General features: G+C 73.7%; 48 protein-coding genes (2 of these 48 cut by a window edge). 36 read left to right on the forward strand and 12 right to left on the reverse strand.

The genetic code is table 11. The features are described 5' to 3' along the window. The 5 genes in view from QSK21_RS05195 to QSK21_RS05215 are tightly spaced (at most 37 nt apart) and all read right to left on the reverse strand, a layout consistent with a single transcriptional unit that may run on beyond the window. Window positions 1–507: the 5' portion of a DUF6986 family protein gene (locus QSK21_RS05195; RefSeq protein WP_285694067.1), read on the reverse strand. It extends 720 nt beyond the left edge of the window; 507 of the gene's 1,227 nt are visible here — the first part of the coding sequence; it begins with the start codon at window positions 505–507; the stop codon falls past the left edge of the window. Further along, window positions 504–1,430: an aldose 1-epimerase family protein gene (locus tag QSK21_RS05200; protein ID WP_285694068.1), complete on the reverse strand. Its 927-nt coding sequence runs from the start codon at window positions 1,428–1,430 to the stop codon at window positions 504–506. The genes QSK21_RS05195 and QSK21_RS05200 overlap by 4 nt, the downstream gene beginning before the upstream one ends. 30 nt (window positions 1,431–1,460) lie before the next feature. After that, window positions 1,461–2,870, reverse strand: coding sequence for a YlbE family protein (locus QSK21_RS05205; RefSeq protein WP_285694069.1), 1,410 nt, complete (start codon window positions 2,868–2,870; stop codon window positions 1,461–1,463). Beyond that, window positions 2,863–4,323 (reverse strand): AllF/FdrA family protein, encoded by a 1,461-nt coding sequence (locus QSK21_RS05210; protein WP_285694070.1) that lies wholly within the window; start codon window positions 4,321–4,323, stop codon window positions 2,863–2,865. The genes QSK21_RS05205 and QSK21_RS05210 overlap by 8 nt, the downstream gene beginning before the upstream one ends. 37 nt (window positions 4,324–4,360) lie before the next feature. Further along, window positions 4,361–5,299 (reverse strand): oxamate carbamoyltransferase subunit AllH family protein, encoded by a 939-nt coding sequence (locus QSK21_RS05215; protein WP_285694071.1) that lies wholly within the window; start codon window positions 5,297–5,299, stop codon window positions 4,361–4,363. 463 nt (window positions 5,300–5,762) lie between these two features. Here QSK21_RS05215 and QSK21_RS05220 point away from each other — a divergent pair, with 463 nt between their 5' ends. The 5 genes from QSK21_RS05220 to cutA all read left to right on the forward strand — a co-directional run bounded on the left by QSK21_RS05220 (window position 5,763) and on the right by cutA (window position 12,893). Continuing rightward, window positions 5,763–7,484 (forward strand): PucR family transcriptional regulator, encoded by a 1,722-nt coding sequence (locus tag QSK21_RS05220; RefSeq protein ID WP_285694072.1) that lies wholly within the window; start codon window positions 5,763–5,765, stop codon window positions 7,482–7,484. A gap of 168 nt (window positions 7,485–7,652) precedes the next feature. After that, a complete protein-coding gene (locus QSK21_RS05225) occupies window positions 7,653–9,131 on the forward strand; it encodes a uracil-xanthine permease family protein (RefSeq protein WP_502871506.1) in 1,479 nt (492 codons plus the stop codon). Beyond that, the gene (locus QSK21_RS05230; protein ID WP_285694073.1) at window positions 9,128–9,997 is read left to right on the forward strand and encodes an FAD binding domain-containing protein; all 870 of its coding nucleotides are present in this window, start codon (window positions 9,128–9,130) and stop codon (window positions 9,995–9,997) included. Before QSK21_RS05225 ends, QSK21_RS05230 begins: the two co-directional genes overlap by 4 nt. Continuing rightward, window positions 9,994–10,482, forward strand: a complete 489-nt coding sequence (locus QSK21_RS05235) for a (2Fe-2S)-binding protein (protein ID WP_285694075.1) — start codon at window positions 9,994–9,996, stop codon at window positions 10,480–10,482. Before QSK21_RS05230 ends, QSK21_RS05235 begins: the two co-directional genes overlap by 4 nt. Continuing rightward, window positions 10,482–12,893: an aerobic carbon-monoxide dehydrogenase large subunit gene (gene cutA / locus QSK21_RS05240; protein WP_285694076.1), complete on the forward strand. Its 2,412-nt coding sequence runs from the start codon at window positions 10,482–10,484 to the stop codon at window positions 12,891–12,893. The genes QSK21_RS05235 and cutA overlap by 1 nt, the downstream gene beginning before the upstream one ends. A 33-nt stretch (window positions 12,894–12,926) precedes the next feature. On the opposite strand, the gene QSK21_RS05245 is transcribed toward cutA, so the two are convergent. Then, window positions 12,927–13,781 carry a polysaccharide deacetylase family protein gene (locus QSK21_RS05245; RefSeq protein ID WP_285694077.1) on the reverse strand — a complete coding sequence of 285 codons (855 nt, stop codon included), beginning with the start codon at window positions 13,779–13,781 and terminating at the stop codon, window positions 12,927–12,929. 326 nt (window positions 13,782–14,107) lie between these two features. On the opposite strand from QSK21_RS05245, the gene QSK21_RS05250 reads away from it, so the two are divergent. Both QSK21_RS05250 and QSK21_RS05255 read left to right on the forward strand, forming a co-directional pair. Beyond that, window positions 14,108–14,806, forward strand: coding sequence for an SRPBCC family protein (locus QSK21_RS05250; protein WP_285694079.1), 699 nt, complete (start codon window positions 14,108–14,110; stop codon window positions 14,804–14,806). Next, complete coding sequence (locus QSK21_RS05255) at window positions 14,803–15,732, forward strand: carbon-nitrogen hydrolase family protein (protein WP_285694080.1); 930 nt, start codon at window positions 14,803–14,805, stop codon at window positions 15,730–15,732. The genes QSK21_RS05250 and QSK21_RS05255 overlap by 4 nt, the downstream gene beginning before the upstream one ends. Here the strand turns inward: QSK21_RS05255 and QSK21_RS05260 are convergent. Next, window positions 15,725–16,099, reverse strand: coding sequence for an FKBP-type peptidyl-prolyl cis-trans isomerase (locus QSK21_RS05260; RefSeq protein WP_285694081.1), 375 nt, complete (start codon window positions 16,097–16,099; stop codon window positions 15,725–15,727). The two genes, QSK21_RS05255 and QSK21_RS05260, sit on opposite strands and share 8 nt — an antisense overlap. Before the next feature lie 141 nt (window positions 16,100–16,240). Between QSK21_RS05260 and QSK21_RS05265 the strand changes: the two genes are divergently transcribed. The 7 genes from QSK21_RS05265 to QSK21_RS05295 all read left to right on the forward strand — a co-directional run bounded on the left by QSK21_RS05265 (window position 16,241) and on the right by QSK21_RS05295 (window position 25,933). Further along, complete coding sequence (locus QSK21_RS05265; protein ID WP_285694082.1) at window positions 16,241–18,298, forward strand: hydantoinase/oxoprolinase family protein; 2,058 nt, start codon at window positions 16,241–16,243, stop codon at window positions 18,296–18,298. Then, window positions 18,295–20,112, forward strand: coding sequence for a hydantoinase B/oxoprolinase family protein (locus QSK21_RS05270; protein ID WP_285694083.1), 1,818 nt, complete (start codon window positions 18,295–18,297; stop codon window positions 20,110–20,112). The genes QSK21_RS05265 and QSK21_RS05270 overlap by 4 nt, the downstream gene beginning before the upstream one ends. A 48-nt stretch (window positions 20,113–20,160) precedes the next feature. Continuing rightward, a complete protein-coding gene (locus QSK21_RS05275) occupies window positions 20,161–20,580 on the forward strand; it encodes a nuclear transport factor 2 family protein (protein WP_285694084.1) in 420 nt (139 codons plus the stop codon). Window positions 20,581–20,685: 105 nt separating this feature from the next. Continuing rightward, window positions 20,686–22,077: an acyl-CoA synthetase gene (locus QSK21_RS05280; protein WP_285694085.1), complete on the forward strand. Its 1,392-nt coding sequence runs from the start codon at window positions 20,686–20,688 to the stop codon at window positions 22,075–22,077. Window positions 22,078–22,091: 14 nt separating this feature from the next. Further along, entirely contained in the window at window positions 22,092–23,417 is a 1,326-nt protein-coding gene (locus tag QSK21_RS05285; RefSeq protein WP_285694086.1) for a WD40 repeat domain-containing protein, read from the forward strand. Between the two features lie 16 nt (window positions 23,418–23,433). Next, window positions 23,434–24,735 (forward strand): cytosine deaminase, encoded by a 1,302-nt coding sequence (codA, locus tag QSK21_RS05290; protein WP_285694087.1) that lies wholly within the window; start codon window positions 23,434–23,436, stop codon window positions 24,733–24,735. Window positions 24,736–24,766: 31 nt separating this feature from the next. Continuing rightward, complete coding sequence (locus tag QSK21_RS05295; RefSeq protein WP_285694088.1) at window positions 24,767–25,933, forward strand: pyridoxal phosphate-dependent aminotransferase; 1,167 nt, start codon at window positions 24,767–24,769, stop codon at window positions 25,931–25,933. A gap of 9 nt (window positions 25,934–25,942) precedes the next feature. On the opposite strand, the gene QSK21_RS05300 is transcribed toward QSK21_RS05295, so the two are convergent. Further along, window positions 25,943–26,743 (reverse strand): hypothetical protein, encoded by an 801-nt coding sequence (locus QSK21_RS05300; protein ID WP_285694089.1) that lies wholly within the window; start codon window positions 26,741–26,743, stop codon window positions 25,943–25,945. Window positions 26,744–26,898: 155 nt separating this feature from the next. Here QSK21_RS05300 and QSK21_RS05305 point away from each other — a divergent pair, with 155 nt between their 5' ends. The 8 genes from QSK21_RS05305 (at window position 26,899) to aroQ (ending at window position 36,233) form a co-directional block, all read left to right on the forward strand. Then, window positions 26,899–27,885: a carbamate kinase gene (locus QSK21_RS05305; RefSeq protein ID WP_285694090.1), complete on the forward strand. Its 987-nt coding sequence runs from the start codon at window positions 26,899–26,901 to the stop codon at window positions 27,883–27,885. 5 nt (window positions 27,886–27,890) lie between these two features. Next, window positions 27,891–28,994: a barbiturase gene (bar, locus tag QSK21_RS05310; protein ID WP_285694091.1), complete on the forward strand. Its 1,104-nt coding sequence runs from the start codon at window positions 27,891–27,893 to the stop codon at window positions 28,992–28,994. A 107-nt stretch (window positions 28,995–29,101) separates the two neighbouring features. After that, window positions 29,102–29,899: an SseB family protein gene (locus QSK21_RS05315; RefSeq protein WP_285694092.1), complete on the forward strand. Its 798-nt coding sequence runs from the start codon at window positions 29,102–29,104 to the stop codon at window positions 29,897–29,899. Window positions 29,900–29,980: 81 nt separating this feature from the next. Further along, on the forward strand, window positions 29,981–32,968 hold the full coding sequence (locus tag QSK21_RS05320; protein WP_285694286.1) for a glycine--tRNA ligase: 2,988 nt from the start codon (window positions 29,981–29,983) through the stop codon (window positions 32,966–32,968). 49 nt (window positions 32,969–33,017) lie between these two features. After that, a complete protein-coding gene (gene aroC, locus QSK21_RS05325) occupies window positions 33,018–34,196 on the forward strand; it encodes a chorismate synthase (protein ID WP_285694093.1) in 1,179 nt (392 codons plus the stop codon). 11 nt (window positions 34,197–34,207) lie between these two features. Beyond that, window positions 34,208–34,714: a shikimate kinase gene (locus QSK21_RS05330; protein WP_285694094.1), complete on the forward strand. Its 507-nt coding sequence runs from the start codon at window positions 34,208–34,210 to the stop codon at window positions 34,712–34,714. After that, window positions 34,711–35,787 (forward strand): 3-dehydroquinate synthase, encoded by a 1,077-nt coding sequence (aroB, locus tag QSK21_RS05335; RefSeq protein ID WP_285694095.1) that lies wholly within the window; start codon window positions 34,711–34,713, stop codon window positions 35,785–35,787. Before QSK21_RS05330 ends, aroB begins: the two co-directional genes overlap by 4 nt. Then, entirely contained in the window at window positions 35,784–36,233 is a 450-nt protein-coding gene (gene aroQ, locus QSK21_RS05340; protein ID WP_285694097.1) for a type II 3-dehydroquinate dehydratase, read from the forward strand. Before aroB ends, aroQ begins: the two co-directional genes overlap by 4 nt. A gap of 6 nt (window positions 36,234–36,239) precedes the next feature. Here aroQ and QSK21_RS05345 read toward each other — a convergent pair whose 3' ends face one another. Continuing rightward, the gene (locus QSK21_RS05345) at window positions 36,240–36,815 is read right to left on the reverse strand and encodes a TetR/AcrR family transcriptional regulator (RefSeq protein WP_285694099.1); all 576 of its coding nucleotides are present in this window, start codon (window positions 36,813–36,815) and stop codon (window positions 36,240–36,242) included. 205 nt (window positions 36,816–37,020) lie between these two features. Here QSK21_RS05345 and QSK21_RS05350 point away from each other — a divergent pair, with 205 nt between their 5' ends. The 8 genes from QSK21_RS05350 to QSK21_RS05385 all read left to right on the forward strand — a co-directional run bounded on the left by QSK21_RS05350 (window position 37,021) and on the right by QSK21_RS05385 (window position 43,837). Beyond that, window positions 37,021–37,686 carry an enoyl-CoA hydratase/isomerase family protein gene (locus QSK21_RS05350; RefSeq protein ID WP_285694100.1) on the forward strand — a complete coding sequence of 222 codons (666 nt, stop codon included), beginning with the start codon at window positions 37,021–37,023 and terminating at the stop codon, window positions 37,684–37,686. A gap of 81 nt (window positions 37,687–37,767) precedes the next feature. Continuing rightward, complete coding sequence (locus QSK21_RS05355) at window positions 37,768–38,814, forward strand: LLM class F420-dependent oxidoreductase (protein WP_285694101.1); 1,047 nt, start codon at window positions 37,768–37,770, stop codon at window positions 38,812–38,814. 67 nt (window positions 38,815–38,881) lie between these two features. Then, window positions 38,882–39,958, forward strand: a complete 1,077-nt coding sequence (locus QSK21_RS05360; protein ID WP_285694102.1) for a M24 family metallopeptidase — start codon at window positions 38,882–38,884, stop codon at window positions 39,956–39,958. Between the two features lie 81 nt (window positions 39,959–40,039). Beyond that, a complete protein-coding gene (gene efp / locus QSK21_RS05365; protein ID WP_285694103.1) occupies window positions 40,040–40,597 on the forward strand; it encodes an elongation factor P in 558 nt (185 codons plus the stop codon). A 54-nt stretch (window positions 40,598–40,651) separates the two neighbouring features. After that, a complete protein-coding gene (gene nusB / locus QSK21_RS05370; RefSeq protein WP_285694105.1) occupies window positions 40,652–41,074 on the forward strand; it encodes a transcription antitermination factor NusB in 423 nt (140 codons plus the stop codon). Between the two features lie 45 nt (window positions 41,075–41,119). Then, window positions 41,120–41,914 carry a methyltransferase domain-containing protein gene (locus tag QSK21_RS05375; protein ID WP_285694106.1) on the forward strand — a complete coding sequence of 265 codons (795 nt, stop codon included), beginning with the start codon at window positions 41,120–41,122 and terminating at the stop codon, window positions 41,912–41,914. Window positions 41,915–41,980: 66 nt separating this feature from the next. Beyond that, window positions 41,981–43,267, forward strand: a complete 1,287-nt coding sequence (locus QSK21_RS05380) for a DNA polymerase IV (protein ID WP_285694108.1) — start codon at window positions 41,981–41,983, stop codon at window positions 43,265–43,267. Window positions 43,268–43,417: 150 nt separating this feature from the next. Beyond that, window positions 43,418–43,837, forward strand: coding sequence for an SCO2097 family morphological protein (locus QSK21_RS05385; RefSeq protein WP_285694109.1), 420 nt, complete (start codon window positions 43,418–43,420; stop codon window positions 43,835–43,837). Between the two features lie 228 nt (window positions 43,838–44,065). Here the strand turns inward: QSK21_RS05385 and QSK21_RS05390 are convergent, their stop codons facing one another. The 3 genes from QSK21_RS05390 to QSK21_RS05400 all read right to left on the reverse strand — a co-directional run bounded on the left by QSK21_RS05390 (window position 44,066) and on the right by QSK21_RS05400 (window position 49,285). Beyond that, on the reverse strand, window positions 44,066–46,672 hold the full coding sequence (locus QSK21_RS05390) for a transglutaminase TgpA family protein (protein ID WP_285694110.1): 2,607 nt from the start codon (window positions 46,670–46,672) through the stop codon (window positions 44,066–44,068). After that, a complete protein-coding gene (locus tag QSK21_RS05395) occupies window positions 46,669–48,009 on the reverse strand; it encodes a DUF58 domain-containing protein (RefSeq protein ID WP_285694111.1) in 1,341 nt (446 codons plus the stop codon). Before QSK21_RS05395 ends, QSK21_RS05390 begins: the two co-directional genes overlap by 4 nt. Window positions 48,010–48,217: 208 nt before the next feature. Further along, window positions 48,218–49,285 carry an AAA family ATPase gene (locus QSK21_RS05400; protein ID WP_502871519.1) on the reverse strand — a complete coding sequence of 356 codons (1,068 nt, stop codon included), beginning with the start codon at window positions 49,283–49,285 and terminating at the stop codon, window positions 48,218–48,220. A 564-nt stretch (window positions 49,286–49,849) separates the two neighbouring features. Between QSK21_RS05400 and mraZ the strand changes: the two genes are divergently transcribed. The 6 genes from mraZ to QSK21_RS05430 form a co-directional block, all read left to right on the forward strand. Beyond that, window positions 49,850–50,281 carry a division/cell wall cluster transcriptional repressor MraZ gene (gene mraZ / locus QSK21_RS05405; RefSeq protein WP_285694113.1) on the forward strand — a complete coding sequence of 144 codons (432 nt, stop codon included), beginning with the start codon at window positions 49,850–49,852 and terminating at the stop codon, window positions 50,279–50,281. Window positions 50,282–50,613: 332 nt separating this feature from the next. Further along, on the forward strand, window positions 50,614–51,597 hold the full coding sequence (gene rsmH, locus QSK21_RS05410) for a 16S rRNA (cytosine(1402)-N(4))-methyltransferase RsmH (protein WP_285694114.1): 984 nt from the start codon (window positions 50,614–50,616) through the stop codon (window positions 51,595–51,597). A gap of 163 nt (window positions 51,598–51,760) precedes the next feature. Beyond that, on the forward strand, window positions 51,761–52,324 hold the full coding sequence (gene ftsL / locus QSK21_RS05415) for a cell division protein FtsL (RefSeq protein WP_285694115.1): 564 nt from the start codon (window positions 51,761–51,763) through the stop codon (window positions 52,322–52,324). A 580-nt stretch (window positions 52,325–52,904) separates the two neighbouring features. Continuing rightward, window positions 52,905–54,647 carry a peptidoglycan D,D-transpeptidase FtsI family protein gene (locus QSK21_RS05420; RefSeq protein ID WP_285694116.1) on the forward strand — a complete coding sequence of 581 codons (1,743 nt, stop codon included), beginning with the start codon at window positions 52,905–52,907 and terminating at the stop codon, window positions 54,645–54,647. 105 nt (window positions 54,648–54,752) lie between these two features. Next, the gene (locus QSK21_RS05425) at window positions 54,753–56,363 is read left to right on the forward strand and encodes a UDP-N-acetylmuramoyl-L-alanyl-D-glutamate--2,6-diaminopimelate ligase (RefSeq protein ID WP_285694287.1); all 1,611 of its coding nucleotides are present in this window, start codon (window positions 54,753–54,755) and stop codon (window positions 56,361–56,363) included. Next, on the forward strand, window positions 56,360–57,671 hold the 5' portion of the coding sequence (locus QSK21_RS05430; RefSeq protein WP_285694117.1) for a UDP-N-acetylmuramoyl-tripeptide--D-alanyl-D-alanine ligase. 134 nt of this gene lie beyond the right edge of the window; 1,312 of the gene's 1,446 nt are visible here — the first part of the coding sequence; its start codon is at window positions 56,360–56,362; its stop codon lies beyond the right edge, outside the window. The genes QSK21_RS05425 and QSK21_RS05430 overlap by 4 nt, the downstream gene beginning before the upstream one ends.

Genomic DNA, 57,671 nt, shown 5'->3' on the forward strand with positions numbered 1-57,671 from the left:
GCGCAGCGCGGTGAGGAACCCGTCGAGGGTGCGCATGGAACGCTCGTGCGCGCCGTCGGCGAACGACTTCACCCGCAGCCCCCAGTAGTGGGGCAGCCCCTTCACCTGGTACGCGGCAGCGACGGCCTCCACCACCTGCGCGATGTGGGCGTCCTCCTCCTCGTCGGAGCGGACCCCGTAGCCGTCCTCGAAGTCGATCCGCACGTCCTCGACCGGCTCGGCCACCAGCTTGGCCGCCACCCGCTCCCGCACCGGACCGGCCAGCTCGGGATCGAGGCCGAACGCGGTGCCGAACGAGCCGGCGCCCGGCGTGTGGGTGTTGAGCAGCCGCAGCGCCTCGGCGCCGAAGTCGGCGGGCGTGGTGCGGGAGAAGCGGTCGGCGGGCACGTACACGGTGTGCACCGGCTGCCGTCCGGTGGCGGGCCCCGGGAACCGCGTGGCGTGAGCGTCGCGGACCGCTGCGATCCGCGCGGACAGGTCGTCGAGCGAGGGGACGCTGAAGTTCACTCCGCCATGATCCCCCAAGATCCCGTGTGGTGGGCACCCGGCCGGAGGTGGATCACGTCGATCCCGGTGGCGAACGCGTTGGGCGGGCACGTCATCGGCTCGGCGCCCAGCCCGCGGCGGCGCCGGTCGCCGGGGGCGGCGTCGGCGGTGACCACTTCCAGCCACGGATGGGCCGCGTCCGCCCACAGCGCCGTGGTGCGCCCGCCGCCGGTCAGCCGCACCCACGCGCGCCCGGCGGCGTCCCTGCGCAGCCCGGTGAAGGCGTTGTCGATGACCTGGCCGCCGAGCCTGCGGCCGTTGCGCAGATCGTACGGCGTGCCGGTGACGTCCACCGCGGGACCGGACGGGATCAGCCGCTCGTCCACCGGCAGCCACCGGTCGGCGGTGACCGTCACGGCGCAGTCGTCGATCGGCTCGCCGACGGTGAGGTAGGGGTGCGCGCCGTGCCCGTACGGGGCGGTGCGCGTGCCCACGTTGCGGGCCGACAGCCGCACCGTCAGGCCCCGCTCCGCGTCCAGCGCGTAGTCGGCCTCCAGGTCGAGCCGGAACGGGTAGCCCGCCCGCCCCATCAGCCTGTGCGCCAGCCGCACCCGATGAGGCTCCCGCTCCACCAGCGTCCAGGGGGACGAGCGCACGAGGCCGTGGATGGCGCACTCGTTCTTCGGCTCGGACAGGTCGAGCTGGTGGATGCGCCCGTCGTAGGCGTACCGGCCCCGGTCGATCCGGTTCGGCCAGGGGATCAGCAACTGCCCGAACGACACCTGGATCGGCTCGTCGGCGTCGAAGGACAGCACCAGCGGCAGCCCGTCGCGCTCCAGCTCCCGCAGGCCGGCGCCGGCCTCGGTGACGACGGCCCGGTACGGCCCGGCGGCGATGACGTGCTGGACGCCGCTGATCGGCTCACCGTCGATCGACTCGGTCATGGCCCGAAGGTACCCAAGCCGGCCGCGGGGTCAGGGCAGTTCGGCCAAGGCGTGCAGCGCGTCCTGGAACACGGTGGCGGGCGGCGACACCAGGCCCGCGCCGACCTGCCCGACACCGGCCTCGCGGCCCGCGATCCCGGTGTCGATGACCGGCAGGATCCCGGTCCGGACCACCTTGGTCACGTCGATCCCGCAGGGCGTGCCGCGGAACGACAGCAGCGGGATCTGCAGCCCCGGATGCTCGGCCAGCGTGATCTCGTACATCCGCTGGGTGGCGGCCAGCGCGTCGGGCACCTCGCCGCCGACGAAGCGGACGATGGCGGGCGCCGCGGCCAGCGCGAACCCGCCCACCCCGGCGGTCTCGGTGATCGCCGAGTCGCCGATGTCGGGGTTGGCGTCGTCCGGCCCGTACGCGCCGAGGTAGAGCCCGTCGGGCACCCCGGCGGGCCCGGTGAACCAGCGGTCGCCCGTCCCGGACACCTGGATGCCGAAGTCGGTGCCGTTGCGGGCCATCGCCACCACCAGGCTCGACCCCGGCACCCCGCGGGCGGCGTCGGCGGCGGCCTTGGCCGCGGCCATCGCCGGGTTCAGGAAGAAGTGGTCGTTGCCGCCGGCGAAGCGCAGCGCCTCGGCCACCTGGTCGCGCGGCGCGTCCGCCTCGGCCATGCCGGGCGCCAGCTCGCGCAGGAACAGCGAGGTCGCGGCCCGGTTGCGGTTGTGCAGCTCGTCGCCCATCTGCAGCGCCTGCGCCATGATCGACAACAGGTCGAGCGGGCCGTGCCGCCGCACCGCCTTCCGCAGGACGGGTCCCAGCACGTCCGACATCCACCGCAGCCGCTCGATCACCTCCGGGCCGTACGCGCCGTACCGGAGCACCTTGCCGAGCCCCTCGTTGAGCGAGCAGTACGCGGTGCCGCCGTGCTCGGCGTCCTCGACCACCAGCATCCACATGGACGGGCTCACCACGCCCGCCATCGGGCCGACCGCCCCGTGGTGGTGGCACGGGTCAAGCGTCGCCGCGCCCTTCTCCAGCAGTTCCTGGGCCTTCTCGGGCGTGTCGGCGAGCCCTTCCAGCAGCATCGCCCCGATCAGCGCGCCGCGCATGGGGCCGGACGCGCGCTCCCACTCCAGCGGAGGGCCCGCGTGCAGGAACGTGCCGCTCTCCAGGCCCAGCACCTCGCCCGCGGGACGCACGTCCACCAGGTGGGGGCGCGCGCTGAGCATCCGGCCGACCGCGCGCTCGTTCGCCTCGATGAAGCCGGGCCGTCCCATCACCGCGACCAGGGCGTCCTCGGTGCCCTCGGGCGGCGGGCGCCAGTCCACGGCCTCGACCGGCACCGCCTGGGCCTCCAGCGCCTCGGCCAGCACCCCCACGCCGGCCGTCACCACCCTCGGCTCGCGGGCCAGCAGCCCGCCCAGCCGCGACCGGGAGTCATCCATCGGCGCCCGTCCCTTCGCCGGCGCGGAGCCCGGCCGCGTACCGCGCGGCCTCGGCGTTGGACGCGAAGACCGACGCGCCGGCCGCCCGCAGCGCCTCCGCCTGCGCGTCCCTGCCCTGCGGGTCGGCGGGCGTGCCGCACAGCGACACCACCACGGCCAGGTCGTCGCGCCGATCCAGCGCCGCGACGATCGCCGGGGCCAGCGACGCCGCGGGGTCGGGGTCGGCCCCGTACCCCAGGACGACGTCGAGCAGCAGCACCCCGCACGCGGGGTCGGCGGACTGCTTCGCGATCGCCTCCAGCCGCAGCGTCGGGTCGATCATCGGGTGGGCGCGGCCCCGGGTGTAGGCGTCGTCGCCGTAGTCGATCAGCTCGTGGCCCCGTGCCGTCCTGCCGCCCGTCCTGCCGCCCGGTGCGGTGCTCGCGATCGCCTCGGCCTCGTCCCGCAGCGTCCCGCCGGAGAACAGGCCGCGCAGCGCGCCCGTCACCGGGCGCGCCGGGGGAGCGGCCGGCCAGCGCGGCCACTCCGGCACCGGCCTGCCCAGGCGCCTCAGCGCCCGCTCGGTGGCCCTGGTCAGATCGTCCTCGGGACCCGGGAACGCGAACACCACCGGGGTGTCGAGCCTGCGCGCCGCCTCCGCGACCAGATCGGCCACCTGCGGCGCGGGCGGCTTGGAGACCAGGACGATCAGCTCCGTGCCGGGGTCGGCGTCCAGCGCCGCCAGCGCGGCCAGCGACGACCGGCCGCTGACCTCCAGCGACAGGTCGCGGCCCCCGACCCCCAGCGCGTGCCCGACGCCGACGCCCGCCGCGTCCAGCAGGCACATCACCTGCTGCGCGCCGGTGCCCGACGCCGCCACCAGGCCGACCGGCCCGGGACGGACGGCGTTGGCGAAGCCCAGGCCCGCGCCGCCGACGACCGCGGTGCCGCAGTCCGGGCCCATCACGATCAGCCCGCGCCTGGCCGCGGCGTCCTTGAGCGCGATCTCCTGCTCCAGCGGCACGTTGTCGCTGAAGACCATCACGTTGAGCCCGGCCGCGAGGGCGTCCATGGCCTCGGGGAACACGTACGGGCCCGGCACCGACACCAGCGCGATCCCCGCGTCGGCGCGCCGCGCCGCCGCGCCGGTCGTGCGCGCCGGCGGAAGCGTTCCCGGCACCGCCCCGGAACGGTTCCCCGCGGGCCCGGCGCCCGCCGAGGCCAGCAGGTCGTCCAGGGTGCGGCGGGCGGCGTCCAGCGCCTCGCCGTCCGCGCTGACCGCCACCACCAGATCGGCGGGGCCCGCGTCCCCGGGCGCCTCGAAACCCATCCTGGCCAGCATCTCCAGGTTCAGCCGGGTGCCCATCGCGGCCATCGCGCCGTCCACGCCGGCCAGCTCCCCGACCTGCCGGCTGACCCGCATCAGCGTGACCGAGTCGTGGTACGCCCCCCTCCGCACCTCGACCCATTTCATGGGACCACCCGCCGGGCCGGCGGCACGAGGATCCGGGTCACGCCGACACCCTGCCGCCCTGGCCGGCCATGACGGCGTGCGCCAGCGCGGCGCGGCAGCCGGCGAGCACGCCCGAGGCCAGGTCGGCGCCCGACGTGTGCCCGGCCGCCAGCAGTCGCCGTACGGCCGGCGCCGCGGGTTCCAGCCCCGCCACCGCCCGCAGCACGGCCGCGACCTCCGCGCCCGCGGCGCCGGACGCCGCGCAGTGCAGCAGGGTCGCGGCGAGAGCCGTGGTGCGGGTGCCGGCGTCCGCGGTGACGGCCGCGCCCAGCCAGTCGGCCAGCCACACCGCCCGGCCTCCCGGGCGCACCGCGCCGCCCAGCAGCCGCAGGGACAGCAGCAGCCCGCAGAGGATGTCGTCGCCGCTGGGCGTCAGCCCCGGTCCGAGACCCACGATCCGCTCGGCCGCCTCGATGGTGCCCGCCAGGTCACCGGCCTCGCACCGGTCGGCCAGCAGCACCGGGTCGGGATGGCCGTACAGCCCGCCGCGCGCGGCGCGGCCCGCGTCCGCCAGCGCCGCCTCCAGGGACCGCACGCCGTGCGCCAGCGTCGCGACCGGCACCGGCCCCAGCGCGGGGGACGGGTCCCACCAACGCCTTACCTTGGTCTCCAGCCCGTCGATCTCGACACGGCCCTCGCCCGCCCACGCCTCGGCGCCCTCGCGCACGGCGCGGAACGGGCGCTCGCGGCAGGTGGCGACCATGACGACCGCGTTGGGCAGCCGGACGGCGTCGGAGGTGACCACGGCCACCACCCGCGGCTCGGCCCCGGCGCGCGACTCCAAATAGACCGCCGAGGGGAACACCGCGATCACGCGGGCGGGGCGGCGCGGCGCGTCCAGCACCGGGCGCAGCGCCAGGCTCGCGGCGCCCGCGGCCGGCGGCCTGCGGCCCGGCTGCGGGGCGAGCGGGATCGGGTCTCGCACGAGAGCGGTCACGGGGTCCTCCCGAGGCCGGTGTCGTCGTCCTTGCCGGCCGGCCTCTCTAGCCGCGACCGTAAGGCCCTGCACACGGCGTCTCGTATGGAGAAAACTGCCAAGCCTGGTTGTCATCCTTCGTCTTTGTTGTCAGTGTTGATCGAGCAGCGGTAGCGATCACGCCCGTCGGGGCGATGTAAGCACCAAGGAGCGAGGTGACCGTTCCCGTGAGTCAGCAGCGACTGCCCGCCGCGGGATGGCGGCCTTTCGAGCGTCCTCGCCTTCCCCCCTTCCCACGGTTCGCCCCTCGTCCCCGCTCACCGCGCAGAGGCGTGTCCGGCCACGCGTCCGACCACGCGTGCGGTCACCTCATGGGCCGGGGCGGCACCCCGGCCCAGCGGACCGGACCCCACCAGGGCCCCGCCCGCGCACGCCGGCGGCCGGAGAACCCGCCGCCGGAGCCGACCCAGTTGGGAGTCATCTGATGCCAGTCCCCGTGGACCCGGGCCCACCGGCCCTGCGACTCGCCAGTACGGGAACCCTCACCTACGGGCTTCCGGTCGGGGAGGTCCTGGGCGTCTCCACCCTCAAGGGCGCCAGGCTCATCGCCGGCCGCAGCGGCCTCGGCCGGATCGTGCAGCGGCTCAACGTCATGGAGGTCCCCGACATCCTGGCGTGGGTCAAGCCGAACGAACTGCTGCTGACCACCGGCTACCCGCTGCGCAACACCCCGCAGTCCCTGGACAACCTGGTCGCCGACCTCGACGAGCGCGGCCTGGCCGCGCTCGGCGTCAAGCTCGGCCGCTACCTGGACTCGCTGCCCGCCGAGATGATCGAGCAGGCGGACCGCCGCGGCTTCCCGCTGATCCTGCTGCCCGACGACGTGGGCTTCGACGACATCCTCAACCAGGTGCTCACCGACATCCTCAACCGGCAGGCCGCGGTGCTGGCCCGCACCGAGGAGGTGCACCGGGCGCTGCTGCAGATCGTCCTGTGCGGCGGCGGGTTGCAGGAGGTCGTCGACGAGGTCGCCGGTCTACTGGAGGTCGCGGTCGTCGCGCTGGACGGTGAGCAGCGCGTGCTGGCCGGTTCCGGCCCCGAGGAGCAGATCCAGGCCATGCGCGCGCTGGGCCGCGGCCCGTCCCATGACGGCGACCACCTGGTGGTGCCCGTCGTCGCCGGCGGGTTCGACCACGGCAGGATCGTCGCCTACAGCCCGAGCGGGACGCTGCGGGAGGCCGACCAGACGATCCTGGAGCGCGCCGCCACCGTCGCGGCGCTCGTGGTGACCAAGCAGCAGGCGGTCGCGGCGGTCGAGAGCAAGTACCGCGCCGACTTCCTGCGCGACATCCTGTCGGGACGGGCGGGCGACGACGACCGGGTGGTGGCGCACTGCGCCGGGTTCGGCTGGGATCTGGACCGCCCCGTGATGGTGCTGGTCGCCGAGCTGGACGGGCGTCCGCGTGGCTCCGACGGCCCGCGCGAGGCCGACCGCGCCCGCGACGGCGCGCGGGGCGAGCAGGGACGCGACCCGATGCGCGGGGAGGCGGGCCGCGGCGCCGAGGAGCGCTCCGCGCAGGAACGGCTCGCCGCCGCGTGGACCACGGCGGTGCGCCGGTACGACCGGGGCGCGGCGGTGGCCAGCTTCGCGCACGAGGTCGTCGCCGTCGTGGGCGCGGACGGGGACGACGGGGCCGCCCTCTCCGGCGGCCCCGTCCAGTCGATCGTCAAGGAGGCCGCCGCGGTGTTCTCCGAGCACCGCCGCACCTTCTCCACCGGCATCAGCCGTACCGTGCGCTCGCCCGCCGCCCTGCCCGAGGCGTACGAGCAGGCGGTCAAGGCGGTGCGGGTCGGGCGCCAGCTCCACGGCGCGGGCGCCCGCGCCCACTTCGACCAGCTCGGCGTCTACCGCCTGCTCAGCCTGGTCTCCGACGCCGCCGAGCTGCACGCGTTCGTCCGCGAGACGCTGGGCGAGCTGGCCTCCGACGACGAGCCGGAACTGGTGGACCTGCGCCGCACGCTGCAAGTGCTGCTGGAGACCAACCTCAACGTCGCCGAGACGGCCCGCAGACTGCACTTCCACTACAACACCCTGCGGTACCGCATCGGGAAGCTGGAACGGATGCTCGGCCCGTTCACCGAGGACGCCCACCTGCGCCTCAACCTGACCCTCGCGCTGCACGTGCTGCGCATGCGCGGCATCTGACGGCGGGGCGTTACACCGGCGGCCGCATATCGTCTCCCAACCCTGGGGAGGTGCTTTGGCAAAACTCGCCGATGCCTGCTGACCTGGGTCGCCTTAGGTTGCGCGCAAAGCCGTGCCGGGGCCGACCGGAACCCGGCACGGCGCGGGCACTCCTGGGGAGGGGCACGGATGGCCAACGGGCTGAGGTTTGGCTGGAAGGTGCACGGCGACGGGAAGACACCGCCCCCCGGGGAGGTCGTCGCGCCCGACGAACGGCTGTCCTGGCCGCGCACGGCGGGCATAGGCGCCCAGCACGTGGTCGCGATGTTCGGCGCGACGTTCGTGTTCCCGCTCGTCATGGGGCTGGACCCGAACCTCGCGGTGATGATGTCCGGCGTCGCCACCATCCTGTTCCTGCTGATCGTCCAGGGGAAGGTGCCCAGCTACCTGGGGACCAGCGCCTCGTTCGTCGGCGGGGTGTTCGCGATCCGCGCCGGGGTCGACAGCGCGCAGACCGACGCCTGGGTGACCGGCGCGATCCTGGTCGCCGGCGCGGTGCTGGCGCTGTGCGGCGTGCTGATCCACGTGCTGGGCGTCCGGGTCATCCACCAGGTGTTCCCGCCCGTGGTGACGGGCGCCGTGGTGATGCTGATCGGGTTCGGGCTGGCGTTCGTGGTCGCCGACACCTACTGGCCGCAGGACCACTGGGTCGCGCTGGTCACCATGGTGTTCGTCTTCCTGGTCATGGTGGTGTTCCGCGGGTTCATCGGCCGCATCGCCATCCTGCTGGGACTGGTGTTCGGGTTCGTGCTGTCGTGGATCCTCGACCTCACGGTCGGGCAGGTCACCTCGGTGCTGCCCGGCCAGAACCTGCGGGACGCGGCCGGGCAGGCGTGCCAGCCCGAGGGCCCGTACTGCGTGGCCACCGCGTTCGCGCACGACCGGGTGAGCTTCGCCGGTGTGGAGAGCGCCGACTGGTTCGGGTTCCCCGCCACGCACGCCCCCGACTTCAAGCTGTCGGCGATCCTGCTGGTGCTGCCCGCCGTGATCGCGCTGATCGCGGAGAACGCGGGGCATGTCAAGGCGGTCGGTGAGATCACCCGCACCGACCTGGACCCGATGATCGGCCGCACGATCGTCGCCGACGGCGTCGGCACCGTGGTGACCAGCTCCGTCGGAGGCTCGCCCACCACCACCTACGCCGAGAACATCGGCGTCATGGCCGCCACCCGGATCTACTCCACCGCCGCGTACTACATCGCGGCGGTGATCGCGATCCTGTTCGGTCTGTGCCCGAAGTTCGGCGCGCTGGTCGCCGCGACCCCCGGCGGCGTGCTGGGCGGCGTCACGGTGATCCTGTACGGGATGATCGGGCTGCTCGGCGCCAAGATCTGGATCGAGAACCGGGTGGACTTCGCCGACCCGGTCAACATGGTCCCGGCCGGCGCGGGCATCATCCTGGCCGTGGGACCGGTGGTGCACCAGATCAACGAGGACTTCACGCTGGAGGGCATCGCGCTCGGCACCATCGTGGTCCTGGCCGGCTACCACCTGCTCCGGCAGATCTCCAACCGGATCACCGCGGCCGTGCCCCCGGAGTCGGCCGCCCCGCTCGATCCGTCGGGGACCGCGGCCCCCGAGGCCGGGGGAGGCGGCGCCCGGTCGTGAAGCCGCCGCCGTTCGACTACCGCGCGCCGCGCACGACCCAGGAGGCCCTGGACGCGCTCGCCGGCGGCGGCGCCAAGGTCCTCGCGGGCGGGCAGAGCCTCATCCCGCTGCTCACCATGCGCCTGGCCGCGCCGGCCCGGCTGGTCGACATCAACGGCGTGGCCGGTCTGGACACCGTGGAGGTCACCGCCGAGGGCGTGCGGGTCGGCGCCCTCGCCCGGCACGCGCGGGTGGAGCGGGACGAGCGGGCCGCCGCCGTCCAGCCGCTGATCGGGCAGGCGCTGCGGCACGTCGCCCACCCCGTCATCCGCAACCGCGGCACGGTCGTGGGCAGCCTCGCGCACGCCGACCCGGCCGCCGAGCTGCCCGCGGTCCTGGCCGTCCTCGGCGGCACGGTCGAGGTCGCCTCGGCCAGGGGCCGCCGCGCCGTCGCCGCCGCCGACCTGTTCACCGGGCCGCTGGAGTCGTGCCTGGACGAGGACGAGCTGGCGCTGTCGGCGTTCTTCCCCGCCGCGCCCCGGCTCACCGGCACCGCGTTCGCCGAGACCGCCAGGCGGCACGGCGACTACGCATTGGCGGGCGTCGCGGCCGTGGTCGCGCTGGACGACGACCTGCGCGTGACCTCGGCCCGCGCCGGATACCTCGGCGTCGCGGGCGTCCCGCTCGTCCTGGACCTGTCCGAGCCCGCGGAGTCGGCGGCGCGCACCGGCGACTGGTCCGCCGTCGCCGCGTACGCGCGCGAGCGTCTCGACCCCGACGGCGACATCCACGCCGGCGCCGGGTACCGCCGTCATCTGGCGGGCGTGCTCACCGAACGCGCCCTGCGCGCCGCGGCCCGCGACGCCGTCCAACGGGAGGCACGATGACCGAGGAGACCTTCGAGATCGCGCTGACCGTCAACGGGGTGCACCGGACGGCACGGGCTCCCGCGCGCCGGCTGCTGTCGGACCTGCTGCGCCACGACCTGAGGCTGACCGGTACGCATGTCGGCTGCGAGCACGGCGTGTGCGGCTGCTGCACGGTTCTGCTGGACGGCGAGCCGGTGCGGTCGTGCCTGATGTTCGCCGTGACCGCCGCCGGCCACGAGATCACCACCGTCGAGGGCCTGGCCGGACCGGACGGGACGCTCTCGCCCGTCCAGCGCGCCTTCCACGAATGCCACGCCCTGCAATGCGGGTTCTGCACCCCGGGCTTCCTCTGCACGGTCACCGCGCTGCTGCGCGACAATCCCCGCCCGACGGAGGACGAGGTGCTGGAGGGCATCTCAGGCAACCTGTGCCGCTGCACCGGCTACCAGAACATCGTCAAAGCGGTGCATCGCGCCGCCGACCTGATGGACGAGGAGTCCTGATGGGATTCGGGGAAGGCGTGGTGAGGCGCGAGGACCCGCGGCTGCTCACCGGCCAGGGACGGTACGTGGACGACTTCGGGCACGACGCGCTGGCGGTGGCGTTCGTCCGGTCGCCGCACGCGCACGCGCGCATCGTCGACATCGACGTGACCGAGGCGTTGGACGTCGAGGGCCTGGTCGCCGTCTACACCTGGGAGGACCTTCCGGGACGGGTGGGGGAGCCGCTTCCCCTCCTCATCCCGCACCCGTCCCTCACCCACGGCCGCACCGGGTACCCGCTCGCGCGGGACGTGGTCCGGCATGTCGGGGAGCCGGTCGCGATGGTGGTCGCGGCCGACCGCTATCTGGCCGAGGACGCCGTCGACCGGATCGCCGTCGAGTACGAGCCGCTGCCCCCGGTCGTCGGGATCGAGGCCGCCGACCGTGCCGACCATCTCGTCCACGACGACGTCCCCGGCAATCTCGGCGGCATCCTGCGCCAGGAGACCGGGGACGTGGACGCGGCCATCGCGGCCGCCCCGCACGTGCTGGAGTTCCGTCTCGACATCGAGCGCAGCGCGGCCATGCCCCTGGAGGGACGCGGCGTGTACGCGCGCTGGGACGCCGACGACGAGACGCTGCGGGTCTACAGCTCCACGCAGGCGTCCACCAGCGTGCGCGCCGCGATCGCCGCCAAGCTCGACCTCGCGCCGAGACAGGTCGAGGTGATCGCCCCCGATGTCGGCGGCGGCTTCGGTGTCAAGATCGTCCACCCGTGGCCGGAGGAGGTGCTGGTGCCGTGGGCGGCGCGGCTGCTCGGCCGGGAGGTGAAGTGGACCGAGGACCGGCGCGAGCACTTCGTGGCCTCCGCGCACGAGCGCGGGCAGCTCCAGCGGGTGCGGGTCGGGTTCGACGACGAGGGCCGGGTGCTCGGCCTGGACGTGCGGATCCTGCACGACCACGGCGCCTACACCCCGTACGGGATCATCATCCCGATCGTCACGTCCACCCAGCTCCTCGGCCCGTACAAGATCGGCGCGTACCGGGCCGAGGTGCGCAGCCTCTACACCAACACGCTGATCGTCACCCCGTACCGGGGCGCGGGCCGCCCGCAGGGCGTGTTCTGCATGGAGCGCACCATGGACCGCATCGCCGACCATCTGGGACGCGACCGGTCGGAGGTGCGCGAGGCCAACCTGATCCAGCCCGGCGAGTTCCCCTACGACCAGGGGCTCACGTTCCAGGACGGCCGCCCGCTGGTCTACGACTCGGGGAACTACCCGGAGCTGCTGCGCAAGGTCAGGAAGCTGATCGGCTGGGACGGGTTCGAGGAGGAGCGCGCCTCGGCCGCCGCGTCCGGCCGCCGCCTCGGCATCGGCATCGGCTGCTACGTGGAGGGCACCGGCGTCGGCCCCTACGAGGGCGGCCACGTCGAGATCGACTCCTCCGGACGCGTGCACGTCTCCACCGGCCTCACCTCGCAGGGGCAGGGCCACCAGACGGTGTTCGCGCAGATCGCCGCGTCCGAGCTGGGCGTGCCGATCGAGGACGTGCGGGTCACCACCGGCGACACCCGGCGGTTCGGGTACGCGGTCGGCACGTTCGCGTCCCGCGCCGCCGTGATGAGCGGCAACGCGATCGCGCTGGCCTGCCGCAAGGTGCGGGAGAAGGCGCTGCGGATCGCGGGCGAGGCGCTGGAGGCCGACCCCGCCGACCTGGAGATCACCGACGGCGTGGTGCATGTGCGCGGGGACCGGTCGTCGGCCGTTCCGCTGCGTACCGTCGCCGTGCTGTCCAACCCGCTGCGGTACGCGTTCGACGAGGAGGCGGGGCGCGCCACCCAGTTCGCCACGGCCGCGTCACCGGACCGGCCGCCCGTGGCGCCCGGCGAGGAGCCCGGGCTGGAGGGGCGCGGCTACTACTCGCCCGTCCGCTCGACGTTCGCGGCCGGGGCGCACGCCGCGGTCGTCGAGGTCGATCCCGACACCGCCGAGGTCGCGATCCTGCGGTACGCGGTCGTGCACGACTGCGGCCGGCTCATCAACCCGATGGTCGTCGAGGGGCAGATCCACGGGGGAGTGGCGCAGGGCATCGCGGGCGCCCTGTACGAGCGGATGGCCTACGACGAGTCGGGGCAACTGCTCAACGCCTCGTTCATGGACTTCCTCATGCCGTACGCGACGGAGATCCCGCGCATCCGGACCGGCCATCTGGAGACGCCGTCGCCGCTCAACCCGCTCGGGATCAAGGGCGCGGGCGAGGCGGGCGTCATCCCCGTGTCGGCCGTGATCGCCTCGGCCGTCGAGGACGCGGAGGGCCTGCGCGTCACGTCCATGCCGATGTCGCCGGACGACCTGTTCGAGCTGCGGCTGCGGGCCCGCGACGACGCGTCCCTGCGCACGGCGAGGGCCTCGCGGGCGGCGGCACGCTGACCCTTCGCCTTGCCCTCTACTCCGCCTTGCCTGCTACTCGGCCTTCCCGGGGACGGCGGGCTGGTCGGGCGCGTTGCCGCCCAGCGACCTGGGCAGGTAGTTCTCGACCGCGGCGGGACGGAAACCCTGCTGCCTGATCCAGGTGAGGATCATCTGGAACTGCTGCGCGAGCCCCTTGCGGTAGTGCATCAGCACGATGTCGCCGGGCCGGAAGCCCGTGCCGCCGTCGCCCCGCGCGAACCCGTTGAAGCCCACGCCGGGACCGGACGTGCCGTTGTAGAACTCCGCCGACCACAGCAGGATCGACTTGATCCCGCACGCCTTGGCCATCTGCCGCGTGGTCTGGTTGAAGCTGCCGAACGGCGGCCGGAAGATCTGCGGACGCCGCCCGTACTGCTTGGCGATGGTGTCGGACGCCTCGCAGATCTCCTGCCTCTGCTTCTCCGGCGTCTGGATCGCCATGTTCAGATGGTTGACCGTGTGGTTCTCCATCCGCGACCCGGCGTTGCGCAACGCCCAGAAGTACTGCCCCTGCCCCTTCACGTAGGTCGAGGTCAGGAACGTCAGGATCGGCACCCGGTGCTTGCGGACCAGGTTCACGAACTCGGGGTCGTACTCGTAGCCGTCGTCGATGGTCAGGAAGACCACCTTGTCCCGGGTGGCGATCCGGCGGATCACCGGCGGCAGCCCGTCCGGCGCGGCCTTCGGCGGCGTCCACGAGCCCGCCTTCGGCATCGCCCAGCGCTGGTCCGCCAGCACCGTGGCGAGCTGGGTGCGCATGGAGGGGCCCTCGTCGGCGGCCTGCGCCCGCACCGACGGCCAGGTCCCGGCCGCCACCCCGATCACGCCCGCCACCACCGAGGCCACAACGGGCAAAGTCCCTCGCATCAGCCGCCTTCTCCGTCCACCTGGTCAAGGGCGTCGCATCGGATGACGCGCGGAAGCGACGCGGAGTTCGCCTTGATCACGCGATCCGTGCGAGGACATTCTTCACCTATAGGAACCGGACAGGGCGTATCTGACCAACACCGGGCGTGTACCTGGCACATGTTGCCGTACGGCGTGCGGTCCGGGTTTCTCTAGAGTCGCATCATGACCGAGCGAAGCGAGGGCATGATGCTGGTTCTTGCCGGGGGGTGTGGGGGGTCGTCCCCCCACAGTGATCTGGTATGTGCCGGGGGGTGTGGGGGGTCGTCCCCCCACAGTGATGGAGCATGAAGGTCACCGGCAGTGCCACGATCGCCGCGCCGCCGCCGCGGGTGTGGGACGCGTTGCAGGATCCGGCCGTCCTGGCACGGACCATCCCCGGCTGCCACTCCCTGGAGGCCACCGGCCGGGACGCCTACAGGATGACGGTCTCGGCCGGGGTCGCGTCCATCAAAGGCACCTACGTAGGAAGCGTGGAGCTGGCCGAGCCCGACCCGCCGCGCTCGTTCGTGCTGCGCGCGCGGGGACGGGGCGCGCCCGGCACGGTCGACGCGACCGTCCGCGTCCGGCTGTCGGCGGCCGAGGACGGCACCCGTGTGGACTACGACGCCGACGCCGTCGTGGGCGGGATGATCGGCGGGGTCGGGCAGCGGATGCTCGGCTCGGTCGCCCGCAAGACCGCGGGGGAGTTCTTCGCCGCGGTCGAGCGGTCGCTGACCGCCGCCGGGATGATCGCCGAGGAGGCCGGCGCCGAGGTCGTCCGCATGCCCGCGCGTGCGCGGGCCGGAGGCGGGGAGGCGCCGCCGATCCGCGAGCCGGTGGCGCCGCCGCGGCCGGGCGCCGTCTACATGGGGGAGCCTGGGGCCGCGCATCCCGTCCCCACGCTGGCCGCGTTCGTCTCGGGTGGCGCCGTGGCGCTGGCGGGCGTCGTCATCGGGTACGCCCTGGGGCGACGCTCGACGCTCAGGAAGGCAGCGAAACCATGAGGCCCTTCACCGCGGCCGCCGTCCAGTTGGCGCCCGTACCCGGACCGCTCACCGACCGTTCCGTCCAGGACAACATCGGCAAGGCCACGGCCTGGACGCGGCGCTGCGCCGAGAGCACCGGCGCCGAACTGATCGTCCTGCCCGAGACGTGCACGACGGGGTTCGACCCGGCCATGGGCGCCGAGGACCTGTGGAGCCTGGTCTCGGACGTCCCCGGCCCGGTCACCGAACCGTTCCAGGACACCGCGCGCGACCTCGGCGTGCACCTGTGCCTCGGCACCTACGAACGCGGGCCCGACCCCGGGACCGTCCACAACTCGGCCGTCCTCATCGGCCCGGACGGCGGCGTGCTCGGCGTCTACCGCAAGACCCACCCGTTCCGTGTCGAGGACGTCCGCCGCGGCGGCTGGACCACGCCCGGCTCCGAGGTCTGCGTCGCCGACACCGATCTCGGCCGGATCGGCATGGCGATCTGCTTCGACGGCGACTTCCCCGAGCTGTGGCGCATCCAGGCGGTACGGGGCGCCGAGCTGATCTGCCGGCCCTCGGCGCTGCTGCGCTCGGCCGACATCTGGGAGCTGACCTGCCGCGCCCGCGCCTACGACGAGCACGTGTACGTGGTCGGCGCCAACGCGGTCGGCGCCGACCCCGCCGGGACGCTGTACTTCGGCAACTCCCTGATCGTGACGCCGGTGGCCGAGGTCGTGGCGCGCGCCGCCAGCCACGAGGGCTGGGCCGCCGCCCGCCTGGACCCCGGCACCGCGATGGGCTCGCTGACGCCGGGCTCGTCCGTCCCGCACGGGTTCGACCACCTCGCCGAGCGCAACCTGGCGCTGTACGAGAAGCACGCCTCCGACCTGGTGGCCCCGGCGGAGACCGCGTTCCCGCACGGCGGGCCGCCGGGGCGGGTGAACGGCGCTAGCTGACCGCGACCAGGTCCACCACGAAGATCAGCGTCTCGTTGGGCTTGATCGCCGGGCTGGGGCTGCGGCTGCCGTAGGCCAGGTGCGGCGGGATGACCAGCTTGCGGCGCCCGCCGACCTTCATGCCCTGGATGCCCATGTCCCAGCCCTTGATCACGCGGCCGGATCCCAGCTCGAAGTCGAGCGTGGCGCCGCGGTTCCAGGACGCGTCGAACTCCTCGCCCGTGGAGAACGCGACCCCCACGTAGTGCATCGACACCGTCGAGCCCTTGACCGCCTCGGGGCCGTCGCCCTCGGTGATGTCGGTGATGTCGAGATAGCGGGGCGGCTCCCCCTCGGGGAAGTCGATTTCGGGCCGGTCAAGCGCCATCGGCGGGCTCCAGCGGTGTCGTCGGGATCTGCGAAAGAATCCGCCCAGCCTAGTGGGCCGCGCGAGTCGCCAAAGAACGACCCGCTGATTGGCAGATTGCGACGGTTCGCGCCGCGGGCGGCGTCCGGTAGACCTCAGGTCATGGGACGGCGGCTGAGGCTCGGCATCGACACCGGCGGGACGTTCACCGACGTCGTGGCGCTGGACGAGGACACCGGTGAGATCGTCATCACCAAGACCCCGTCCACGCCGTCCGACCCGGCCGAGGGCTTCCTGACCGCCGTGCGGAAGGTGCTGGCCGCGTGCGCGGCGGGGCAGGGCGGAGGCGACGCCGACGTGACCGGGCTGTCGCACGGCACCACGGTCGCGACGAACAAGCTTCTGGAGGACCGGATCGACGACCTCGGGTTCGTCACGACCGAGGGGTTCCGGTACGTGCTGGAGATCGCCCGGCAGAGCGTCCCCGACGGCTACGGCAACTCCTACTTCTGGGTCAAGCCGCCGCGGATCGTCCCCGTCCACCGGGTGCGCGAGGTCGGCGGGCGCCTCGACCACACCGGCGCGGAGCTGCGCCCGTTCGACGAGGCGGGCGCGGTCGCGGCGGCGCGCTGGTTCCGGGAGCAGGGGATCCGCGCGATCGGCGTGTGCTTCCTGCATTCCTACGCCGACCCGTCCCACGAGCTGGCGATGCGCGAGGTGCTGCGGCGCGAGCACCCGGACGCGGTGGTGTCGCTGTCGTGCGAGGTGCTGCGCGAGTACCGGGAGTACGAGCGCTCGGTCACGACCCTGGTGGACGCGGCGGTCAAGCCGGTGATGTCGCGCTACCTGGCGCGGATCGCCGAGCGCGCCCCGGCCCGCCTGCATGTGATGAAGAGCAACGGCGGCGTGCTGTCGGCGGAGGAGGTCGTCCGGCAGCCGATCACCACCGTGCTGTCGGGACCGGCCGCGGGCGCGCTCGGCGCGGCGTTCGTGGCGGCCCGCACCGGGCGCCGCTCGGTGGTCACCCTGGACGGCGGCGGCACGTCCACCGACGTGGCCGTGGTGCTGGACGGCGAGCCCACGCTCACCACCGAGGGGTCGATCGGCCGCCATCCCGTCAAGATCCCGATGATCGACATCGTGACGGTGGGCGCGGGCGGCGGCTCGGTCGCCTGGACGTCCCCCGAGGGCACGATGAAGGTCGGCCCGCGCAGCGCCGGGGCCGACCCCGGTCCGCTCTGCTACGGGCGCGGCGGCACCGAGCCGACCGTCACCGACGCGCACGCCGTGCTCGGCCGGATCCCGCCGCACCTGCTCGGCGGCGAGATCCCCTTGGACGTGGCCGCGGCCCGCCGCGGCCTGGAGTCGTTCGCCGGGCGGCTCGGCCTGACCCTGGAACGCGCCGCCACCGGCATCCTGGAGATCTCCGTCTGGAACCAGGCCAACGCCATCCGCCAGATCACCGTCAAGCGCGGCCTGGACGTCCGCGACTACCCGCTGGTCGCGTTCGGCGGCTCGGGACCGCTGCTGGCCTGCCGCCTGCTGGACGTGCTCGGCCTGCCCGCCGCCGTGGTCCCGCGCGACCCCGGCAACCTGTCGGCGTTCGGCCTGCTCACCGTGGACGTGAAGAACGACTACGTCCGCACCCGCGTCATGCGCGACACCGAGCTGGACCTGGCCGCCATGGCGGAGATCTTCAAGGACCTGGAGGCCGAGGCCGCCGCCGCGCTGGACCGCGAGGGCTTCCCCGCGTCCGCGCACCGCTACGTCCGCTCGGTCGACCTGCGCTACTACGGCCAGGCGTTCGAGGTGCGCGTCCCCGCCCCGGCGGGGCCCGTCTCGGAGGAGTTCCGTTCGGATGTGCTGCGCGGTTTCCACGACGCGCACCAGTCCTTGTACGGCTACAGCTACCGCGACGACCCGGACCGGCATCCGGTGGAGTGGGTCAACTTCCGCGTCTCCGGGATCGGCCCCATCGCGCGCCCTCGCCTCCAGGAACGCCCGCGAGGAGACGGCGGCCCCTCGCTGACCGGCACCCGTCCCGTCCACTTCGGCGAGGGCTGGACGGACACCCCCGTCCACGACCGCGCCCGCCTCGGCCCGGGGGACGTCGTCGAGGGACCGGCGGTCATCCAGGAGTTCGGCTCCACCCTGCCCCTGCACCCCGGCTTCCGGGCCGAGACCGACCCCTACGGCAACCTGGTGGTGACCGCGCGATGACCGATCCGGTGCTCCTGGAGATCGTGGAGGGGACGCTGGCCTCGGTGGAGCGCGAGGTGGAGACGGCCATCGCGCGGACCGCCCGGTCCCCCATGATCCGGGACGCGCACGACTTCCGCGCGGGCATCCACGACCGGCGGCTGCGCAAGCTCACCGGCCGCTCGTACTCGGCGCTCGTCCACCCCGTCGCCCGCGACTTCCCGCTGGAGACGATGCGGCCGGGCGACGTGTTCTTTCACAACGACGTGTACCTGTCCGAGGGCGGCATCGGGCACCTGCCGGACCTGTGCGTCACCGTCCCGGTGTTCCATGAGGACGAGGTCGTGGCGTTCGTCCAGGCGTTCGGGCATCACGACGACATCGGCGGCGCCGTGCCCGGGTCGATGCCCAGCCACGCCCGCAGTGCGTTCGAGGAGGGCCTGATGGTGCCCCCGATCAAGCTGTGGGACCAGGGCGTGCCGAACGAGGCGGCGCTGACCATCATGGCCCGCAACTCCCGCATGCCCGACTCCCTGGCCGGCGACCTGGACGCCGAGTGCTCCGCCTGCCTGATGGGCGCGCGGAGGCTCGCCGAGCTGTTCGCCCGCTACGGGCGCGCGGCGGTCGAGGAGTGCTTCGACGCGATCATCGACAACACCACCGCGACGTTCCGCCGCGAGCTGCTGTCCAAGATCCCCGACGGGGTGTACGTGTGGGAGGACTACGCCGAGCACGACGGCGTCGACCCGCCCCGCCTCCACACGCAGCGCATCACCCTCACCGTGGACAACACGGCCGACGTCCCTTTGATCATCGACTTCACCGGGACGTCCCCGCAGGCCAAGGGCCCGATCAACCACGCGGGCGACTACGCCGACGGGGTGTTCCTCAAGAAGTGGCTGGCGCCCATCCTGCGCAACCTCGCCGACACCCCCGAACGCGCGGCCGAGCTGGACGTGAACGAGGGCGTCGTCCCGCTGATCGAGATGCGCTTCCCCGAGAAGGGCACCCTGCTCACCCCCGTCTTCCCGGCGCCCACCAACGCCCGCACGTTCGTCATCCTCCGCCTCCTCGGCGTCCTCGCCGGGGTCCTGGCCAAGGCCACCGGCGGGCGGATGCCGGCCGACCAGGAGACGATCCGCTACACCGGCGTGTACGGCGAGGACGACCGCGGGCCGTACCTCATGCGGGAGGTGCTGGGCGGCGGTTCGGGCGGGCGGCCCTACGCCGACGGCGAGGACACCATTCACATCGTTCCCGACTCGCGGAACATCCCCGTCGAGTTCGCCGAGGCCCGCTGGCCGTTCGTCGTGGAGAGGCTGGGCCTGGCCCGGGACTCGGGCGGGCCGGGGGAGTTCCGCGGCGGCCTCGGCTACGACAAGCATCTGCGGATGCTCCGCGACGCGCACTACATGTCGATCGCCGACCGTTCCATCCTGTCGTGCTGGGGCGTCAACGGAGGCCGCGCGGGCCGCCCCTTCCGTGTCGACATCGACGGCGAGGAGATGGAGGGCCTGGTCGACGACCAGCCGGTGCGGGCCGGCCAGGTCATCCGGATCCGCACCACGGGGGGCGGTGGCTGGGGCGACCCGCTGAACCGGGACCCGGCCCGGGTGGCCGATGACGTCCGCGACGGCAAGGTGTCGATCGAGGGCGCCCGCGACGACTACGGCGTGGTCATCGACGGCGGCTCCTACGACAAGGACGCCACCGACGCCCTCCGCGAACGGATGCGGACCGAACGCGGCGAGCCGCCCTTCTTCGACCGCGGTCCCGGCTACCCGTCCCTCTCGGGCGGCCGCACGTCGGCGGAGGTCGACGGGCTGGAAGGGTGAGGTATATTCGTTGGTGTCACCAACATTGGTCTCACCCATGGAGTTGCCATGCGAGGATCCGCGACCCTGGTCGACCGCGACGAGATCGTCGGCCTGGCCGTGCGCCTGGGCGCCTGGCTGGACGAGCGGGGGTTCGACACCGACGACGGCCGCGCCCTCTATGCCGAGGACGTCGTCGTCCACAGCCCGTCCGGCGTCTTCCGGGGCCTCGATGCGGTGCTGGAGCATCTGCGCGGGAGCAGCCCGCCGGACCAGCGCACCTACCACGCCCATTCCGACTTCGCCGTCGCCGTGGACGGCGACGGCGCGACGCTGGCCGCGAACCAGATCGTGTACTTCTACCGTCCTGGAGGGGAACTGATCCAGACGTCCGGGCTGCGCGTCGACTACACCCTGACCCGCACACCGGACGGGTGGCGCCTCGCGACCATGCAGATCTCCCTGCGCTGGCACCGCACCCACGACTGAGGCCGTGCGCACTAATGTGAGGGCACCATCGCCGGCATTCCGCCCGTCGCTGCCGGTCGAGCACAATGGCGCCGTAATGGCCCGGCCGGACGGAAGGGACGCACGATGAACCTGCTCGGCGACGGCCCCGGCGACCAGACCGTGCGGGTGGGGGAGCGCGAGGTGACGCGCGCGGAGCTGATGGAACGGGCCGCCGGGGTCGCCGCGGAGATCGGCGGCGCCCGGTCGGTCGCCGTGCACGCCACCGCGTCCCTGGAGACGGTCGTCGCCGTCGTCGGGGGACTGCTCGCGGGAGTCCCCGTCGTACCGCTCCCGCCCGACTCGGGACCGGACGAACGCGCGCACATCCTGCGCGACTCCGGGGCGAGCCTGCTCCTGGCGGCGCGCGGCGCGTACGCGCCGGGCGAAGGGGAGCCGCCGCTCGTCCCCATCGACGACCTGCCGCCGTCGGGTCCCGGCGGCGTGACGGCGTCCGGGGAGACGACCGCGCTCATCCTCTACACCAGCGGGACGACCGGCGCGCCCAAAGGCGTCCTCATCTCGCAGGCCGCGATCGCCGCGGGACTGGACGCGCTCGCCGACGCCTGGGAGTGGACGCCCGGCGACGTTCTCGTGCACGGCCTCCCGCTGTTCCACGTCCACGGGCTGGTGCTGGGGGTGCTGGGCGCGCTGCGCGTGGGCTCACCGCTCGTCCACACCGGACGGCCCCGGCCGGAGGCGTACGCGGCGGCGGGCGGGTCGTTGTACTTCGGCGTCCCTACCGTGTGGTCCCGCATCTGCGCCGACCCGGACTCGGCGCGCGCCCTGCGCGGCGCGCGGCTCCTGGTCTCGGGCAGCGCGCCCCTCCCCGTCCCGGTGTTCGAGAGGCTCGCGGACCTCACCGGGCACCGTCCCGTCGAGCGGTACGGGATGACCGAGACCCTGATCACCGTCAGCGCCCGCGCGTCCGGCGACCGCCGTCCCGGGCAGGTGGGGCTGCCGCTCGCCGGGGTGGAGACCCGCCTGGCCGCCGAGGACGGCACGCCCGTGCCCGCGGACGGGGAGACGCCCGGCGAGCTGCACGTCCGCGCGCCGATGATGTTCGACGGCTACCTCAACCGTCCCGAGGCGACCGCCGCGTCGTTCACCACCGGCGGCTGGTTCCGCACCGGCGACATCGCGACCATCGGACCGGACGGCTGGCACCGCATCGTCGGGCGGGCGTCCACCGACCTCATCAAGAGCGGCGGCTACCGGATCGGCGCGGGCGAGGTCGAGAACGCCCTGCTGGCCCATCCCGCGGTGCGGGAGGCCGCCGTGATCGGCACCCCGGACCCGGACCTGGGCGAGCGGGTCACCGCGTACGTCGTCGCCGACGGCGCCGGGGAGAAGGAGCTCATCGACTTCGTCGCCGAACGCCTCTCGGCACATAAGCGTCCCCGGATCGTTCATATGGTGGATGCGCTTCCCCGCAACGCCATGGGCAAGGTGGTGAAGGCCCGCCTCACCGGCGGCTAGGAGGGACCGGGGCGATGGACGTTCTCCCATGCGGGCATGTCGCCCGCGCGAGCCGCATGCGCCTGTGCCGGCATCTGCTGGGCCCCGACGGACCACCCGAGGACATGGAGTACGTGCGGATCCTCACCGGGCGCGGCATGGAGTACCACCTGTGCTGCCTGGCGTGCGACCGGTCCGGCACGCCACCCGAGCTCCTGGTCGTCTGCGAGGGCTGCGCGTTCCGTGCGGACGAGGACGAGAGCTGCATGGTCGGCTGGCGGGGACGGCCGGAGATTCCCGAACGTCCCGAAGCGCTCGGGGGCGAACCGATCCGCACCGCGCTGCCGCCGGACCTTCACGGCCCGCTCGACTGGGCCGCCCTGCCCGGCACGGACCGCGCCACCTACCTCTTCCTCACCGCGCGCCGCGACCTCGTCCGCTTCGACGCCCACAGCGGCCGGTCCGAGCGCCTCGCCACGGCGCGGGTCCCACGGGACGCGGTGAAGACACCCGACCACGTCACCACCTCCGTCGAGCTGCGTCCCCATCTCCACGTGTCGCGCAGCGGACGGTACGCGGCGGTCGTCAACGACCACGGCTCCCGGGGAGTCGTCGTCGACCTCCGGACCGGCCTGACGACCGGGACCCTCGACGGCGGCGACTACGGCACGTACCTCACGCAGTTCGCGTTCGCCTTCGCCGTGCACCAGGGGCGCGATGTCATGGTGCACCGCACGGCCAGCAACCGCCTGGACGTCTCCGACCCGGCCACCGGGGGCCTCCTCACCGGACGGGACGCCACCCGCGAAGACGATCCGGAGGGACGGCGCGGGAAGCACCACCTCACCTACTGGCATGGCGCGCTGCAGGTCTCCACGGACGGCCGGTGGATCGCGGACAACGGCAGGCTCGGCCCCTGGGGCGACACGACGGTCTGGGATCTGCGCCGCTGGCTGGACGAGAACCCCTACGAGTCCGAGGACGGCCACTCCCGCCGCTCCCTCTGCGTGCGCGAGTACGCCTGGAACAGGCCGGTGTGCTGGGTCTCGGAAAGGCTGGTCGCCGTCTTCGGCATCGGGTACGACGACGAGGCACTGCTGGACGGCGTCCGTGTCTTCGACGCCTCGACGGGCGCCGAGACCTTCACCTTCCCCGGTCCGTCCGGAGACGCCCTGTTCGCCGACGGCCGGAGGCTCTACTCGGACGGCGAGGAGGGCCTCCAGATCTGGGACCCCTTCACCGGTGAACGCACCGCCTCCGTTCCCGGCTTCCACCCCCGGCGCCACCATCCGCACGCCGCCGAACTGGCCGCGATCCAGGACGGCGACCTGGTCCGCCTGCCGACGGCGAGAAGACCATGATCGCTATGGTGGATCCGTGAAACTCCTGCGCAATGCCCGGTTCCTCGATCGGGACGGTGTCCACGACATCGAGCTCGACGGCACCCGTATCGCCCGCATCGTCCCCGCCGGGGAAGGCGAGGGCGAGACGTTGGTCGACGCGCGGGGCGGCCTGGTCACCGCCCCGTTCGTCGAACCGCACGTCCACCTCGACACGACCCTCACCGCCGGGGAGCCGCGCTGGAACGCGTCGGGCTCGTTGTGGGAGGGCATCGCGGTCTGGAGCGAGCGCAAGCAGACCCTCACCCGCGATGACGTGATCGCCCGCGCCACCGAGGTGCTGCGCTGGTACGCCGCCAACGGCGTCCTGCACGTCCGCAGCCATGTGGACGTCACCGACCCCTCGCTCACGGCCCTGGACGCGATGCTGGAGGTCCGCGAGCGGGTCGCCGACGTCATCAACCTCCAGCTTGTCGCGTTCCCGCAGGAGGGGATCGTCTCCTACGAGAACGGCGCCGAACTGCTTGAAGAGGCGGCCCGCCGCGGCGTCGACGTCATCGGCGCGATCCCGCACTTCGAGGACACCCGCGAGGACGGCGTCCGCTCCCTGGAGATCGCCTTCGACATCGCCGAGCGCCACGGCCTGCTCCTGGACGCCCACTGCGACGAGATCGACGACGAGCAGTCCCGCTTCGTGGAGGTCCTGGCGACCCTCGCCCGCCGCACCGGCCTTCGCGACCGGGCCACGGCCTCGCACACCACCGCGATGGGCTCCTACAACGGCGCCTACTCCTACAAGCTCCAGCGCATCCTGGCCCGCTCCGGCATCAACCTGGTCTGCAACCCCATCGCCAACCTGTGCCTGCAAGGCCGGTTCGACGCCTACCCCAAACGGCGCGGCCTCACCCAGGTCAAGGAGATGCTGGCCGTCGGCGTGAACGTCGCCTTCGGGCACGACGACGTCATGGACCCCTGGTCCCCGCTGGGCACCGCCTCGTCCCTCCAGGTGGCGCTGATAGGCATCGTCGCCGCCCAGCTCACCGGCAAGGCCGAGATGGACGAGGCGTTCGCCATGGTCACCGAGCGGGCCGCCCGCGTCCTGCGCCTGGGCGACGCCTACGGCGTCGCGGAGGGACGCCCCGCCGATCTGGTCGTCCTCCCGGCCACGTCCGCCTACGACGCCGTCCGCCGCCAGACCCGCCCCACCCACGTCGTCTCCAAGGGCCGCCTCATCGCCGAGACCCCCGAGACCGCCACCCACCTGACCTGGCCCGGCGAGCCTCCGCGAGAGGTCACCTTCACCCGCCCCGCCGACCGCCCGCGGGCCCCGGGGACCTGAGGGACGGGTCCCGGGCCTCTACGCTGGTGCCGTGAGCGAGCCACTGGTCGGACGCATGCGGGAGTTCGGGGAGACGATCTTCGCCGAGATGTCGGCCATCGCCGTGCGGACCGGCGCCATCAACCTCGGCCAGGGATTCCCGGACGAGAACGGCCCCGCCGCGATGCTGGAGGTCGCCGTGGAGGCGATCCGCACCGACGGCAACCAGTACCCGCCCGGCCCGGGGCTTCCCGCGCTGCGCGAGGCGGTGGCCGAGCAGCGGCGGGAGCGGTACGGGCTGGAGTTCGACCCGGCCACCGAGGTGTACGTGACGGTCGGGGCGACGGAGGGCATCGCGTCCTCGGTGCTCGCGCTGGCGGAGCCCGGCGACGAGGTGATCGTCTTCGAGCCGTACTACGACTCCTACGCGGCGGTGATCGCGCTCGCGGGCGCCGTCCGCAGGCCGGTGATGCTGCGCCCCGTGGAGGGACGGTTCACCTTCGACCCGGACGAGCTGCGGGCCGCCGTGAGCCCGCGGACGCGGCTGATCCTGGTGAACTCGCCGCACAACCCGGCGGGCACCGTCTTCACCCGCGAGGAGCTCCAGGCGATCGCGGACGTGTGCCGGGAGCGCGACCTGGTCGCGGTCACCGACGAGGTCTACGAGTACCTGACCTTCGACGGGGCCGAGCACATCCCGCTGGCCACCCTGGACGGCATGCGGGAGCGCACCGTCACCGTCTCCTCGGTCGGCAAGAGCTTCTCGGTCACCGGCTGGAAGACCGGCTGGGTGACGGCGCCCGCCCGGTACGTACGGGCGGTGCAGACGGTCAAGCAGTTCCTCACCTACGCGACCGGCGGGCCCTGGCAGCGCGCCGCCGCCTACGCGCTGCGCAACGAGCTGCCCTGGGTGGAGGAGCTGCGCAAGTCCCTGGAGGCCAAGCGCGACCGGCTGATCCTCGGCCTGGAGGAGGCCGGCTTCACGACGTACCGGCCGCAGGGCACCTACTTCGTGCAGGCCGACATCCGCCCGCTCGGCTTCACCGACGGGATGGAGCTGGCCAGGTCGCTGCCCGAGCGGGCGGGTGTGGTGGCGATCCCGACGCAGGTGTTCTACGACCACCCGGAGGAGGGCGCCCACTTCGTGCGGTTCGCGTTCTGCAAGAAGGACGAGGTCATCGACGCGGCGATCGAACGCCTCCGGAAACTGTCCGGCTGAGCCGGGACGTCAGGGACCGGGACGGGCGCAGGAGCGCACGGGGAGCCCGCTCAGCGCCGACGCCGCCGTGGCGATCTCCCCGGCGGACCGGTCGAGCTCGAAGTCCTCGACGACCAGCGGCCCGCCGAACGCCTTCAGCGCCGAACGGGCGCGCCACCTGACCCGGAACGGGCGAAGCCCGGAGATCAGCTCCTCGGCGTCGGCGGCGACGAACACCACCGCCTGCCGTCCCTTCCTGGTGAGCCACGCCCCGTGGGACGGAGCGACGCGGATCTCGATGAACGCGCTCCACGGGACGCCCACGGCGGGACGGCGCAGCTCCAGGCCGTCCGCCCGCAGGTACAGGCGTGGCGCCGCCCGGAAGGAAGGGGCCAGGGCCGTCACGATGAAGACGCCGAAGGCGACCCAGTAGGCCGCCATGAGGGCCGGATACCCGAGAGGCAGAGTGATCCCGCACACGAACAACGCGAGCGGGACGGACCCGTGCCGGAGCCGCACCCGGTAGCCGTCGACCCGTACGGCCACTTCCTCACCGGGACCCGACCGCGGCGCGGCGGAGACGTGGACGCACCGCATACGGTACGAGGCCAGGAAGCGGCGCCGCAGCCACATCCTGTAGAGCAGGCAGACGGCCGCGGCGGGCACCGCGGCGAGCAGGGTCACGGGGCCGCCCCGTCCGATCGGCGGGTCGAGCGCGGCGTTCGCCACGACGAGCACCACCGTGATCGTCCACGCGACGGCCGCGAACGACGGCGCCCGCCCAGACCGGCGACGGAACGGTGGGGCCGGAGCGGCGGTCGTCGGTCGCATGCCAGGGACCCTAGCGACACCGTTCCGGCCGCATGCCGGAAGCGCCCGGGAAGCGTGCTCGGTGACGGGCCATCAGCGCGAGATGCCGAAAGAACGGCGCTGGTTGGGCGTGTTTCGCCGGTGAGCGGGCGCGGCGGCGCGGTTACGGTCGGCCCGTGAGCAACGGGGGAGGTGCCGGTGAGACGCCCGTGGCCGGGCGGGTCCTCATCGCTCTGGGCGGCAACGCGATGACCGCCCCGGACGGCAGCGCCACCCCGGACGGCCAGGCCGAGGCGATCGCCCGCGCCATGGAACGGGTGGCCGACCTGGTCGCGGCGGGCGCGCGGGTCGCGCTGACGCACGGCAACGGCCCCCAGGTGGGCAATCTGCTGATCAAGAACCAGCTCGCCGCGCACGTGGTGCCGCCGGTGCCGCTGGACTGGTGCGGCGCGCAGACCCAGGCCACCATCGGGCTGCTGATCATGAACGCGCTGGACCGGGCGCTGGCGGCGCGCGGCGTGCCGCGCCCGGTGTCGGCCGTCGTCACCCGCACGCTGGTGGACGCCGGGGACCGCGGCTTCACCAACCCGGTCAAGCCGGTGGGACGGTACTTCCCCGAGTCCGAGGCGGAGCGGTTCGCCGCCCTGGGCCAGACATGGCGGTCGTTCGGCGCCCGCGGCTGGCGCAGGGTGGTCGCCTCGCCCGAGCCCCTGGAGATCCTGGACGCCGACGCGGCGGCCGCGCTCATGGAGGCCGGGCACATCGTGGTGGCGGCCGGCGGCGGGGGAGTCCCGGTCGTCCGCGACGCGGACGGGACGCTGCGCGGCGTCGAGGCCGTGGTCGACAAGGATCTGGCCGCGCAGCTGCTGGCCCGGCGGCTGCGCGCGGCGACGCTGGTCATCGCCACCGACGTGGAGCACGTCATGGCCGGGTACGGCACCGCCCGCGAGCGCCCGCTGGGCCGGACCACGGTCGCCGAGCTGCGCGAACTGGCCGCCGCCGGGCACTTCGCGGGCGGCAGCATGGGCCCGAAGGTGGAGGCCGCGCTGCGGTTCGTCACCGCGGGCCCCGGCGGGGGGACGCGGCGGCGCGCGGCGATCGGCTCGCTGGACCGCATCGCCGACGCCGCGCACGGCAAGGCCGGAACGATCATCGAGGAGTAGCGAACGTGCCAGATCCGATCGAAGTACGCAAGATCCCCATCGAGAGCGTGACCGACGCCTCCGGGCTGGCCCGGCTGATCGACGACGGCGAGCTGGAGGCCGACCGGGTGCTGGCCGTGATCGGCAAGACCGAGGGCAACGGCGGCGTCAACGACTACACGCGGCTGCTGGCCGACCGCGCGTTCCGCGAGGTCCTGGTCGCCAAGGGCACGCGGAGCGCGGAGGAGGTCGCGGGCGTCCCCCTGGTGTGGTCGGGCGGCACCGACGGCGTCCTCAGCCCGCACGCCACCGTGTTCGCCACCACCGACCCCGCCAAGGCGCCCGCGACGGACGAGCCGCGGCTGTCGGTCGGCGTCGCCATGAGCGAGATCATCCTGCCGGAGGACATCGGCCGTCCCGCGATGGTGCGGACGGTCGCGGCCGGCGTGCGCGAGGCCATGAAGATCGCGGGCATCGAGGACCCGGCCGACGTCCACTACGTCCAGACCAAGACGCCGCTGCTCACCCTCGACACCATCAACGACGCCAGGTCGCGCGGCAACGACGTGGTCACCGAGGACACCCTCAAATCCATGGACATCTCCAACTCCACCACCGCGCTCGGCATCGCCGTCGCGCTGGGCGAGATCGAGATGCCCGAGGCCGCGCGGATCCACAAGGACCTGTCGCTGTACTCCTCGGTCGCGTCCTGCTCCTCGGGCGTGGAGCTGGACCGGGCGCAGATCGTGGTGGTCGGCAACGTGCGCGGCATCGGCGGCCGTTTCCGCGCCGGGCACGGCGTGATGCGGGACGCCCTGGACGCCGACGGCATCTGGGACGCGATCCGCTCGGCGGGCCTGGACCTGCCTGCCCGCCCGCACCCCGACGATCTGCGGGACCGCCTGGTCAACGTGTTCATCAAGTGCGAGGCCGATCCCGGCGGCCGGGTCCGGGGCCGCCGGAACATCATGCTGGACGACTCCGACGTCCACTGGCACCGCCAGATCAAGGCGTGCGTGGGCGGCGTGGCGGCCTCGGTCACCGGCGACCCGGCGGTGTTCGTCTCGGTCGCCGCCGTCCACCAGGGCCCGTCGGGAGGCGGCACGGTGGCCGCCATCGTGGAACCCTGACCGCACCGGGCGGCGACCGGAGAGGTCACCGTCCGTGACGAGATCGAGTCGGGGAGTGTGGGGACTCCGGGGCGTGTGGTGCGGCGGGAGGTTATAGCCTCGGTGCCGTGCCCGGACCGACCCTTCACCAACCGCAGTTCCCGTCCGACGACGGCTCCGCCGACCCGCGGCTGCGCGACGCGCTCGCCGGATACGCCGCCGGGCGCGTCGGCGCGCATCACGTGCTCGACCGGCTGGCCGAGGCGCGCCTGCTGGTCCCCGTCGTCGCCGCCCCCGAAGAGGCGGGAACGGACGCGGGAACCGGTGCTCACGCGGGCGCCCGCACGGGTGCCTGCGCGGGCGGCCACGAGGAGTGCGGCCACGAAGAGTGCGGTGACGAGTGCCGCGATGAGGAGCGTCCGGGCGGGTCGTGCGGCGGGCGGTCAGCGAGGATGGCGATGCCCACCCTGATCGGGGACGACGGGCGGCGCGGCGTGCTCGGCTTCACCTCGGCCGAGACGATGAGGGCGTGGCGGGCGGACGCGCGCCCCATGCCGGTGACCGCCGCGCAGGCGTGCCTGACCGCGCTGGACGAGGGCGCGGACGCCCTGGTCGTGGACGTCGCCGGCCCGGTGCCCTTCGCCGTGGAGGGCCTGCGGCTGCACCTGCTCGCCGAGGGCCGCCCGGTGCCCCCGCCGCACGAGGACCCGGACGTGCTGGCCGCCGTCGAGGCCGCGTTCGGCTCCGAGGAGGCCGTCGCGGGCGTCCGGGTCGGCGCGGGCTCCGCCGCCGAGCTGGCGATCCGGTTCTCCGTCCAGCCCGGCCATGACGAGCGCGCCGCCGTCCAGCGCGTCTCCGACCGGCTCGCCGAGCTGCTGCGCGGCAAGATCGTCGGCGGGGTCGAGCTGACCATCGCCCGCCGCTGAACCCGGACCCGTACGCTGAGGCCCCGTACGCTGAGGAAGAGGCCCCGCCCCTCCCTGTAGGAGAGAAACCCCGTGCTGACCATGCAGGACGCCCTGATCCGGCTCACCGACTTCTGGGCGGGGCACGGCTGCCTCATCGCCCAGCCGATGAACACCGAGGTCGGCGCGGGAACCCTCAACCCGGCCACCGCGCTGCGCGTGCTCGGGCCCGAGCCGTGGCGGGTCGCCTACGTGGAGCCCAGCGTGCGTCCCGACGACTCGCGGTACGGCGACAACCCCAACCGGCTCCAGACCCACACCCAGTTCCAGGTGGTCCTCAAGCCGGAGCCGGGCGACGCGCAGGAGCTGTACCTGGGCAGCCTGGAGGCGCTGGGCATCGACCTGCGCGCCCACGACGTCCGGTTCGTCGAGGACGACTGGGCCTCGCCCGCGCTGGGCGCCTGGGGCCTGGGCTGGGAGGTCTGGCTGGACGGCCTGGAGATCACCCAGTTCACCTACTTCCAGCAGTCAGGAGGGCTCACCCTCGACCCGGTCGCCGTCGAGATCACCTACGGGATGGAGCGCATCATCATGGCGCTCCAGAGCGTGTCCCACTTCAAGGACATCGTCTACGCCCCCGGCATCAGCTACGGCGAGGCGTTCGGCCAGGCCGAGTACGAGATGAGCCGCTACTACCTGGACGACGCCGACATCGGCACCGTCCGCGGCCTGTTCGAGTCGTACGCGGCCGAGGCCCGGCGGATGCTGGACGCCCGGCTGCCCGTGCCCGCGCACTCCTACGTCCTCAAGTGCTCCCACGCGTTCAACGTCCTGGACGCGCGCGGCGCGATCGGCACCACCGAGCGGGCCCGCTCGTTCGCCCGGATGCGCCGCCTCGCCCACGACGTCGCGGAGCTGTGGGTGGAGCGGCGCGCCGAGCTGGGGCACCCCCTGGGCGACGCGTCCACCCGTCCCGCCGAGGGCCTGGAGGCGCCCGCCGTCCTGTACCCGGAGATCTCCGCGCCCGGCACCCTCGCGCTGGAGATCGGCGTGGAGGAACTGCCGCCGCACGAGGTCGGCCGTGCCGTCGAGCAGGTCAGGGCCGGGCTGACCCGGGGCCTGGAGGAGGCGGGGCTGCTCACCGAGGGCGGCGAGGTGCACACCTACGCCACCCCGCGCCGCGTCATCGTCGTGATCGGCGACATCCGGCCGCGCGAGCCCGACACCGAGCAGGTCGTCAGGGGGCCGCGCCTGGCCGCCGCCTACGACGCCGACGGCAACCCCACCAGGGCGCTGCTGGGCTTCGCCCGCGGCCAGGGCGTGGACCCGTCCGAGGTCGGCACGGTCACCGTGGGCGGCGGGCAGTACGCCGGGCTCGTCCGCCCGATCGCGGGACGGTCCGCCGCCCGCGTGCTGGCCGGGCTGCTGCCGCGGATCGTCGAGGGCCTGCGCGCCGAGAAGAACATGCGGTGGAACGCGCCCGGCCTGTCGTTCGCCCGTCCCATCCGGTGGGTGCTCGCGCTGCTGGACGAGTACGAGATCCCGTTCGAGGCCGGGGGCCTGGTCTCGGGCCGCATCACCCACGTGCATCGCACCGCCACCATCTCGGACGTGTCCGTCCCCGACGCGGGCGCGCTGATCCCGGCGCTGCGCGCGCACGGCATCGAGCCCGCCGTGGAGCGCCGCCGCTCCCAGATCGTCGAGACCGCCGGGGCGCTGGCCGCCGAGGTGTCCGGCACCATCGACGTCGCCGCCGAGCGGCCGCTGGTCGAGGAGATCGTCAACCTGGTGGAGGAACCGGTCGCGATCCTCGGCTCGTTCGACCCGTCCTACCTGGAGCTGCCCGAGCCGATCCTCACCACGGTCATGAAGAAGCACCAGCGCTACCTGCCCGTCCGCGGCGCGGGCGGTGAGGGCGGCCTGCTGCCGCACTTCGTGGCCGTCGCCAACGGCGACTGCGACCACGCCGCCGTCCGCGCCGGGAACGAGGCCGTGCTGCGCGCCCGCTACGAGGACGCCGCGTTCTTCTTCCAGCAGGACCTGCGCAGCACCCCCGAGCAGCTCATGGCGGGCCTGAGCAGGCTCACCTTCACCGAGAGGCTCGGCTCGATGGCCGACCGCGCCGCCCGGATCCGCGCGATCGCCGCCGAGCTGGCCGCACGGGTCGACCTGGACGAACGGGAGCGGGCCGTGCTGGGCCGGGCCGGGGAGCTGGCCAAGTTCGACCTCGCCTCCGCCATGGTGATCGAGCTGTCCGGGCTGGCCGGGACGATGGCCCGCGAGTACGCCCTCCGCGCGGGCGAGGACGAGGCCGTCGCCCAGGCCCTGTACGAGATGGAGCTGCCCCGCTCGGCCGGTGACGCGCTGCCGTCCGGGGTGGCCGGGGCGCTGCTGTCGGTCGCCGACCGGCTGGACCTGCTGGCCGGCCTGTTCGCGGTCGGCTCGGTCCCCAGCGGCAGCTCCGACCCGTTCGGGCTGCGCCGCGCCGCGCTCGCCCTCACCGCGATCCTGCGCGGCACCCCCCGGCTGGGCGCGCTGACCGTCCCGGACGCCCTGACGATCGCGGCCGGGCACCAGCCGGTCGAGGTGACCCCGGAGGCGCTCGCCGAGGCCGGCCGGTTCGTCACCCGCCGGCTGGAGCAGGCGTTCCTGGACGACGGCCATCCCGTCGCGGTCGTCCGGGCGGTCCTGGTCCACGCCGAGTCGCCCGCGTACGCCGAGCAGGCCGCCGCCGACCTGACCAAGCTGCTCACCGACGAGCGCTTCATGCGGCTCACCACCGCGCTGCAGCGGGTGCTGCGCATCGTCCCGGACGGGACGTCCGCGGGCTACGACCCCGCGCTGTTCACCGAACCCGCCGAGCGCCGCCTGTACGCGACGTTCACCCAGGTCGAGGCGGACCTGCCGGAACGGCCGTCGCTCCCGGAGTTCACCACGGCCGCGCTGCCGCTGGCCGAGCCCATCGACCGGTACTTCGACGACGTCATGGTGATGTCGGACGACCCGGAGCTGCGCGCCAACCGGCTCGGCTTCCTCGCCGCCGTCCGCGACCGGGTGGCGGGCGTCCTCGACTGGCGCCAGATCGCCTAGAGGCCCGGCGCGTACGGGGCACGGCCGGGGAGATGGAAGGATTGTGCGCATGCTGCGCTGGTTGACCGCGGGGGAGTCCCATGGCAGGGCCCTGACCGCCATCGTCGAGGGCCTGCCGGCCGGTGTGCGCGTGACCTCGGACGACATCGCCGAGGCCCTGCGCCGCCGCCGGCTCGGCCATGGGCGGGGAGCCCGGATGAGGTTCGAGCAGGACAAGGTCACGATCATCGGCGGGGTGCGCCACGGCGTGACGCTGGGCGGCCCGGTCGCGATCGAGGTCGGCAACAGCGAGTGGCCCAAGTGGGAGACGGTCATGTCGCCGGACCCGGTCGAGGCCGCTGTCCTGGAGGCCCAGGCGAGGAACGCGCCGCTGACGCAGCCGCGGCCCGGCCACGCCGATCTGGCCGGCATGCAGAAGTACGGGTTCGACGACGCCCGTCCCGTGCTGGAGCGGGCCAGCGCCAGGGAGACGGCGGCGCGGGTCGCGCTCGGCGAGGTCGCCAAACAGTTCTTGCGGCAGGCGCTCGGCGTCGAGATCCTCAGCCACGTGGTCGCGCTGGGGGAGGTGAGCGCGCCCGAGGGCGTGCTGCCCGGCCCCGCCGACCTGGCCACGGTGGACGAGAGCCCGGTGCGCTGCTTCGACGCCGCGGCGTCCGAGGCGATGGTGGCGCATATCGACGAGATCAAGAAGGCCGGGGACACCCTCGGCGGGGTGGTCGAGGTGCTGGCCTACGGGCTGCCGCCGGGGCTGGGCAGCCACGTCCACTGGGACCGGCGCCTGGACTCCCGGCTCGCCGCCGCCGTCATGGGCATCCAGGCGATCAAGGGCGTGGAGCTGGGCGACGGGTTCACCACCGCGCGCCGTCCCGGGTCGCGGGCGCATGACGAGATCGACAACACGCCCGAGGGCGTCCGCCGCCGCACCAACCGGGCGGGCGGCGTCGAGGGCGGCATGACCACCGGCGAGGTGCTGCGGGTGCGCGCCGCGATGAAGCCGATCTCCACCGTGCCGCGCCGGCTGGACACCATCGACGTGCGCACCGGCGAGCCCGCCAAGGCGATCAACCAGCGCAGCGACGTGACCGCCGTGCCCGCCGCCGGCGTGGTCGCCGAGGCGATGGTGGCGCTGGTGCTGGCGGACGCGGCGCTGGAGAAGCTCGGCGGCGACTCGGCCGAGGAGACCGCCCGCAACCTGCGCGGGTACCTGTCCTCCCTGGCCATCAAATGACGGAGAGGACCATGGTGCGACCCAAGGCGGTGCTGATCGGCCCACCGGGCTCGGGCAAGACCACGGTCGGCACCGCGCTGGCCGGGCGGCTCGGGCTGCCGCTGCGCGACACCGACACCGATGTCGAGGCCGCCGCGGGCAAGCCGATCGGCGAGATCTTCATCGACGACGGCGAGGAGACCTTCAGGGCGCTGGAGCACGCCGCCGTGCGCGCGGCGCTGGCCGAACACGAGGGCGTCCTCGCCCTCGGCGGCGGCGCCGTCCTGCACCCGGAGACGCAGGAGCTGCTCGAAGCGGGCCACACGGTCGTCTACCTGCGGGTGGGCCTGTCGGAGGCGGTCAAGCGCGTCGGTCTCGCCTCGGCCAGGCCGCTGCTCGTGCTGAACCCGCGCAGTCAGCTCCGCAAGCTGCTGGAGGAGCGCCTGCCCATCTACGAGCGCCTGGGCACGCTGCACGTCGACACCGACGGCCGCGCCCCGGAGGAGATCGCCGACCAGATCGCCAAGGAGCTCGGGTGAGCGCCGGGACGATCAGGGTCGGCGGGGCCGACCCCTACGACGTGGTGATCGGCACCGGGATCTCCGGCGAGCTGCCGGGGCTGGTCGGGACGGCGGCACGGACGGTCGCGGTGATCCACGACGGCGCGCTGGCGGAGATCGCGCGGCCGGTCGTGACGGCCCTGGAGAAGGCCGGGTACCGCGTGGCGGCGCTGCCCGTCCCCCAGGGCGAGGCCGCCAAGGAGGCCGGTGTGGTCGTCGGGCTGTGGTCGCGGTTCGCCGAGCTGGGCATGACCCGTTCGGACGCGATCGTGGGCGTGGGCGGGGGAGCCACCACCGACCTCGCCGGATTCGCCGCTGCTTCCTGGCTGCGCGGCGTCCGGAGCGTGCTCGTTCCCACCACGCTGCTCGGCATGGTGGACGCGGCGGTCGGCGGCAAGACCGGCATCAACCTTCCCGAGGGGAAGAACCTCGTCGGCGCGTTCCACCCGCCGGGCGGTGTCCTGTGCGACCTGGCCACGCTGGCGACCATGCCTCGCGAGGACTACGTCAGCGGGCTCGCCGAGGTCATCAAGGCCGGCTTCATCGCCGACCCGGCCATCCTCGACCTGGTCGAGAAGGACCCCGCGGGCGCCGCGTCGCCGTCCGGGCCGCACACTTTGGAGCTGGTCGAGCGCGCCGTGCGGGTCAAGGCGGACGTGGTGTCCGCCGACCTGCGGGAGGCCGGGCTCCGCGAGATCCTGAACTACGGCCACACCCTCGCGCACGCCATCGAGAAGGAGGAGGACTACCGGTTCCGGCACGGCCACGCCGTCGCGATCGGCATGGTGTACGCCGCCGAGCTGTCCGCCCTCGCCGGGCGCCTCTCCGGGGACGTGGTGGCGCGGCACCGCTCGGTGCTGACCGGCACCGGGCTGCCCGTGTCGTACCGCGCCGGGGCGTGGCCCGCGCTGCGCGCCGCCATGGCCATCGACAAGAAGTCGCGGGGCTCCACGCTGCGCTTCGTCGTCCTGGACGGCCTCGCCGAGCCGGGCCGCCTGGAGGGCCCGGCGGAGGAGCTCCTCGCGGCCGCCTACGAGAGGGTCGCCCGATGAACAGAGTGCTCGTGCTGAACGGTCCGAACCTGCGGCGCCTCGGGGTGCGGGAACCGGAGGTGTACGGGTCGGCGACCTTCGAGGACCTGACCGCGCTGTGCCGCGACGCCGCGCGGCGGCTCGACCTCCAGGTGGACGTGCGGCAGACCGACGACGAGGCGGAGATGATCCGCTGGGTGCACGAGGCGGCCGACGAGCGGCTGCCCGTGGTGCTGAACCCGGCGGCGTTCACGCACTACTCCTACGCGCTGCGGGACGCGCTGGCGCAGCTCAAAGCACCGCTGGTCGAGGTGCACATCTCCAATCCCGCGGCCCGGGAGGAGTTCCGGCACACCTCGGTCGTCGCGGGCGTGGCGACGGGCACGGTCGCCGGGTTCGGGATGATGTCGTACGTCCTGGCGTTGCAGGCCGTCGCCGAGCTGCTCGCGGGCGGCGGCACGGACTGAGCCCGGTCAGGGGCCGCTCGCGGCGGCGCGGACCAGGTCCTTGAGCTCGGCGACGACCTCGTCCAGCGGGCGGACGTCGCGGTGGGCACGGCACAGGATGGTGGCGCCCTCGACGGCGGCGACGATCAGCGTGGCCAGCCGGACGGCGCGCCGCTCCGGGACCCCCGCGTTCTCCAGCCCGGTGGCCAGGGTGTCCTGCCAGCGGCCGAACGCGGCGGCGGTGGCGGCGGCGAGCCGCGGCGCCTCCTGGTGCGACTCGACGGTGACCGCGACGATCGGGCAGCCGGCCCGGAACTCGCTCTTGACCAGCACCTGCCGCCACCAGGTGACGAACGCCTCCACGGCCGAGGCGGCGTCGCCGCCCTCGACGGCCGCCTGGATGCCGGCGTTGAGGAAGTCGCCGGCGTAGCGCACCGCCTCCTCGGCCAGCTGGGTCTTGCCGCCGGGGAAGTGGTGGTAGATCGAGCCGCGCGGGGCGCCGCTGTGCGCGATGACGTCGCGGAATCCGGTGCCGCTGTACCCGCGCTCGCGGAAGAGGTAGGCGGCGCTGCGCACCATGCGTTCCCGGCTGTCGGTCCCCATACAGCGATTATGACATTCATCATATGAAGAAGCGCTTCTCCATGATGCTCGTCATAGGGATGATTCGCTATGACGAACGTAATACCGAGCGTGAGGCGGGTCGCCATGGACGGACGGCCGACCGCGGGACTGGAGCAGCTCCGGACCCTGCTGGGACAGAACGGCGAGCATGATCTTCCAGCCCCGGCGGTGAAGGGAGCCCGGTGTGATCGACCTGCGACGTGAGGGCGCGGTGTTCGTCCTGCGGTACGACGAGGGGGAGAACCGGTTCTCCCCCGGGTTCCTCGACGAGGTCGGCGGCGCCCTGGACGAGGTGGAGAAGGCGGACGGGCCGCGCGCCCTGGTCACCGTCGGGACCGGCAGGTTCTACTCCAACGGCCTCGACCTGGACTGGCTGGGGGCCAACCCCGGGTCACTGGAGGAGTACCTCGCCCGCGTCCACGCCCTGTTCGCCCGGCTCCTGACCTTCCCCATGCCGACCGTCGCGGCGGTCAACGGCCACGCGTTCGCGGGCGGGGCCATGCTGGTGCTCTGCCACGACTTCGCCGTCATGCGCACCGGCCGCGGCTACTTCTGCCTGCCCGAGGTCGATCTGGGCATGAGCTTCACGCCGGGGATGAACGCGGTGATCTCGTCCCGGCTGCCGGTGGCCGTCGCGCACGAGGCGATGCTCACCGGGCGCCGGTACACGGCGGAGGAGGCGCTGGCCGCCGGGATCGTCGCGGGCACCGCGGACGAGGCCGGGGTGCTGCCCGCGGCGATCGAGAAGGCCGCGGCCCTGGCGGGCAAGGACGGCGCGGTGATCGGCAGGATCCGCGCGGACCTGTACGGACGGGCGGTCGAGGCGTTGCGCGGCCCCGCCCTGGGGTGACCGGACCCGTCACCCTAGAATCCGATTCGGTCGTTGGCCAAGACACGCCGCGGACTCCGCGGGACTCAGGAGGGATGCCGGATGCGCATCGGGATGGGCCTCAACTACGCGGGCGGCTTCAAGGAGACCGTCGACGAGCTCGCCGACTACGAGAAGGCCGGCCTGGACATCGTCTTCGTCCCGGAGGCGTACAGCTTCGACGCGGTGAGCCAGCTCGGCTACATCGCCGCCAAGACGCGGCGGCTCGAACTGGCCTCGGGGATCCTGCCGCTCTACTCCCGCACCCCGACCCTGCTCGCGATGACCGCGGCCGGGCTCGACTACGTCTCCGACGGGCGGTTCTCGCTGGGCATCGGCGCGTCCGGCCCGCAGGTGATCGAGGGCTTCCACGGCGTCCCGTACACCGCGCCGCTCGGCCGCACCCGCGAGATCATCGAGATCTGCCGCAAGGTGTGGCGCCGGGAACGGCTGGAGCACCAGGGCCGGCACTACACGCTGCCGCTGCCCCCCGACCAGGGCACCGGCCTCGGCAAGGCCCTCAAGATCATCAACCGTCCGGTGCGGCCGGACATCCCCATCCTGGTCGCCGCGATCGGCCCCAAGAACGTGCGGCTGGCCGCCGAGATCGCGGACGGCTGGGAGCCGATCTTCTACGTCCCGGAGAAGGCCGCCGAGGTGTGGGGCGAGTCCCTGGCCGAGGGCAGGGCCGAGCGCGACCCCGCCCTGGGCGAGCTGGACGTCATCGGCCAGGCCCCGCTGGCCATCGGCGACGACGTCCAGGGGTTCCTGGAGTTCGGCCGCCCGATGGCCGCGCTCTACATCGGCGGCATGGGCGCCAAGGGCCGCAACTTCTACAACGACCTGTGCCGCCGGTACGGGTGGGAGAAGGAGGCCGAGGAGATCCAGGATCTCTACCTGGACGGCAAGAAGGACGAGGCCGCGGCCAAGGTGCCGCGCGAGCTGCTGGAGAAGATGTCCCTGATCGGCTCGGAGGGCCACGTCCGCGAGCGCCTGTCGGCCCTGAAGGAGTCCGGCGTCACCACCCTCAACGTCACCCCCATCGCGGGCGACCACAAGGGCCGCCTGGCCCTCATCGAGAAGATCAAGGACATGGCGGCGGAGGCGTGACCTCCTGAGCACCTCCTGAGCACGGCCTGAGTTCGGGGCGGCGCGGCGGCCGCCATAGGGTACGGCCATGGGAGAGCAGCACGTGAGGCGGCGGGCGGCGCTCGCCGCCCGGATCGCCGCCGACGCCGATGCCGTGCTCGTCACGCGGCTGGTCAACGTCCGGTACCTGACCGGGCTGGACAGTTCCAACGCCGCGCTGCTGGTGGCCGCCGACGGCGGTGCCGTGCTGTGCACCGACCCGCGCTACGCCGGCACCGCCGAGCGGATCTGCCCGGAGCTGGAGCTGGTCGTCGCGCGGCCCACCGCCGTCGCCCTCACCTCGCGGGCCGCGGAGGACGGCATGGGACGGCTGGCCTTCGAGGCGCACGACGTCACCGTCGAGCGGCACGCCGAGCTGGAGGCGGTCGACGACGCCCCCGAGCTGCGCCCCGCGGGCCGTCCCGTGGAGGAGCTGCGCATGGTCAAGGACGAGGACGAGATCGACCTGCTGCGCGAGGCATGCGCGATCTCCGACCGGGCCTTCGCCGGCCTGCTCACCACCCTGCGCCCCGGCATGACCGAACGGGACGCGGCGATCGACCTGGAGCGCCGCATGGTCGACCTGGGCGCCGAGAGCCCCGCGTTCGACACCATCGTCGCGTCCGGGCCCAACGGCGCCATCCCGCACCACCGCCCGGGGGACCGGGCGCTGGCCAAGGGCGACCTGGTCACCTTCGACTTCGGCGCCCGCTACGGCGGCTACCACGCCGACATGACCCGTACCGTCGCGCTGGGCGAGCCCGCGGACTGGCAGCGCGAGGTGTACGACCTGGTGCGCGCGGCGCAGCGGGCCGGGGTCGAGGCCGCGGTGCCCGGCGCCGCGACCAGGGAGGTGGACGCCGCGGCCCGCGACGTCATCAAGGACGCGGGGTACGGCGACCACTTCACCCACGGTCTCGGGCACGGCGTGGGCCTGGAGATCCACGAGGCCCCGCTCATGGGGTACGACAAGACCGGTAAGCTGAGGGACCGAGTTCCGATCACCGCCGAGCCCGGGGTCTACCTCGCCGGCCGGGGCGGGGTCCGCATCGAGGACACGCTGGTCGTCCGGGCGAGCGGGCCGGAGCTCCTCACCGAGACGACCAGGGAACTGCTCGTCCTCTGAACGCCGGGCCAGGCCCGCGGGGGCGGACGGACGGGCGGGACGAACGACCGAGGCGGGAGGGACCCGCCGGGAGAGGACGCCGTGGCGACGACGAACGACCTGAAGAACGGCATGACGCTGAACCTGGACGGCCAGCTGTGGACGGTCCTGGAGTTCCAGCACGTCAAGCCCGGCAAGGGCGGCGCGTTCGTCCGGACCAAGCTCAAGAACGTGCTGTCGGGCAAGGTCGTGGACCGGACCTTCAACGCCGGCACCAAGGTCGACGTGGCGACCGTCGACAAGCGGGAGATGCAGTACCTCTACCGCGAGGGCGAGGACTTCGTCTTCATGGACACCGAGACCTACGACCAGCCGCACATCCCGGGCACCGTCGTGGGGACCGCGGCCGACTACCTGCTGCCCGAGCAGAACGCGGTGATCGCCTTCAACGACGACAACCCGCTGTACGTGGAGCTGCCCGCGGCCGTCGTGCTGGAGGTCACCCAGACCGAGCCCGGCCTTCAGGGCGACCGCTCCACGGGCGGCACCAAGCCCGCCACGCTGGAGACCGGGGCGCAGATCAACGTGCCGCTGTTCATCACCACCGGCGAGAAGGTCAAGGTCGACACCCGGTCCGGCGAATACCTCGGCCGCGCTTGATGGCCGTTCCTCCCCCGGCGCGGCACCCGGAGACACGAGCCCAGAGGCGAGGTCATGGCCGCCCGCACTAAGGCGCGCAGGCTGGCGCTGGACATCCTGTTCGCCGCCGAGCTGCGCGAAGAGAGCCCGGTCGCCGTGCTGGAGCAGCGCGGCCGCCCCAACCAGGACGAGCTGTCGGCCTTCGACCACGCGGTACGGCTGGTGCGCGGCGTCCAGGAGCACCGTGAGCGCATCGACGAGCTGCTGTCCACCTACGCCGCCGGCTGGACGCTGGACCGGATGCCCGCGGTCGACCGCAACATCCTGCGGATGGGCGCGTTCGAGCTGCTGTGGGTGGACGACGTCCCGGACGGTGTGGCGGTGAGCGAGGCGGTGGCGCTGGCCACCGACCTGTCCACCGACGAGTCCCCCCGGTTCGTCAACGGCCTGCTGGCGCGGCTCCAGCAGCTCAAACCGTCCCTCTCGCTGGACGGCTAGGCCCCCGCGGACGGGCCCGGCTGGCTAGGGTGGGTGCCACGAGGGATGAGCAGGCCAGAGGAGCGCGACATCAAGGGATCCGGCACGGCCGCCCGGCAGGGGCGATGGCCCCGCGGCGGCGGCAAGGTGCGCAGCGCCGTCCTGTGGGACGCGCTGCGCAAGGTGCTGGACCGCCTCGACCCCGGAGCGACCCCCCACGACATCGTCGACGTCGGCGGCGGCACGGGCGGTTTCGCGGTGCCGATGGCCGAGCTGGGGCACCGGGTGACGGTGGTCGACTCCAGCCTGGACGCGCTGGCCGCCCTGGAACGCCGCGCCGCGGAGTCGGGCGTCACCGTGCACGCGGTGCAGGGCGACGCGGTCGACCTGCCCGACCTGCTCGGCCGGGACGCCGCCGACCTGGTGCTGTGCCACAGCGTGCTGGAGTACGTGGACGACCCGGCCGCGGCGATGGCCGCGCTGACCGCCACCGTCCGCGCCGGCGGGTCGGTGAGCGTGCTGGTCCCCGGCCAGGTCGCGGCGGCGCTGCACCGCGCGCTCGCCGGGCATTTCGACGACGCCCGCCGGGCGCTGACCGACCCGTCCGGGCGCTGGGGCGAGCACGACCACACGCCCCGCCGGTTCACCCGCCAGTCGCTGTCGGCGCTCGTGGAGAACGCCGGTCTGCGGGTCGGCGCGCTGCACGGGGTGCGGATCTTCGCCGATCTGGTGCCGAACGGGCTGCTGGAGGCCGAGCAGGACGCCGAGTCGCTGATCGCGCTGGAGGCGGTCGCGGCCGTCCACCCGGTCCTGCGGGAGCTGGCCACCCAGTTGCACGTGGTCGCGGACCGTGTTCGCTAGCGTGTCCGCCGGCAGGCACCCCCGGCGCCGGGCGCCGCGTGCGATCGCCGTGGCAGAGGTGGCCGGATGAGCCGTAAGCAGCAACTGCACCGGCCGGGGCCGCAACCGGGGCCTCCGGCCGACGACTCCGGGTGCCCGATCCTCCATGTCGACATGGACGCGTTCTTCGTCAGCGTGGAACTGCTGGAGCGGCCCGAGCTGCGCGGGCGTCCCGTGATCGTGGGCGGGGTGGGGGCGCGCGGCGTGGTGTCGGCGGCCTCCTACGAGGCGCGCGAGTACGGCGTCCACTCGGCGATGCCGATGAGCAGGGCCCGGCGGCTGTGCCCGCAGGCGGTGGTGCTGCCGCCCAGGCACAAGCGGTACGCGAAGGTGTCGGCCGCCGTGTTCGAGATCTTCCGTACCGTCACCCCGCTGGTCGAGCCGCTGTCGCTGGACGAGGCGTTCCTGGACGTGGCGGGTGCGCGGCGCCGCCTGGGCCCGCCCGCGGCGATCGCGGCGGCGCTCAGGGAGCAGGTGCGCGAGCAGCAGGGCATCACCTGCTCGGTGGGGGTGGCGTCCACCAAGTTCGTCGCCAAGCTCGCCTCCACCCGGTGCAAGCCGGACGGTCTGCTGGTGGTGCCCGCCGACGGTGTCGAGGAGTTCCTGCATCCGCTGCCCGTGGCCGCCCTGTGGGGGGTCGGGGAGCGCACCGAGGAGGCCCTGACCCGCCTCGGGCTGCGGACCGTGGGCCAGCTCGCCCGCGTCCCCCTGGCCACGCTCCAGCGCGAGCTGGGCAACGCGGTGGGAAGCCACCTGAACGAGCTGTCGTGGGGACGGGACCCGCGCCCGGTCGTCCCGCGCACCCCCGACAAGAGCATCGGCGCCGAGGAGACCTTCGCCACCGACGTCGACGACCCGGAGATCATCCGGCGGGAGCTGCTGCGGCTGGCCGAGAAGGTGGGCGCCAGGCTCCGTGCGAGCGGGAACGCGGGCCGCACGGTGAGCGTCAAACTGAGAATGGCGAACTTCAAGACCATCACCCGGTCGCGCACGCTGCGCGAGCCCACCGATCTCGCCCGTGTGATCTACATCACAGCAACTGAGCTGTACGAAGGGGCGGGCCTGGAACGGGTACGACTCCGGCTGGTGGGCGTCCGGGTGGAGAACCTGGGGCCCGCCGACCAGGCCCCCCGCCAGCTGGCCCTCGACGAACCCGAGATCGGCTGGAGAGAGGCCGAACGCGCGATGGACCAGGTCGCGCACCGGTTCGGCAGCGGTGCCGTCCGGCCGGCCGCGCTGGTCCGCCGCGCGACCCACGGTGAGGCAGAAGGTGAGGCCCGAGAAGGCTCACGAGACGGCAGGGACGTACGGTAATGAGAGCGCACGCGGAGTTGACCCCCATATGGTCTTGGGTTGGCCGTTCGCTTTCGTCCCCTCCCCGCGACTCGTATTCTGGGCATATCACCGTTGAGGTTCCCGTCCTGCACCGGATACCCCGTCGCGGGGCTGTCGTTGGGAGGCGCCGTGCCGCTGTCTGAGCACGAGCAGCGCATGCTCGACCAGATCGAGCAGGCGTTGTACGCCGAGGATCCGAAGTTCGCTCACGCGGTCCGCTCGACCAACCCACAGGTCCATTACAAGCGCCGGATCGTCAAGGCCACCCTCGGTTTCGTGGTGGGCGTGTGCGCGCTGATGACCGGCCTGGTCATGAACGCCGGAACGGTCACGGTCGCCGTGAGCGTGACCGGCTTCCTGCTCATGGTCGTCTGTTGCGTCTGGGCGCTGACCAGTTGGAAGCGCATGACCGGGGTCGGCGCCGAACCCGCCGTTCCGGGTGAGGGCGACGCCGGGGGAGGCCGCCAGGCCCGCCGGGGCCGCGCCGGCCGCCGCGGCTTCATGGAGCGGATGGAGGAGCGCTGGCGCCGCCGCACCGAGGGGGAGTGAAAGGCCTCCGCGGGGGCGACCCCCGGAACCCCTGGTGGCGTCCCGCCCGATAGCCCCCTGCCCGCGAGCGACCGCCCGGCATGATCGCCGGTGGCCGCGCCGCACGCCGCGATCCCAGCGACACGGACAGCACGACACGAGACGGCAGGACCTGAGAACGCCATGCCGCCCGTGGCCCGCAGCCACGAGGCGGCTTTCGCGTTTCCGGGGCCGGGCCGCCCGCCGGTGTCAGCGGTCGGCGGGCGGCAGGAACGCGCGGGCCACGCGTTCGGCGATGGCGGTGTTCAGACGGCTGGCGGCCTCGAGGACGCGGGACCAGGTGCTGCCGAACGTGGCGATGCTCGACGGCGGCAGGTAACGGGCGCGCAGCCGGGCGCGGCGGCCCACCGCCGAGGCGAACGCCTGCCGCACCGCCTTCACGTCCGCCTGAAGGGACTCGGCGGGCGCCGGAGGAAGGCTCCGCGCGTACCTGGCCAGTTCCTCCGCGCGGGCGATGCGTCCCAAAGCCTTGGCGCTCTCGGTGTCGAGTTCGAGATGCTCGCCCAGGCGGCGGACGGTCGCGCGCGGGCTGTCACTGGCACGCCAGGGCAGGCCGTGGTCGAGGGCGTCCGCGCGCATCTCCTGCCACGCCGCGTGCGCCACCTCGGCCGGGTCGGGCCGTGACCTGCCTTTCACCCCGTCGAATTCGCGTCCGGCCGCGTTTTCGCGAGGGCCGCCGACCGCGGTGCCCGGCGCGGGCCGGCGCCGCCACCGGCCCAGCATCGAGGCGGCCTTCGGCGCGGGACCGCCCGCCGGGGTCCTTCCCAGGACGGCCGCCGCCCAGCGCCGCCTGCGCATCAGCGCCCTGGCGGTCATCGGCGCCGAGAGGATCAACGCGGCCAGGAGGCCCGCGGCGATCCAGCCCCAGGGCAGTCCGTCGTCGTCCTGCCGCTGCTCCGCCAGGCCCGCGGGACCCAGGTCCTCGGGCTGGTCGCGCTGCGCCTGCTCCGGGGCGGCGCTCGGGTCCGCGGACGCCGAGTCGGTCGGGACCGGCGACGTCGGCTCCTCCTGCTGACCGCCCTCACCGGTGACATTGGGGTCGGAGTAGGGCGGCGTGAACGCCGTGCCCTGCCCGGCCGGCCCGCTGGGGGTGGGCTCGAAACGCACCCAGCCGGTCCCCGGGAAGTACAGCTCGGGCCAGGCGTGCGCGTCGCGCGACCGCACGACCCAGGTGTCCCGCGAGGTCTGGGTGCCGGGCGTGTAGCCCATCGCGACCCGGGACGGGATGCCCAGGATCCTCGCCAGCAGGGCCATCGCGGCGGCGTACTGCTCGCAGTACCCGCGCTTGGTGTTCTGCAGGAAGTCGACGAGGTCGTTGCCGTGCTGCGGCGGTGGCGCCGCCAGGTCGTACTGGAAGCCGCCCTCGGTGGTGAACCACCGTTGCAGCCGTACCGCCTGGTCGTGCGCGCTGGTGGCGCCGTTGGTGACGTCCCGCGCGAGCTGGTGGATCTGCGGCGGGATGTTCCTGGGCACCCGGGTGTAGTGCTGGATGATGTCGTTGGGATAGCCGCTCGAATCGGCCAGTTGCTCCGGGGTGGGCTGCGCCCGCAGGCTCGTCACGTCGTAGGAGCGGCCGCCCGCCGAGTCGCGCAGCGAATAGACCATCAGCGACTGCGGGTCCACCCGCCAGTCGCCCTCGATCGACACCTGCGCCGGCGCGTACGGCAGCGGCAGGAACGTCAGGTCCCGCACCCTGCGCTGGATGCGGATCGACGTCTGCACCACGGTGACGCCCGTCATCCGCGTCAGGCCGGGCGGCGGGGGCAGCCGTCGCTCGAAGAGCCGGTCGAGCCGGTCCCGTGCGGTGCTCTCCAGCGGGCTGTAGGTCCAGCGGTCGCCGTCGAACCGGTCCAGCGAGTACAGGCGCAGGTAGTCCGGGCGCGGGTCGGTGGTGCGGTAGGTCAGCACCACCGAGTCGTCGGCCCTGGTCAGCTCGCGTTTCAGGCTGACGAGCGGATCCGGCGTGGTCACCGTCTGGGTGCCGCCGCCACGGCCGCCGCCGGTGCCCATCCCGAACAGGCCGCGCGGGTGGATGCCGGGGACCGCGACCGGCACCAGCACCGCGATCGCCACCGCGGCCAGGCCGATCCGCCGCCCGCTCGCCGCCAGCGCGCTGGAGTCGGGCCTGGTCCGTCCCGCCTGGGACGTGGTGTTGCCGGCCATGGGGACGGCCTCGGTCCAGCGCCGCGTGTACACCACGCGGCCCCAGCCGCCCACGTTCTCGCGGGAGTCGGCGACCAGCAGGGCGAGGTAGCCCGCCGCGCCGATGCCGAAGGCCACGACGTTGATGCTGTCCTCGCGTACCGCGGCGGGCACGCTGTACATCGCCAGCAGCGGAAGCCCGGCGGGCGCCGCCCGCCGCAGCCGTGCCGCCAGCAGGTCGACCGTCACCGCGACCAGGCCGATGCCCGCCGTGGTCAGCAGCGCGATCCCCGGGACGAGGGGCACCGGCGCGGCGTAGCGGTTGGCGGCGTCCCAGCCCTCGCTCAGCAGGGCGCCCAGCCGGGAGACCGACCCCGGCGTCGGCACGACGCCCAGCAGGGCCTCGCCGGCGGTGAACCGCAGCGTCAGGTAGACCAGCAGGGCCGCGAGCCCCGCCAGCAGGCTGAAGGCGGGGTGCAGGGGGAACCGCCGCGCCAGCAGCCCGCCGCCCATGACGGCCAGCACGGCGCCGACGCCCGACCAGAACCACGGGCGGCCCGAATACAGCGGGTACAGCCCCGCGGCGCCGCACAGCGTGGCGATGCCGCCCATGACGGTCATGCGGAGGTTCAGCGCGCTGCGGCCCGTGTTCATGACACGCCCCTGGCCAGGTCACGGTCGTCACGGGACGAGGGATCCCCGGAGGACGCCCACGCACCGGCCAGCTCGGCGGCCGACCGCACGACGATCACCCGCCATCCGGCCGCGCGCAGCAGCCGCGCCTGGGCCTCGCCGCGATCGCCCCCGTCCGGTTCGGCGGCGTGCCGGGGCGGGGCCGCGTCCACGATGACGGCGATGGAGGTGCCGTTGCCGCGCCGTGCCGACGCGACCGTCCCCGCCTCCTCCGCGCTCAGGACGCCCAGCACCGCCACCACCAGGCCGTCGCCGTCCCGTCCCGTGCCGTTCGCGCCCGTACCGCCCGCGCCGCGCAGGGCGGCCAGCCCCGCGGTGAGCGACCGGTTCTTGGACATGCGCGCCATCGCCAGCGCCTCCAGCAGCGGGCCCTCGAAACCGCCCGCCCCCGAGCCGTCGCCCGCCGTGCCGCCCCCGGCGCCGGACATGCGCGGCAGCGCCTCACCCTGGTCGGTCACGAAGCGCAGGCCCAGCCCGGACCGGCCCAACTGCACGCCGATGGACGCGGCGATCGACACCGCCTGCTCGAACGAGGACGACGGCCCCTCGCCCCAGTACGCCATCCGCCGGGTGTCCAGGAAGAGCGTGCCGCTGGACTGCCAGTGCTGCTCCTCACGCCGCACCATCAGCTCGCCGCGCCTGGCCGTGGACCGCCAGTGGACGCGGCGCAGGTCGTCGCCATGCCGGTACTCGCGCGGCGCCACGTCGTCCTCACCGGCGGTGGCGACCGCCCGCGCGATGCTGTCGCCGCCGCCCGCCCACGCGCCGCCCGGCAGCTCCTGCGGCAGCGCCACGACCCGCGGGGTCACGGTCAGCGTGTCGGTCAGGCTGAACGAGCGGACCAGCTCCACCATCCCGAACGGGTCGGCCAGCCGCACCGTGAGCGGCCCCACCCGGTAGCGTCCCCGCACCTCCGACCGGACCCGGTAGCTCAGCTGCCGCGAGCCCTGCGGCTCGATCCTGTCGAGGACGAACCGCGCCCTGCCGCCCAGCGAGTGCGGCACCCGGTCCTCCACCATCAGCAGCCCGCTCGGCAGCCGCGAGACGTTCTCCAGTCGCAGGTCCATGCGGGCCTCGTGGCCCACCGGCAGCCGCGCCGGCTCCAGCCGGCGCGCGCAGGCCAGGCGGTACCGGGTCCGCGACACCGCCATGGTCGACAGCAGCGGCAGCACGAGCACCAGCACGCCCGCCCGCAGCAGATCGCGCTCGCCCAGCACGAACGCGCACACGATGGCCGTCGTTCCCGCGGCCACGAAGGACCGGCCACGTGTGGTCAGCCCCGCCAGCGCCTTCCTCAACGCTCACGCCTCGGTAGAAGTCATGCTCGGCCCGGTAGGGGTCATGCCGGGAGAGGCCATGCCCGCTCCCGGCTCGAATCCACGCTCGGCACGGCGGCCTCCGCTTCGTTCACGGGCCGGCACCGGCCCCGGTTCACGGGACGCGGTTCGCCCCGGCGTTCAGGTCGCACGGTCGGTGGCACGGTCGGTGGCACGGTCACGCCGCCGATCACGCCTGGGGGCTGGGCACCGGCAGCCGGGACACCAGGTCGGCCACCACGCGCTGGGGGTGACGCCGCTCGACCTGCGCCTCGGCCGTCGGCAGCAGCCGGTGCGCCAGCACCGGCACCGCCAGCTCCTGGACGTCGTCGGGCAGCACGTAGTCGCGCTCGTCCAGGGCGGCCCACGCGCGGGCCGCCCGCACCAGGTGCAGCGTGGCCCGGGGGGAGGCGCCGAGCCGCAGGTCCGGATGATTCCGGGTGGCGGTGACCAGGTCGATGGCGTACTGCCGCACCTGCGGCGCGACATGCTGGTGCCGCACCACCTCGATGAGGTCGCGTACGTCGCCCGCGTGCGCCACCGGGCGCAGCCGGTCCAGCGGGGACGTCTGCCCGTGCACGTCCAGCATCTCCAGCTCGGCGGCCTGGTCGGGATAGCCCATCGAGATCCGCGCGGTGAACCGGTCCCGCTGCGCCTCTGGCAGCGGGTAGGTGCCCTCCATCTCCACCGGGTTCTGCGTGGAGATCACCATGAACGGGCGCTCCAGCGGATAGGTGGTGCCGTCGACGGTGACCTGCCGCTCCTCCATGCACTCCAGCAGCGCCGACTGGGTCTTGGGCGAGGCCCGGTTGATCTCGTCGCCCACCACGATGTTGGCGAACACCGGCCCCGGCTTGAACTCGAACTCGCGCAGCTCCTGGTTGTAGGCGCTGACCCCGGTGATGTCGCTGGGCAGCAGGTCGGGCGTGAACTGCACGCGCCGCACCGAGCAGTCGATCGACCGGGCCAGCGCCTTGGCCAGCATCGTCTTGCCGACCCCCGGGACGTCCTCGATCAGCAGATGCCCCTCCGCCAGCAGCACCGTCAGCGCGAGCCTGACCACCCGGGGCTTGCCCTCGATCACCGACTCCACGGCGTCCCGGATCTTGCTGGCGACCTGGGCCAGGCCGTCCAGGCCGGGACCCGTGCCGGCGGGACGGTCGCGGGACGTGGACGCGCCGCCGCGGATCCCGCCCCCGGATCCGTCGGACAGCCCGTCGGGTGCGGCCGTTCGCCCGGGGCCGGCGGACGCGTCCATGAACGACTCGCCGTGCGTGCCTACTGCCACCAGCAACCCTCCTCAGCCGAACGGCCGCGCGGCGTGCCGGCGGCCCGCGCGCCCGGGACGTCCGTCCCGCCCGCGAGGTCGGCACCGCGGCCCGGTCTCAGCGACCCGGTACGGCATTGTTCCGTGCCCTGGTTCAGGTGCCCCGTCATGTGCCTTTCCCACCGACAGTACGTTGTCGGGCGCGCTGTCGCGATGTTCATGTCGAACCGGAGCCATTGTGCTCCACCAAAATGACCATCACAGCCCCACGGGACGTACTCCGGCCCTTCCCTCCCGTGCCCCGCTTCCACCCACCCCCGTCCCTGACCGCCCCTTGACAGGCCGTCGCGCGGCGCCCGCCGGGACGGCGTCTGAGGTATGCGCCCGCGCCCGGCCCCCCGCGCCCCCCACTTCGCGCCACCCCTCTGACCTGCGGATTTCCGGAGCGTTACAGCGATGGAGAGGTGTTTTCCTAGTTGACGGTGGGGAGGAGTGGAGTAGAGTGGGGCGCCGTGGGGAGCAGTAGCGCCCCGCGCGGTGCGGGGAGGTGGGGCCATGTTTCTCGGCACCCATGCCCTGCGCCTCGACGACAAGGGACGGCTGTTCCTGCCGGCGAAGTACCGCGAGGAGCTGTCGGGGGGATTGGTGATCACGAAGGGCCAGGAACGCTGCCTGTACGTCTTCCCCATGGCGGAGTTCCAGCGCATCACCGAGGCGCTTCGTGCCGCACCGGTCACCGAGAAGGCGGTCCGCGCCTACAGCCGCGTCTTCTTCGCCAGCGCCTCGGACGAGGTGCCCGACAAGCAGGGACGCGTCACGATCCCGCCGCCGCTGCGCTCGTACGCGGGCCTGTCCCGCGACTGCACCGTGATCGGCGCCAACACGCGCCTGGAGATCTGGGACAGCGCGGCCTGGGAGTCCTACCTCGAGCAGGAGGAGCAGGTCTTCTCCGACGTCTCCGAGGAGGTGTTGCCCGGGATCCTTTGAGCATTCACTCGTCGGTCCGATGACCGGCAATGGCCCGCGTTCGGCCAGGTCTCCAGCCGCTCTCCGGCCCTCTGGCGCAGCTTCCCCGGTGCCAGAAGGCGACGCTCCGCGGCCCGATCGAACACCACGGTCGCGGTGAACTTCCTCAACGGGCAGCGGATGGGGACCTGGCCGGGCGAGGCCGCCGGCTCCGACCACGCGCCCGTCCGGGCGGCCGTTGACCGGCCGTCGCACGGGCGGCTAACGGATCTTCCCGCCGGGTTGGGGGCCCGGCGCCGGACCGGCGATGCCACGCAGTCCGCGAGCGAAGTGGCAGCACGAGGGGGTGAAGCATGGACGTGGGGGACCACGCGGCCGAAACCGGTCACATACCGGTCATGCTCGGTCGCGTTCTGGAACTGCTGGGCCCCGCGCTGGAGGCCGTCGGCCCGTCGCGGGCCCCGGTCTACCTCGATGCCACCCTCGGCCTCGGCGGCCACGCCGAGGCCGTGCTCGAAGCCCATCCCCGGGCGCTGCTGATCGGCCTCGACCGCGACACCACCGCTCTGGAGCGCTCCGCCCGCAGGCTGGAGCGCTTCGGCGACCGCGTACGGCTGGAGCACGCCGTCTACGACGAGCTGCCCGAGGTCCTCGAAAGGGCCGGGCTGCCGACCGTGGACGCGGCCCTGTTCGACCTCGGGGTGTCCTCGCCACAGCTCGACGAGGCCGGCCGCGGTTTCGCCTATTCCTATGACGCGCCGCTCGACATGCGCATGGACCGTGGCCAGAGCCTGACGGCGGCCGAGGTGGTCAACGAGTACCCGCCCGCCGAGCTGGCCCGCATCCTGCGCGAGTACGGGGAGGAGCGGTTCGCGCAGCGGATCGCGTCCGCCATCGTCCGCGAGCGCGAGCGCGCACCGTTCGACTCCACCAGGCGGCTCGCCGACCTGGTGCGCACCTCGATCCCCGCCGCCACCCGCCGTACCGGGGGCAACCCCGCCAAGCGGACGTTCCAGGCGCTGCGCATCGAGGTCAACGGGGAGCTGGACATCCTGCGGCGGGCGCTGCCCGCCGCGATCGCCGCGCTTCCGGTCGGGGGCCGGATCGTCGTGCTGTCCTACCACTCCTTGGAGGACCGCATCGTCAAGCGCGTCCTGGCCGCCGAGGCGGCCGACACCACGCCGCCGGACCTGCCCGTCGCGCTGCCCGAGCACCGGCCGAGGTTCCGGCTGCTCACCCGCGGCGCCGAGGCGGCGTCCGCCGAGGAGACCACGACCAACCCACGGGCCGAGTCGGTACGGTTGCGCGCCGCCGAACGGCTCCGGGAGGCATCATGACCGAGCGTAGCGAGGGCTTGATGCCTCCTGTTGTTGTCGGGGGGTCTGGGGGGTCGTCCCCCCAGAGAGGGGAGGGCATCATGACCGGGCGCAGCGAGGGCTTGATGCCTCCTGTTGTTGTCGGGGGGTCTGGGGGGTCGTCCCCCCAGAAAGGTAGGGCTGCATGACCACGACGACCCGGCGCCCGCGGGGCGCCACCAAGCCCGCCGCTCCGTCCCGGGCACGTCCGGAGCGCGAGCGCGGTACGCGGCCGCCCGCCGCCACGACGACCAGGACGAAGCCGGCGGCCCGGCCGGTCAAGCGCGCCGCGCCCGCGCGCCGCCACACGCCGCCGCGCGCGCCGTTCCTGCTGCTCATCTGCGGGCTGCTGGCGGGCGCGCTGGTGAGCCTGCTGCTGCTCAACGCCGTCCTGGCCGAGGACGCCTTCGCGCTCACCCGGCTGCAGCAGAGCAACAAGCTGCTCGCCCAGCAGAAGCAGGCCCTCGAGATCGAGCTGGCCCGCGAGGAGTCGCCGGAACGGCTGGCGCAGCGCGCCGAGGCCCTCGGCATGCAGCGGCCCACCCGCCTGGCGTTCATCGACGGCGTCACCGGCCAGGTGATCGGCGGCCAGATCCGCCCGGTCCCGCACGCCGCCGCCGCTGCCGCGGGCGCCGCGGGCGTCGTCGGCATCCCCGGCGCCGTCGTCCCGGGCGACAGAGTCCCCGCCGCGGTCCCCGCCAAGCCGTGACCCGGCCAAAGCCGATCAGGGAGCGGGGAGCCACAGTGAGCGAGGCGCGGGGGCGGCGCGGCCGCTGGACTGAGGAGCGGCGGGAGCTTGCGACCAGAGCGACGAGGGAAGTGGTCGCGAAGTGCCGCCCCGGAGCGGAGCGGGGAGCACAGTGACGACGGGGCCGGGGCGTGGGGCGGGGGTGCCGCCTGGGCGTGGGCGCGGGGGGCGTGGACGTGCGTCCCGGGGTCCGGCGGGGGGCGAGGAGAGGAGCGGCCCGGGCGCGGCGCGCGCGTCCGGGCGCAGGAAGGGCGAGCCGCCGCGGTCTCCGGGGAAACCGGGGGCGCGGCGGCCGTCCCGCAACGGGATGGTGCCGCCGCCGCGTGACGGTGCGTCCAAGGGCGGTTCCAAGGACGGCTCGGCGGGTGCGGGGAAGGCCCAGGGGCGGGGCGCGGAGACGCGTGGCGCCGTGGAGCAGGGCGCCTCTGGTAAGAGGCCGCCCGGTACGGGTGCGGCGTCCAAGGGTCCGGCCGGCAAGGCACGGCCCCGGGGGCGTGGTGCCGGGGGTGGGCCGCCCAGGCGGAGGCCGCCGCGTCCGCGCGTGCCGTTCCACCGGCGCGACCCGGTGAAGCGGCTCAACGTGGGGCTGCTGGTCATCGCGTTCGTGTTGTCGCTGTTCGCGGGGCGCCTGGTGCAGTTGCAGACGATCGAGTCGGACTCCTACAGCGAGCTGGCCATGCGGCAGCGGCTGCAGACGATCGAGCTGCCCGCGGTGCGCGGTGAGATCACCGACGCGGACGGGCACCCGCTGGCGGTGACGGTGGAGGCCCGCGCGATCTTCGCCGACCCGTACATGATCAAGCCGGACCGGCGGCAGGAGATCGTGAACGCGCTGGCCCCGGCGCTGGGCCTGGACCGGGCCGCGGTCATGAAGGCGATCAGCAGGCCGGACAGCCGGTTCGAGTATCTGGCGCGCGGCGTCCGCCCCGACCGGGCACGGATGATCATGGGGTACGGGTTCGCGGGGATCGGCACCCTGCCGGAGTACCGCCGCGAGTACCCGAACGACTCCCTGGCCGCCGGCGTCATAGGTTTCGTGAACGGCGAGGGCAAGGGGGCCGCCGGCCTGGAGTACGCGCTGAACTCGCGGCTCGCCGGGCAGGCGGGCTGGCAGCGGGTGGAGATCAGCCCGGAGGGCCAGCACATCCCGATGGGCGAGGACGCCAAGCGGCCGTCGGTGCCCGGCAGCGGGGTGCGGCTCACCCTGATGCGCGACATCCAGTTCCACGCGCAGCGGGCCATCGAGAGGCAGGTCAAGGCGACCGGCGCGCGCAGCGGCAGCGTCATCGTGATGGACCCGCGGGACGGGCGGATGCTGGCCATGGCCTCGGCGCCCGGCTACGACCCCAACCACTACACCAGGTCGTCGCCCAGCCGGTGGGGGAGCCCGCTCGTCCAGGAAGCGTACGAGCCGGGCTCGACGGGGAAGGTCGTGACCGCGGCGGCGGTGATGGAGAAGGGCGGGGTCACGCCGAACACGCCGTTCACCGTCCCCGACAGCGTCCGCCGGTACGACCGCACGTTCAAGGACTCCCATCCGCATCCGACCGAGCGGCTCACGTTCGCGGGGGTGCTGGCCACCTCCAGCAACGTGGGCACCATCCTGGCCAGCGAGCGGATCTCCCAGCGGGAGCTGTACGAGTCGCTGCGCGCCTTCGGGTTCGGGGAGAAGACCGGTGTCGGCCTGCCCGGGGAGACCGCGGGGCAGATGCTGCCGCCGGACAAGTGGTCGGGCACCGACCGGTACCCGATCGCGTTCGGCCAGAGCGTGTCGGTGAACGCCGTGCAGATGGCCAGCGTGTACGCGACCATCGCCAACGACGGGGTCCGCGCCGCGCCCACCCTGATCGCCGGGTTCACCGGCGAGGACGGGTCGTTCACCCCGGAGCCGAGCCGCGGGAGCCGGCGGGTCGTCGGCTCCGCCACGGCCCGTGCGCTCCGGGACATGCTGGAGGGCGTGGCCTCCCCGGAGGGCACGGCGCCCAAGGCGCGGATCCCCGGCTACCGGGTGGCGGGCAAGACCGGCACCGCCGAGATCGTGAACCCGCGTTGCGGCTGCTACGACGGCAGCGGCTACATCGCGTCGTTCGCCGGGTTCGCGCCCGCGGACGACCCGCAACTGGTCGTGCAGGTCGTCCTGCGGGGCCCGACGAGGGGGAGCCACTATGGTGGCGATGCGGCGGCTCCCGTCTTCAAGGACGTGATGAGCTTCGCCCTCCAGACCCGCAAGATCCCACCGACGGGGAGTAAACCGCCGATCATCAAGATCCACGCCCCCGGCTGAGCGCAGCGAGTACCCTCTCTCGCCGTGAGCCCAGCACCCGCGTCCGGCCCCCGGCACCGGCCGGCCGCCACGTCCAGCACCTCGACCAGCACCGGAAGACACGCCATGCGCCCGACGACCAACCCGGCCCGCCCGCTCAAGGGGCTCGCCGCCCTGCTCGGTGCCGAGACGGTGACGGGGTCCAGGATCGGGCCCCGGACGGAGGCCCTGGCCGGGGTGTCGGTGACCGGTATCACCCACGACTCGCGGTCGGTGCTGCCCGGTGACCTGTACGTGGCGCTGCCGGGCTCGCGCGCGCACGGCGCCCAGTTCGCCCGGCAGGCCGTGGACGCGGGCGCCGCGGCGATCCTCACCGACCCGTCCGGGCGGCACCGCGCCGCGGCGACGGGGCTGCCGGTGCTGGTGGTGCGCGATCCGCGGGCCGTGCTGGGGGACGCCGCCGCCTGGGTGTACGGGGAGCCGGTCCGCGACCTGACGCTGATCGGCGTGACCGGGACCAGCGGCAAGACCACCACCGTCTATCTGCTGGAGGCGGGGCTGCGCGCCGCCGGGGTGGAGACCGCCGTGGTCGGCACCGTGGAGATGCGGATCCAGGACGCCAGGCTGCCCAGCTCGCTGACCACCCCCGAGGCCACCGACCTGCACGCGATCTTCGCGATGATGCGCGAGCGCGGGGTGGGGGCCGCGGCGATGGAGGTCTCCAGCCACGCGCTGGAGCAGGGCCGGGTGGGCGGCGCCCGCTACGAGGTGTCGATCTTCACGAACCTGTCCCAGGACCACCTGGACTACCACCCGACCATGCAGGACTACTTCGCGGCGAAGGCGAGGCTGTTCACGCCCGAGTACACCCGTACCGGCGTGGTGAACCTGGACGACCACTACGGCCGCGAGCTGATGGAGATCGCCACCATCCCGCTCACCACGTACTCCGGGACCGGGGACCCGGCCGCCGACTGGTACGCCGAGGACGTGCGGACCGGCGCGGACGGCAGCGTGTTCCGGGTGGTCGGCCCCGGCGGCGTCGAGGCGGACGCGGCCGTCCAGCTCGCCGGGCCGTTCAACGTGTCCAACGCGCTGGCCGCGATCGTGGCGCTGGTGGAGGCGGGCATCCCGCTCCAGACCGCGGTGCACGGCGTGGCGTCGCTGCCAGGAGTTCCGGGACGGCTGGAACGGGTGGACGAGGGCCAGGACTTCGTGACCCTGGTGGACTACTCGCACAAGCCGGGCGCGGTGGAGGCGGTGCTGTCGGCGTTGCGCCCGGTCACCGAGGGGCGGCTCATGGTGGTGCTCGGCTGCGGCGGCGACCGCGACCGCGGCAAGCGCCCGCTCATGGGCGAGGCGGCGGCCCGGCTGGCCGACATGGCCTTCCTCACCGACGACAACCCCAGGTCGGAGGATCCCCTGGCGATCCTCGCCGCTATGGTCGAGGGCGTGCTCAAGGTGCCGCGTCCGGAGCGGGCGCGGGTCGTGGTCGAGCCCGACCGGGCCGCCGCGATCGACCTGGCGATCGGGCGGGCCCGTCCCGGCGACGTGATCGTCGTGGCGGGCAAGGGGCACGAGCAGGGGCAGTACGTGGCGGGCGAGGCGTTCCCCTTCGACGACCGCGAGGTGGTCAGGGAGGCGCTGCGCCGGCACGGCGCCCCCGGGGCGGCGGCTCCCTCCGGACGGACCGGGCGGCCCAGACGAGGTGTGAGAGGGGACGGGACGCAGGCGTGATCCCACTTCCGCTGTCGACGATCGCGGAGCTGACCGGCGGCACACCGGCGGGCGCGGACGGCCGCGACCCGGTGGTCTCCGGGCCCGTGGTCATCGACTCCCGCGAGGCCGCGCCGGGGACGCTGTTCGCGGCGTTCCGGGGAGAGCGGGCCGACGGGCACGACTTCGCCGCGGCGGCGTACGAGGCCGGCGCGGTGGCGGTGCTGGCCGAACGGCCGGTCGGCGGGCCCGTGGTCGTCGTCGAGGACGTGCGGCGCGCGCTGGGCCTGCTGGCGCGCGGCGTGCTGGAGCGGCTGCCCGCGGTCACCGTGATCGCGGTGACGGGCTCGGCCGGCAAGACCTCGACCAAGGACCTCATCGCGCAGGTCGTCCGGCGGGCCGGGCCGACCATCGCGCCGCCGGGCTCGTTCAACAACGAGATCGGGCTGCCGCTGACGGTGCTGCGCGCCGGTGAGGAGACCCGTTTCCTGGTGCTGGAGATGGGCGCGCGGGGTGCCGGCCACATCAGCTACCTCACCGGGATCGCCCCACCCCGCGTCGGCGTGGTGCTGAACGTGGGCTCGGCGCACATCGGCGAGTTCGGGAGCCGCGAGGGCATCGCCGAGGCCAAGGGCGAGCTCGCCGAGGCCGTCCCGGCGGGCGGCACGACGATCCTGAACGCCGACGATCCGCTGGTGTCCGCGATGGCGTCCAGGACCCGGGGCGAGGTCGTCACCTTCGGCCGCGCGCCCGGCGCGACGGTGCGGGCCGTGGACGACCGGCTGGACGGCGCGGGCCGTCCCCGCTTCACCCTGGTGACCCCGGAGGGCTCGGCGCCGGTGGAACTGGCGCTGTACGGGTCGCACGCGGTCGGCAACGCGCTGGCGGCGGCCGCGGCGGGCCGGGCCGCGGCGCTGCCCGTCGAGGTGGTCGCCGAGGCGCTCGCGGACGCCCGCCCGGCCAGCCGCTGGCGGATGGAGGTCACCGAGCGGGCCGACGGCGTCACGATCGTCAACGACGCCTACAACGCCAACCCCGAGTCGATGCGGGCCGCGGTCGACGTCGTGGCGCACATGGCGCGGGACGGGCGCGCGTACGCGGTGCTGGGCGAGATGGCCGAACTGGGCCCCGGATCCGTGGCGGAACATGCCAAGATCGGGCAGCATGTCGCGCGCAGCGGCATCGCGGGACTCGTCGTCGTCGGCGCGAACGCCGCGCCGATGGCCGAAGGAGCCGCTCAGGTGGCGTCATGGACGGGAGAGTGCGTACAGGTGGAGGACGTCGGCGCGGCGGTGACCGCGCTCAGCGAGCGGCTGCGGCCGCGGGACG

Source organism: Actinomadura sp. NBRC 104412 (assembly GCF_030269515.1).
Classification (GTDB): Bacteria; Actinomycetota; Actinomycetes; order Streptosporangiales; family Streptosporangiaceae; genus Spirillospora.

Bases quoted from the DNA above. Each gene is read 5' to 3' on its own strand.
- QSK21_RS05200 (WP_285694068.1), bottom strand. From the start codon at position 1,430: ATGACCGAGTCGATCGACGGTGAGCCGATCAGCGGCGTCCAGCACGTC.
- QSK21_RS05205 (WP_285694069.1), bottom strand. From the start codon at position 2,870: ATGGATGACTCCCGGTCGCGGCTGGGCGGGCTGCTGGCCCGCGAGCCG.
- QSK21_RS05210 (WP_285694070.1), bottom strand. From the start codon at position 4,323: ATGAAATGGGTCGAGGTGCGGAGGGGGGCGTACCACGACTCGGTCACG.
- QSK21_RS05220 (WP_285694072.1), top strand. From the start codon at position 5,763: ATGCCAGTCCCCGTGGACCCGGGCCCACCGGCCCTGCGACTCGCCAGT.
- QSK21_RS05225 (WP_502871506.1), top strand. From the start codon at position 7,653: ATGGCCAACGGGCTGAGGTTTGGCTGGAAGGTGCACGGCGACGGGAAG.
- QSK21_RS05235 (WP_285694075.1), top strand. From the start codon at position 9,994: ATGACCGAGGAGACCTTCGAGATCGCGCTGACCGTCAACGGGGTGCAC.
- cutA (WP_285694076.1), top strand. From the start codon at position 10,482: ATGGGATTCGGGGAAGGCGTGGTGAGGCGCGAGGACCCGCGGCTGCTC.
- QSK21_RS05245 (WP_285694077.1), bottom strand. From the start codon at position 13,781: ATGCGAGGGACTTTGCCCGTTGTGGCCTCGGTGGTGGCGGGCGTGATC.
- QSK21_RS05250 (WP_285694079.1), top strand. From the start codon at position 14,108: ATGAAGGTCACCGGCAGTGCCACGATCGCCGCGCCGCCGCCGCGGGTG.
- QSK21_RS05255 (WP_285694080.1), top strand. From the start codon at position 14,803: ATGAGGCCCTTCACCGCGGCCGCCGTCCAGTTGGCGCCCGTACCCGGA.
- QSK21_RS05260 (WP_285694081.1), bottom strand. From the start codon at position 16,099: ATGGCGCTTGACCGGCCCGAAATCGACTTCCCCGAGGGGGAGCCGCCC.
- QSK21_RS05265 (WP_285694082.1), top strand. From the start codon at position 16,241: ATGGGACGGCGGCTGAGGCTCGGCATCGACACCGGCGGGACGTTCACC.
- QSK21_RS05270 (WP_285694083.1), top strand. From the start codon at position 18,295: ATGACCGATCCGGTGCTCCTGGAGATCGTGGAGGGGACGCTGGCCTCG.
- QSK21_RS05275 (WP_285694084.1), top strand. From the start codon at position 20,161: ATGCGAGGATCCGCGACCCTGGTCGACCGCGACGAGATCGTCGGCCTG.
- QSK21_RS05280 (WP_285694085.1), top strand. From the start codon at position 20,686: ATGAACCTGCTCGGCGACGGCCCCGGCGACCAGACCGTGCGGGTGGGG.
- QSK21_RS05285 (WP_285694086.1), top strand. From the start codon at position 22,092: ATGGACGTTCTCCCATGCGGGCATGTCGCCCGCGCGAGCCGCATGCGC.
- QSK21_RS05300 (WP_285694089.1), bottom strand. From the start codon at position 26,743: ATGCGACCGACGACCGCCGCTCCGGCCCCACCGTTCCGTCGCCGGTCT.
- QSK21_RS05320 (WP_285694286.1), top strand. From the start codon at position 29,981: ATGCAGGACGCCCTGATCCGGCTCACCGACTTCTGGGCGGGGCACGGC.
- aroC (WP_285694093.1), top strand. From the start codon at position 33,018: ATGCTGCGCTGGTTGACCGCGGGGGAGTCCCATGGCAGGGCCCTGACC.
- QSK21_RS05330 (WP_285694094.1), top strand. From the start codon at position 34,208: ATGGTGCGACCCAAGGCGGTGCTGATCGGCCCACCGGGCTCGGGCAAG.
- aroQ (WP_285694097.1), top strand. From the start codon at position 35,784: ATGAACAGAGTGCTCGTGCTGAACGGTCCGAACCTGCGGCGCCTCGGG.
- QSK21_RS05345 (WP_285694099.1), bottom strand. From the start codon at position 36,815: ATGGGGACCGACAGCCGGGAACGCATGGTGCGCAGCGCCGCCTACCTC.
- QSK21_RS05355 (WP_285694101.1), top strand. From the start codon at position 37,768: ATGCGCATCGGGATGGGCCTCAACTACGCGGGCGGCTTCAAGGAGACC.
- QSK21_RS05360 (WP_285694102.1), top strand. From the start codon at position 38,882: ATGGGAGAGCAGCACGTGAGGCGGCGGGCGGCGCTCGCCGCCCGGATC.
- nusB (WP_285694105.1), top strand. From the start codon at position 40,652: ATGGCCGCCCGCACTAAGGCGCGCAGGCTGGCGCTGGACATCCTGTTC.
- QSK21_RS05375 (WP_285694106.1), top strand. From the start codon at position 41,120: ATGAGCAGGCCAGAGGAGCGCGACATCAAGGGATCCGGCACGGCCGCC.
- QSK21_RS05380 (WP_285694108.1), top strand. From the start codon at position 41,981: ATGAGCCGTAAGCAGCAACTGCACCGGCCGGGGCCGCAACCGGGGCCT.
- QSK21_RS05390 (WP_285694110.1), bottom strand. From the start codon at position 46,672: ATGAACACGGGCCGCAGCGCGCTGAACCTCCGCATGACCGTCATGGGC.
- QSK21_RS05400 (WP_502871519.1), bottom strand. From the start codon at position 49,285: ATGGACGCGTCCGCCGGCCCCGGGCGAACGGCCGCACCCGACGGGCTG.
- mraZ (WP_285694113.1), top strand. From the start codon at position 49,850: ATGTTTCTCGGCACCCATGCCCTGCGCCTCGACGACAAGGGACGGCTG.
- rsmH (WP_285694114.1), top strand. From the start codon at position 50,614: ATGGACGTGGGGGACCACGCGGCCGAAACCGGTCACATACCGGTCATG.
- ftsL (WP_285694115.1), top strand. From the start codon at position 51,761: ATGACCACGACGACCCGGCGCCCGCGGGGCGCCACCAAGCCCGCCGCT.
- QSK21_RS05425 (WP_285694287.1), top strand. From the start codon at position 54,753: ATGCGCCCGACGACCAACCCGGCCCGCCCGCTCAAGGGGCTCGCCGCC.